The 55745-nt window shown below is 38.1% G+C and carries 74 protein-coding genes, 2 rRNA genes and 2 other annotated features (1 of these 78 running past the window's edge); of the genes, 74 read left to right on the forward strand and 2 right to left on the reverse strand.

Annotation, left to right across the window (positions count from 1 at the left end):
- The 71 genes from CIB95_RS14495 to CIB95_RS14845 all read left to right on the forward strand — a co-directional run.
- Positions 1-99 (forward strand): 23S ribosomal RNA (locus CIB95_RS14495); the annotation flags it as partial.
- A gap of 69 nt (positions 100-168) precedes the next feature.
- Positions 169-285: ribosomal RNA gene (gene rrf, locus CIB95_RS14500) — 5S ribosomal RNA — on the forward strand.
- A gap of 247 nt (positions 286-532) precedes the next feature.
- Positions 533-997 (forward strand): CtsR family transcriptional regulator, encoded by a 465-nt coding sequence (locus CIB95_RS14505; protein ID WP_094926333.1) that lies wholly within the window; start codon positions 533-535, stop codon positions 995-997.
- 28 nt (positions 998-1025) lie between these two features.
- The gene (locus CIB95_RS14510; protein ID WP_094926335.1) at positions 1026-1562 is read left to right on the forward strand and encodes a UvrB/UvrC motif-containing protein; all 537 of its coding nucleotides are present in this window, start codon (positions 1026-1028) and stop codon (positions 1560-1562) included.
- Positions 1563-1564: 2 nt separating this feature from the next.
- Entirely contained in the window at positions 1565-2632 is a 1068-nt protein-coding gene (locus CIB95_RS14515; protein ID WP_094926336.1) for a protein arginine kinase, read from the forward strand.
- Between the two features lie 13 nt (positions 2633-2645).
- Positions 2646-5090, forward strand: coding sequence for an ATP-dependent protease ATP-binding subunit ClpC (clpC, locus tag CIB95_RS14520; RefSeq protein ID WP_094926338.1), 2445 nt, complete (start codon positions 2646-2648; stop codon positions 5088-5090).
- Positions 5091-5279: 189 nt separating this feature from the next.
- Positions 5280-6653, forward strand: a complete 1374-nt coding sequence (radA, locus tag CIB95_RS14525; protein ID WP_094926340.1) for a DNA repair protein RadA — start codon at positions 5280-5282, stop codon at positions 6651-6653.
- 2 nt (positions 6654-6655) lie between these two features.
- A complete protein-coding gene (disA, locus tag CIB95_RS14530; RefSeq protein ID WP_094926341.1) occupies positions 6656-7726 on the forward strand; it encodes a DNA integrity scanning diadenylate cyclase DisA in 1071 nt (356 codons plus the stop codon).
- Between the two features lie 167 nt (positions 7727-7893).
- A complete protein-coding gene (locus CIB95_RS14535) occupies positions 7894-8964 on the forward strand; it encodes a PIN/TRAM domain-containing protein (RefSeq protein WP_094926343.1) in 1071 nt (356 codons plus the stop codon).
- Positions 8965-8997: 33 nt separating this feature from the next.
- Positions 8998-9684 (forward strand): 2-C-methyl-D-erythritol 4-phosphate cytidylyltransferase, encoded by a 687-nt coding sequence (gene ispD, locus CIB95_RS14540; RefSeq protein WP_094926344.1) that lies wholly within the window; start codon positions 8998-9000, stop codon positions 9682-9684.
- Position 9685: 1 nt separating this feature from the next.
- Positions 9686-10162: a 2-C-methyl-D-erythritol 2,4-cyclodiphosphate synthase gene (gene ispF, locus CIB95_RS14545; protein WP_094926345.1), complete on the forward strand. Its 477-nt coding sequence runs from the start codon at positions 9686-9688 to the stop codon at positions 10160-10162.
- A gap of 60 nt (positions 10163-10222) precedes the next feature.
- Positions 10223-11677, forward strand: a complete 1455-nt coding sequence (gene gltX / locus CIB95_RS14550) for a glutamate--tRNA ligase (protein WP_094926347.1) — start codon at positions 10223-10225, stop codon at positions 11675-11677.
- A 54-nt stretch (positions 11678-11731) separates the two neighbouring features.
- Positions 11732-11941 (forward strand) — a binding site (T-box leader).
- A gap of 55 nt (positions 11942-11996) precedes the next feature.
- Positions 11997-12638: a serine O-acetyltransferase EpsC gene (epsC, locus tag CIB95_RS14555; protein WP_094926348.1), complete on the forward strand. Its 642-nt coding sequence runs from the start codon at positions 11997-11999 to the stop codon at positions 12636-12638.
- A 13-nt stretch (positions 12639-12651) separates the two neighbouring features.
- Positions 12652-14052, forward strand: coding sequence for a cysteine--tRNA ligase (gene cysS, locus CIB95_RS14560; RefSeq protein WP_094926350.1), 1401 nt, complete (start codon positions 12652-12654; stop codon positions 14050-14052).
- Positions 14052-14465, forward strand: a complete 414-nt coding sequence (locus tag CIB95_RS14565; protein ID WP_094926352.1) for a Mini-ribonuclease 3 — start codon at positions 14052-14054, stop codon at positions 14463-14465. Before cysS ends, CIB95_RS14565 begins: the two co-directional genes overlap by 1 nt.
- 5 nt (positions 14466-14470) lie before the next feature.
- Complete coding sequence (rlmB, locus tag CIB95_RS14570; protein ID WP_408607236.1) at positions 14471-15214, forward strand: 23S rRNA (guanosine(2251)-2'-O)-methyltransferase RlmB; 744 nt, start codon at positions 14471-14473, stop codon at positions 15212-15214.
- Positions 15215-15217: 3 nt separating this feature from the next.
- Entirely contained in the window at positions 15218-15727 is a 510-nt protein-coding gene (locus tag CIB95_RS14575; protein WP_094926353.1) for an NYN domain-containing protein, read from the forward strand.
- A gap of 70 nt (positions 15728-15797) precedes the next feature.
- Complete coding sequence (gene sigH, locus CIB95_RS14580) at positions 15798-16454, forward strand: RNA polymerase sporulation sigma factor SigH (RefSeq protein ID WP_408607239.1); 657 nt, start codon at positions 15798-15800, stop codon at positions 16452-16454.
- A 74-nt stretch (positions 16455-16528) separates the two neighbouring features.
- Positions 16529-16678: a 50S ribosomal protein L33 gene (rpmG, locus tag CIB95_RS14585; RefSeq protein ID WP_094926356.1), complete on the forward strand. Its 150-nt coding sequence runs from the start codon at positions 16529-16531 to the stop codon at positions 16676-16678.
- Between the two features lie 42 nt (positions 16679-16720).
- On the forward strand, positions 16721-16891 hold the full coding sequence (gene secE, locus CIB95_RS14590) for a preprotein translocase subunit SecE (RefSeq protein ID WP_094926358.1): 171 nt from the start codon (positions 16721-16723) through the stop codon (positions 16889-16891).
- Between the two features lie 103 nt (positions 16892-16994).
- Positions 16995-17528 carry a transcription termination/antitermination protein NusG gene (gene nusG / locus CIB95_RS14595; RefSeq protein WP_094926359.1) on the forward strand — a complete coding sequence of 178 codons (534 nt, stop codon included), beginning with the start codon at positions 16995-16997 and terminating at the stop codon, positions 17526-17528.
- A 138-nt stretch (positions 17529-17666) separates the two neighbouring features.
- On the forward strand, positions 17667-18092 hold the full coding sequence (rplK, locus tag CIB95_RS14600) for a 50S ribosomal protein L11 (RefSeq protein WP_142296522.1): 426 nt from the start codon (positions 17667-17669) through the stop codon (positions 18090-18092).
- Between the two features lie 128 nt (positions 18093-18220).
- Entirely contained in the window at positions 18221-18907 is a 687-nt protein-coding gene (rplA, locus tag CIB95_RS14605; protein WP_094926363.1) for a 50S ribosomal protein L1, read from the forward strand.
- Positions 18908-18963: 56 nt separating this feature from the next.
- Positions 18964-19110, forward strand: a sequence feature (ribosomal protein L10 leader region).
- Positions 19111-19153: 43 nt separating this feature from the next.
- Complete coding sequence (gene rplJ / locus CIB95_RS14610) at positions 19154-19654, forward strand: 50S ribosomal protein L10 (protein WP_142296523.1); 501 nt, start codon at positions 19154-19156, stop codon at positions 19652-19654.
- 54 nt (positions 19655-19708) lie between these two features.
- On the forward strand, positions 19709-20068 hold the full coding sequence (rplL, locus tag CIB95_RS14615; protein WP_094926367.1) for a 50S ribosomal protein L7/L12: 360 nt from the start codon (positions 19709-19711) through the stop codon (positions 20066-20068).
- An 81-nt stretch (positions 20069-20149) separates the two neighbouring features.
- Entirely contained in the window at positions 20150-20752 is a 603-nt protein-coding gene (locus CIB95_RS14620) for a class I SAM-dependent methyltransferase (protein WP_094926369.1), read from the forward strand.
- A gap of 246 nt (positions 20753-20998) precedes the next feature.
- The gene (gene rpoB, locus CIB95_RS14625; protein ID WP_094926371.1) at positions 20999-24535 is read left to right on the forward strand and encodes a DNA-directed RNA polymerase subunit beta; all 3537 of its coding nucleotides are present in this window, start codon (positions 20999-21001) and stop codon (positions 24533-24535) included.
- Between the two features lie 37 nt (positions 24536-24572).
- Complete coding sequence (gene rpoC, locus CIB95_RS14630) at positions 24573-28190, forward strand: DNA-directed RNA polymerase subunit beta' (RefSeq protein ID WP_094926373.1); 3618 nt, start codon at positions 24573-24575, stop codon at positions 28188-28190.
- An 81-nt stretch (positions 28191-28271) separates the two neighbouring features.
- Complete coding sequence (locus CIB95_RS14635; RefSeq protein WP_094926375.1) at positions 28272-28520, forward strand: 50S ribosomal protein L7ae-like protein; 249 nt, start codon at positions 28272-28274, stop codon at positions 28518-28520.
- A gap of 117 nt (positions 28521-28637) precedes the next feature.
- The gene (gene rpsL, locus CIB95_RS14640; protein WP_094926377.1) at positions 28638-29057 is read left to right on the forward strand and encodes a 30S ribosomal protein S12; all 420 of its coding nucleotides are present in this window, start codon (positions 28638-28640) and stop codon (positions 29055-29057) included.
- Between the two features lie 41 nt (positions 29058-29098).
- Entirely contained in the window at positions 29099-29569 is a 471-nt protein-coding gene (gene rpsG, locus CIB95_RS14645; RefSeq protein ID WP_094926379.1) for a 30S ribosomal protein S7, read from the forward strand.
- Positions 29570-29621: 52 nt separating this feature from the next.
- Positions 29622-31700, forward strand: coding sequence for an elongation factor G (fusA, locus tag CIB95_RS14650; protein ID WP_094926381.1), 2079 nt, complete (start codon positions 29622-29624; stop codon positions 31698-31700).
- Positions 31701-31814: 114 nt separating this feature from the next.
- A complete protein-coding gene (gene tuf, locus CIB95_RS14655; RefSeq protein ID WP_094926383.1) occupies positions 31815-33002 on the forward strand; it encodes an elongation factor Tu in 1188 nt (395 codons plus the stop codon).
- Between the two features lie 293 nt (positions 33003-33295).
- The gene (gene rpsJ / locus CIB95_RS14660; RefSeq protein WP_094926479.1) at positions 33296-33604 is read left to right on the forward strand and encodes a 30S ribosomal protein S10; all 309 of its coding nucleotides are present in this window, start codon (positions 33296-33298) and stop codon (positions 33602-33604) included.
- 51 nt (positions 33605-33655) lie between these two features.
- A complete protein-coding gene (gene rplC, locus CIB95_RS14665; RefSeq protein WP_094926385.1) occupies positions 33656-34285 on the forward strand; it encodes a 50S ribosomal protein L3 in 630 nt (209 codons plus the stop codon).
- Positions 34286-34308: 23 nt separating this feature from the next.
- On the forward strand, positions 34309-34932 hold the full coding sequence (gene rplD, locus CIB95_RS14670) for a 50S ribosomal protein L4 (protein ID WP_094926387.1): 624 nt from the start codon (positions 34309-34311) through the stop codon (positions 34930-34932).
- On the forward strand, positions 34932-35219 hold the full coding sequence (rplW, locus tag CIB95_RS14675) for a 50S ribosomal protein L23 (protein ID WP_094926389.1): 288 nt from the start codon (positions 34932-34934) through the stop codon (positions 35217-35219). The genes rplD and rplW overlap by 1 nt, the downstream gene beginning before the upstream one ends.
- 28 nt (positions 35220-35247) lie before the next feature.
- Positions 35248-36078 (forward strand): 50S ribosomal protein L2, encoded by an 831-nt coding sequence (gene rplB / locus CIB95_RS14680; protein ID WP_094926391.1) that lies wholly within the window; start codon positions 35248-35250, stop codon positions 36076-36078.
- 57 nt (positions 36079-36135) lie between these two features.
- Positions 36136-36414, forward strand: coding sequence for a 30S ribosomal protein S19 (rpsS, locus tag CIB95_RS14685; RefSeq protein WP_094926393.1), 279 nt, complete (start codon positions 36136-36138; stop codon positions 36412-36414).
- 19 nt (positions 36415-36433) lie between these two features.
- A complete protein-coding gene (gene rplV / locus CIB95_RS14690; protein WP_094926395.1) occupies positions 36434-36775 on the forward strand; it encodes a 50S ribosomal protein L22 in 342 nt (113 codons plus the stop codon).
- Positions 36776-36778: 3 nt separating this feature from the next.
- Positions 36779-37432, forward strand: a complete 654-nt coding sequence (gene rpsC, locus CIB95_RS14695) for a 30S ribosomal protein S3 (RefSeq protein ID WP_094926397.1) — start codon at positions 36779-36781, stop codon at positions 37430-37432.
- Between the two features lie 2 nt (positions 37433-37434).
- A complete protein-coding gene (gene rplP, locus CIB95_RS14700) occupies positions 37435-37869 on the forward strand; it encodes a 50S ribosomal protein L16 (protein WP_094926399.1) in 435 nt (144 codons plus the stop codon).
- Positions 37859-38062 carry a 50S ribosomal protein L29 gene (gene rpmC, locus CIB95_RS14705; RefSeq protein ID WP_094926401.1) on the forward strand — a complete coding sequence of 68 codons (204 nt, stop codon included), beginning with the start codon at positions 37859-37861 and terminating at the stop codon, positions 38060-38062. Before rplP ends, rpmC begins: the two co-directional genes overlap by 11 nt.
- A 19-nt stretch (positions 38063-38081) precedes the next feature.
- On the forward strand, positions 38082-38345 hold the full coding sequence (gene rpsQ, locus CIB95_RS14710; RefSeq protein WP_094926403.1) for a 30S ribosomal protein S17: 264 nt from the start codon (positions 38082-38084) through the stop codon (positions 38343-38345).
- A gap of 43 nt (positions 38346-38388) precedes the next feature.
- Positions 38389-38757 (forward strand): 50S ribosomal protein L14, encoded by a 369-nt coding sequence (gene rplN / locus CIB95_RS14715; protein ID WP_094926405.1) that lies wholly within the window; start codon positions 38389-38391, stop codon positions 38755-38757.
- 38 nt (positions 38758-38795) lie between these two features.
- Positions 38796-39107, forward strand: a complete 312-nt coding sequence (gene rplX, locus CIB95_RS14720) for a 50S ribosomal protein L24 (protein ID WP_094926481.1) — start codon at positions 38796-38798, stop codon at positions 39105-39107.
- Positions 39108-39132: 25 nt separating this feature from the next.
- Positions 39133-39672 carry a 50S ribosomal protein L5 gene (gene rplE, locus CIB95_RS14725; protein WP_094926407.1) on the forward strand — a complete coding sequence of 180 codons (540 nt, stop codon included), beginning with the start codon at positions 39133-39135 and terminating at the stop codon, positions 39670-39672.
- 30 nt (positions 39673-39702) lie between these two features.
- A complete protein-coding gene (locus CIB95_RS14730) occupies positions 39703-39888 on the forward strand; it encodes a type Z 30S ribosomal protein S14 (protein WP_016429895.1) in 186 nt (61 codons plus the stop codon).
- 27 nt (positions 39889-39915) lie between these two features.
- Positions 39916-40314, forward strand: a complete 399-nt coding sequence (gene rpsH / locus CIB95_RS14735) for a 30S ribosomal protein S8 (RefSeq protein ID WP_094926409.1) — start codon at positions 39916-39918, stop codon at positions 40312-40314.
- A 30-nt stretch (positions 40315-40344) separates the two neighbouring features.
- Positions 40345-40881: a 50S ribosomal protein L6 gene (rplF, locus tag CIB95_RS14740; RefSeq protein WP_094926411.1), complete on the forward strand. Its 537-nt coding sequence runs from the start codon at positions 40345-40347 to the stop codon at positions 40879-40881.
- A gap of 43 nt (positions 40882-40924) precedes the next feature.
- The gene (gene rplR, locus CIB95_RS14745) at positions 40925-41287 is read left to right on the forward strand and encodes a 50S ribosomal protein L18 (RefSeq protein ID WP_094926413.1); all 363 of its coding nucleotides are present in this window, start codon (positions 40925-40927) and stop codon (positions 41285-41287) included.
- A 20-nt stretch (positions 41288-41307) separates the two neighbouring features.
- Positions 41308-41808 (forward strand): 30S ribosomal protein S5, encoded by a 501-nt coding sequence (rpsE, locus tag CIB95_RS14750; RefSeq protein WP_094926415.1) that lies wholly within the window; start codon positions 41308-41310, stop codon positions 41806-41808.
- A gap of 13 nt (positions 41809-41821) precedes the next feature.
- Positions 41822-42010 carry a 50S ribosomal protein L30 gene (gene rpmD, locus CIB95_RS14755; protein ID WP_094926417.1) on the forward strand — a complete coding sequence of 63 codons (189 nt, stop codon included), beginning with the start codon at positions 41822-41824 and terminating at the stop codon, positions 42008-42010.
- Positions 42011-42040: 30 nt separating this feature from the next.
- Complete coding sequence (rplO, locus tag CIB95_RS14760; RefSeq protein WP_094926419.1) at positions 42041-42481, forward strand: 50S ribosomal protein L15; 441 nt, start codon at positions 42041-42043, stop codon at positions 42479-42481.
- Complete coding sequence (gene secY, locus CIB95_RS14765) at positions 42481-43767, forward strand: preprotein translocase subunit SecY (protein WP_094926421.1); 1287 nt, start codon at positions 42481-42483, stop codon at positions 43765-43767. The genes rplO and secY overlap by 1 nt, the downstream gene beginning before the upstream one ends.
- A gap of 71 nt (positions 43768-43838) precedes the next feature.
- Positions 43839-44489: an adenylate kinase gene (locus tag CIB95_RS14770; RefSeq protein ID WP_094926423.1), complete on the forward strand. Its 651-nt coding sequence runs from the start codon at positions 43839-43841 to the stop codon at positions 44487-44489.
- Positions 44486-45232 carry a type I methionyl aminopeptidase gene (gene map / locus CIB95_RS14775; RefSeq protein ID WP_094926425.1) on the forward strand — a complete coding sequence of 249 codons (747 nt, stop codon included), beginning with the start codon at positions 44486-44488 and terminating at the stop codon, positions 45230-45232. The genes CIB95_RS14770 and map overlap by 4 nt, the downstream gene beginning before the upstream one ends.
- 15 nt (positions 45233-45247) lie before the next feature.
- Positions 45248-45571: a KOW domain-containing RNA-binding protein gene (locus tag CIB95_RS14780; protein WP_233144159.1), complete on the forward strand. Its 324-nt coding sequence runs from the start codon at positions 45248-45250 to the stop codon at positions 45569-45571.
- Positions 45564-45782 carry a translation initiation factor IF-1 gene (gene infA, locus CIB95_RS14785; RefSeq protein ID WP_094926428.1) on the forward strand — a complete coding sequence of 73 codons (219 nt, stop codon included), beginning with the start codon at positions 45564-45566 and terminating at the stop codon, positions 45780-45782. Before CIB95_RS14780 ends, infA begins: the two co-directional genes overlap by 8 nt.
- A 30-nt stretch (positions 45783-45812) precedes the next feature.
- Positions 45813-45926, forward strand: a complete 114-nt coding sequence (gene rpmJ / locus CIB95_RS14790) for a 50S ribosomal protein L36 (RefSeq protein ID WP_003156543.1) — start codon at positions 45813-45815, stop codon at positions 45924-45926.
- Between the two features lie 21 nt (positions 45927-45947).
- Positions 45948-46313 (forward strand): 30S ribosomal protein S13, encoded by a 366-nt coding sequence (gene rpsM, locus CIB95_RS14795; RefSeq protein ID WP_094926429.1) that lies wholly within the window; start codon positions 45948-45950, stop codon positions 46311-46313.
- 18 nt (positions 46314-46331) lie between these two features.
- Positions 46332-46721 (forward strand): 30S ribosomal protein S11, encoded by a 390-nt coding sequence (gene rpsK, locus CIB95_RS14800; RefSeq protein WP_094926431.1) that lies wholly within the window; start codon positions 46332-46334, stop codon positions 46719-46721.
- Positions 46722-46904: 183 nt separating this feature from the next.
- Positions 46905-47849, forward strand: coding sequence for a DNA-directed RNA polymerase subunit alpha (locus CIB95_RS14805; RefSeq protein ID WP_094926432.1), 945 nt, complete (start codon positions 46905-46907; stop codon positions 47847-47849).
- Between the two features lie 50 nt (positions 47850-47899).
- The gene (gene rplQ / locus CIB95_RS14810; RefSeq protein ID WP_094926434.1) at positions 47900-48262 is read left to right on the forward strand and encodes a 50S ribosomal protein L17; all 363 of its coding nucleotides are present in this window, start codon (positions 47900-47902) and stop codon (positions 48260-48262) included.
- Positions 48263-48367: 105 nt separating this feature from the next.
- A complete protein-coding gene (locus tag CIB95_RS14815) occupies positions 48368-49189 on the forward strand; it encodes an energy-coupling factor transporter ATPase (protein ID WP_094926435.1) in 822 nt (273 codons plus the stop codon).
- A complete protein-coding gene (locus CIB95_RS14820) occupies positions 49174-50037 on the forward strand; it encodes an energy-coupling factor transporter ATPase (protein WP_094926437.1) in 864 nt (287 codons plus the stop codon). The genes CIB95_RS14815 and CIB95_RS14820 overlap by 16 nt, the downstream gene beginning before the upstream one ends.
- Before the next feature lie 4 nt (positions 50038-50041).
- A complete protein-coding gene (locus CIB95_RS14825; protein WP_094926438.1) occupies positions 50042-50836 on the forward strand; it encodes an energy-coupling factor transporter transmembrane component T family protein in 795 nt (264 codons plus the stop codon).
- A gap of 9 nt (positions 50837-50845) precedes the next feature.
- A complete protein-coding gene (gene truA / locus CIB95_RS14830) occupies positions 50846-51586 on the forward strand; it encodes a tRNA pseudouridine(38-40) synthase TruA (RefSeq protein WP_094926440.1) in 741 nt (246 codons plus the stop codon).
- Between the two features lie 179 nt (positions 51587-51765).
- The gene (gene rplM, locus CIB95_RS14835; protein ID WP_094926442.1) at positions 51766-52203 is read left to right on the forward strand and encodes a 50S ribosomal protein L13; all 438 of its coding nucleotides are present in this window, start codon (positions 51766-51768) and stop codon (positions 52201-52203) included.
- A 19-nt stretch (positions 52204-52222) separates the two neighbouring features.
- Positions 52223-52618 carry a 30S ribosomal protein S9 gene (gene rpsI / locus CIB95_RS14840; RefSeq protein ID WP_094926444.1) on the forward strand — a complete coding sequence of 132 codons (396 nt, stop codon included), beginning with the start codon at positions 52223-52225 and terminating at the stop codon, positions 52616-52618.
- A gap of 154 nt (positions 52619-52772) precedes the next feature.
- Entirely contained in the window at positions 52773-53330 is a 558-nt protein-coding gene (locus CIB95_RS14845) for a DNA-3-methyladenine glycosylase I (protein WP_094926446.1), read from the forward strand.
- Between the two features lie 83 nt (positions 53331-53413).
- On the opposite strand, the gene CIB95_RS14850 is transcribed toward CIB95_RS14845, so the two are convergent.
- Positions 53414-53692, reverse strand: a complete 279-nt coding sequence (locus CIB95_RS14850; RefSeq protein WP_332893421.1) for a winged helix-turn-helix transcriptional regulator — start codon at positions 53690-53692, stop codon at positions 53414-53416.
- A 187-nt stretch (positions 53693-53879) separates the two neighbouring features.
- Here CIB95_RS14850 and CIB95_RS14855 point away from each other — a divergent pair, with 187 nt between their 5' ends.
- The 3 genes from CIB95_RS14855 (at position 53880) to CIB95_RS14865 (ending at position 55358) form a co-directional block, all read left to right on the forward strand.
- Entirely contained in the window at positions 53880-54647 is a 768-nt protein-coding gene (locus CIB95_RS14855; protein ID WP_094926448.1) for a DODA-type extradiol aromatic ring-opening family dioxygenase, read from the forward strand.
- 89 nt (positions 54648-54736) lie between these two features.
- A complete protein-coding gene (locus tag CIB95_RS14860; protein ID WP_094926450.1) occupies positions 54737-55150 on the forward strand; it encodes a DoxX family protein in 414 nt (137 codons plus the stop codon).
- 22 nt (positions 55151-55172) lie between these two features.
- Positions 55173-55358: a CDGSH iron-sulfur domain-containing protein gene (locus tag CIB95_RS14865; protein WP_094926452.1), complete on the forward strand. Its 186-nt coding sequence runs from the start codon at positions 55173-55175 to the stop codon at positions 55356-55358.
- Between the two features lie 62 nt (positions 55359-55420).
- Here CIB95_RS14865 and CIB95_RS14870 read toward each other — a convergent pair whose 3' ends face one another.
- Positions 55421-55745, reverse strand: the final stretch of a protein-coding gene (locus tag CIB95_RS14870; protein ID WP_094926454.1) for an NADH:flavin oxidoreductase/NADH oxidase family protein. 914 nt of this gene lie beyond the right edge of the window; only the last 325 of its 1239 coding nucleotides appear in the window; its start codon lies beyond the right edge, outside the window; it ends in the stop codon at positions 55421-55423.

The following is a 55745-nucleotide window of genomic DNA, read 5'->3' on the forward strand; positions in this document are numbered from 1 at the left end:
AAGTAAGATCCCTTAGAGATGATGAGGTTGATAGGTCTGGTGTGGAAGCGTGGTAACACGTGAAGCTGACAGATACTAATCGATCGAGGACTTAACCAAATTTTTAAATGTGTGTGATTGTCGTTATCTAGTTTTGAAGGAACGATGTTCCTTTAATTTAATAACTTGTCTGGTAATGATGGCGAAGAGGCCACACCCGTTCCCATACCGAACACGGAAGTTAAGCTCTTCAGCGCCGATGGTAGTTGGGGGCTGTCCCCCTGTGAGAGTAGGACGTTGCCAGGCAATATAAAAAGAAGTTGGATGATATCCAACTTCTTTTTTATTTGTCTATTTCTTTAAAACTGAATGAAATGCTATTTTTTTGTTAATAATTTTATTTGTGGTAAACAAAGTTCATTTAAATACATATGTCATTATTAAGGTGAAAGATTAAAAAATATTTAAGCAATATTCTTGAAAGACTTTTGCATGCCTCGTATAATAGTCTTAAGGTCAAAGATAGTCAAAGTCAAAAGTAGGGGAGGGCCGAATGCGAAATATATCTGATGTTATTGAAGAATATTTAAAAAGTGTTATAAAAAAAAGTGATAGTAGTGTAGTTGAAATAAAAAGAAATGAAATAGCCGATAGGTTTCAATGTGTCCCCTCACAAATAAATTATGTTATTAACACTCGATTTACTATTGAAAAAGGCTATTTAGTAGAAAGTAAACGCGGAGGCGGAGGTTTTATTCGCATCAGTAAAGTAGAAGCAAATAATCAAGCTGATTTACTTGATGACTTGTATCGCATGATTGATAACCGTGTTTCTCAAACTACTTCAGATCACTTTATCATTCGTCTGTTAGAAGAAAGTGTTATTACAAAACGGGAAGCCCAAATAATGCTGAGTGTTTTACACCGAAACGTGCTTAGTGTTGAACTTCCACTTCGTGATGAATTAAGAGCAAAAATGCTAAGAGCTATGGTAATGAGCTTAAGATATAAAATATAGGATCAATATTGTAAGGGAGAGGTTTTTGATGCAATGTCAGGAATGTCATGAACGACCTGCAACTTTACACTTTACAAAAGAGGTTAATGGCGTAAAAACAGAAACACATTTATGTGAATACTGCGCAAAGAAATCAGAAGAGTTTTCAGGGTATGCAAATAACTTTTCAATTCATGATTTACTATCAGGGCTATTAAACTTTGAACAAATGAACATTGCAAATAATTCGAAGAGCTTCGAAAAAAAACAGCAATTAATGTGCACTACATGTGGGATGACATATGCTACTTTCTCTAAAGTAGGGAGATTTGGTTGTGCAAATTGTTATAGAGAATTTGAATCGAAGTTAACACCACTTTTAAAGAGAGTTCACAGTGGAAACACCTTACATGCGGGAAAAATTCCAAAGAGACTTGGGGAAAAGCTAATTTTCCGTAAAGAGATACAAAAGTTAAGGGATGAAATGCAAGCATATATTTCAAAAGAAGAATTTGAAAAAGCCGCTGAAATGAGAGATCGAATCCGTAGTTTAGAAAAACAGTTTGGCGACACTGGGGAGGAATAAAGATGTCTATTGAGCAATTTATGAAAAGCACAATTAGTCCGTGGATGAAGGAATCCGGACCTGATAATGATATTGTGCTAAGTAGTAGAGTTCGCTTAGCTAGAAATTTAAGTAACTATCCCTTTCCTATTATTGCATCAGAAAAACAAGAAGAAGAAATATTACAGGTAATAGAGAATAAAATAGAAAATAGTATGTATGAAGGAATCGGAACTATTTCTCTTCATAAATTAGCAAATATGGAACGAATAGAAAAAAATGTGTTAGTAGAGAAACATTTAATAAGCCCAAATTTAGCTAATGAATCAAAACATGGCGCAGTTTTGCTTAGTAAAAATGAAGCAGTCAGTATCATGTTAAATGAAGAGGATCACATTCGAATTCAATGCTTATTTTCCGGCTTGAGATTAAGTGAAGCACTTACATTAGCTAGTGGTATAGATGATTGGTTAGAGGAGAAGTTAGATTATGCCTTTGACGATAAAAAAGGATATTTAACTAGTTGTCCAACAAATGTTGGAACTGGTTTAAGAGCTTCTGTCATGATGCACTTACCAGCATTAGTTCTAACTAATCAAATGAATCGTCTAATTCCAGCTGTCAGTCAATTAGGTTTAGTAGTTAGAGGGATGTATGGAGAAGGCAGTGAAGCGTTAGGGAATATTTTTCAAATCTCTAATCAAATTACATTAGGCAAAACGGAGGAAGATATTGTCGAAGACCTCCGGAGTGTAGTTATGCAACTAATTCAACAAGAACGTACAGCGAGGGAAAAGTTGCTTAAAACATCTAAAGTGGGGTTGGAGGATAGAGTTTATCGTTCTTTCGGTCTACTTTCCCACAGTCGACTAATATCATATAAAGAAGCAGCAAAATGTCTATCTGATGTACGACTAGGAATTGATTTAAATTTAATTTCTAATATGTCAGCAAATATATTAAATGAATTAATGATTGTATCACAACCGAATTTACTTCAAGCATATGCTGGTGAAGGACTAGAACCAGAGAAAAGAGATATTCTACGAGCAAAAATCATTCGCGAAAGAATGAAATTAGAGAAGGAATAAGGAGGAAATACAAATGATGTTTGGACGATTTACAGAAAGAGCACAAAAAGTTCTAGCTTTAGCACAAGAAGAGGCTCATCGATTAGGACATCATAATATAGGAACTGAACATATTTTGTTAGGATTAATCCGAGAAGGTGAAGGGATTGCTGCCAAGGCTTTATTAGCATTGGAACTTGGTCCTGAAAAGATTCAAGAAGAAGTAGAGGGACTCATTGGAAAAAGTGAAACGAAACAGCAAACGATTCACTATACTCCGAGAGCCAAAAAAGTAATTGAACTGTCTATGGACGAAGCTCGCAAACTAGGCCACTCATATGTAGGAACAGAACATATTCTACTTGGTCTTATTCGAGAAGGTGAAGGGGTTGCAGCTCGAGTATTAAATAATTTAGGGGTAAGTCTAAATAAAGCGCGTCAGCAAGTATTGCAACTGTTAGGAAGTAGTGAAAATACATCATCTAGCAACCAAAGTAGAAGGTCATCAACTGCAAACACACCTACTTTAGATGGTTTAGCAAGAGACTTAACAGAAATTGCAAAAGAAGGAACATTAGATCCGGTTATCGGACGTGGTAAGGAAATTCAACGTGTAATAGAAGTTTTAAGTAGAAGAACGAAGAACAATCCGGTTTTAATTGGAGAACCAGGTGTTGGTAAAACTGCCATTGCTGAAGGTTTAGCTCAGCAAATCGTTCAAAATGAAGTTCCAGAAACGTTAAGAGACAAGCGAGTTATGACACTAGATATGGGAACAGTCGTTGCTGGCACAAAATACCGTGGTGAATTTGAAGACCGTTTAAAAAAGGTAATGGACGAAATTCGCCAAGCTGGAAACATTATTTTATTTATTGACGAATTACACACATTAATCGGTGCTGGTGGTGCAGAAGGTGCAATTGATGCTTCTAATATTTTAAAACCTTCTCTTGCTAGAGGTGAGCTACAATGCATTGGTGCAACAACACTGGATGAGTACAGAAAGTATATTGAAAAAGATGCTGCTTTAGAAAGACGTTTCCAACCGATTACAGTCGACGAACCAAACTTAGAGGAATCGGAGCTTATTTTACGTGGGTTACGTGATCGTTATGAGGCACACCATAGAGTAACGATAACAGACGAAGCAATTAAAGCCGCGGTGAAGCTTTCAGACCGATATATTTCAGATCGATTCTTACCAGATAAAGCAATAGATTTAATTGATGAGGCTGCTTCAAAGGTACGATTACGCTCATATACTGTTCCGCCTAACTTAAAAGAGTTAGAGCAAAAGTTAGAGGAAGTAAAAAAAGAGAAGGATGCTTCAGTTCAAAGCCAAGAGTTTGAAAAGGCTGCATCATTAAGAGATTCTGAGCAGCGTTTAAGAGAAGAATTAGATCAAACGAAAAAGGCATGGAAAGAGCGACAAGGTCAAGAAAATACAGAAGTTACTACCGAGGATATTGCTATTGTTGTCGCAAACTGGACGGGAATTCCGGTTTCTAAACTAGCCGAAGGAGAAACAGAAAGATTATTACGAATGGAAGAAATTCTTCACAATCGTGTCATTGGGCAAGAAGAAGCCGTAAAATCCATTTCGAAGGCTATTAGACGAGCGAGAGCAGGATTAAAAGATCCTAAACGTCCAATTGGATCGTTCATCTTCCTTGGACCAACTGGAGTCGGTAAAACGGAGCTAGCGAGAGCAGTTGCGGAAACTATGTTTGGTGATGAGGATGCAATTATACGCATAGACATGTCCGAGTATATGGAGAAACACGCAACTTCACGTTTAGTTGGATCACCTCCAGGGTATGTAGGTCATGAAGAGGGTGGACAATTAACGGAAAAAGTTCGCCGCAAACCTTATTCTGTTGTCTTACTTGATGAGATTGAAAAGGCTCACCCGGAAGTATTTAATATTTTATTACAAGTATTAGAGGATGGAAGGTTAACTGACTCAAAAGGACGTACAGTCGACTTTAGAAATACAGTTGTCATAATGACATCAAATGTAGGGGCAAGCACATTAAAGAAAAACAAATATTTAGGATTCACGATTGAAAGTGATGATCAAAAGTACAAAGATATGAAAGGTAAGGTCATGGAGGAATTAAAACGTACATTCCGCCCTGAATTCTTAAACCGAATTGATGAGACTATTGTGTTCCATTCATTAGAAAAAGAACATATAAATAAAATTGTTTCATTAATGGGTGTTGAGTTAATTAAACGACTTCTAGATCAAGAGATTGAACTTGAGCTTTCAGAAGAAGCGAAGGAAAAGATCGCTGATGTTGGCTATGATCCAGAGTATGGAGCTCGCCCACTACGTCGTGCCCTTCAAAGAGAAGTAGAAGATCGACTATCTGAAGAATTGCTTAGAGGAACAATTAAAAAAGGTGAAAAAATTACAATTGACTTTATTAATGATGAATTTAAAGTAATTAATAAAAGTAGAACAGTTAAAAAATAAAAAGATATAAAACCGAAAGCGATTAGCTTTCGGTTTTATTTTACATTTATATAACCGTCATTTGACCATGATATCAGTAACTTTACATAAGGTTTGGTTAACTCAAGAGCAAGTTTTCTATATATATCCATGAATATATTTAAATTGGGCTATAATAAAATAAGAGTATAGATATAGAGGAGAGAGAGAATGGCAAAAAAGAAAACGAAGTTTATGTGCCAAGAGTGTGGTTATGAAACACCGAAATGGTTAGGTAAATGTCCTGGGTGTGGAGCGTGGAACTCGTTCGTCGAGGAATTTGTAATTACTGGGAAAGCGCAATCAAGATCTTTTGCTTCAAGCAGCTCAGGCCCTAACAAGCCAGAATCTATAAAGAATGTTGCTAGAGGGCAAGAAGCTCGTATTCCAACTAGTATGAAAGAGTTCAATCGTGTACTTGGTGGAGGAATTGTACCGGGTTCACTAATTTTAATTGGTGGAGACCCTGGAATTGGTAAATCAACTTTATTGTTACAAACGTCTTCTGGTTTAGCTAGAAGTGGACAAAAAGTCCTTTATGTAACAGGTGAGGAATCATTAAAACAAATTAAATTACGAGCGGATCGCTTTAATATTGATGATGAAGATTTACACGTTTATGCAGAAACAAATTTAGATTTTATTGAACAAGCAATTGATCAAACAAACCCCGCAGTAGTCATTCTTGATTCCATTCAGACCGTTTTTAAAGAAGAAGTAACGAGTGCTCCAGGGAGTGTGTCGCAAGTAAGAGAATCAACAGGTCAGATGATGCGAATTGCAAAATCGAAAGGAATCGCTATTTTTATTGTCGGTCACGTTACAAAAGAAGGTGCAATTGCTGGTCCGCGAATGTTAGAGCATATGGTAGATGCGGTACTTTACTTTGAAGGAGAGCGTCATCATAGCTATCGAATTTTAAGAGGTGTAAAAAACCGTTTTGGCTCAACGAACGAGATAGGTATATTTGAAATGAAAGAGGAAGGTTTGACTGAGGTGGCAAATCCTTCAGAAATCTTCTTAGAAGAGCGTTCCAGAGGTGTAGCGGGATCAACTGTCGTAGCTTCTATGGAAGGTACAAGAACAGTACTAGTTGAAATACAAGCCCTAGTTTCCCCAACCAGTTTTGGAAACCCTCGTAGAATGGCAACAGGGTTAGATCATAATCGGGTTTCATTATTGATGGCAGTTTTGGACAAACGAGTCGGAATGCTCTTACAAAACCAAGATGCCTATTTAAAGGTAACTGGTGGAGTAAAGCTGGATGAACCAGCAATAGATTTAGCTGTTGCAGTTAGTATTGCCTCAAGTTTCCGTGATGATGAAACGAGACCAACAGATGTAATTATAGGAGAAGTAGGTTTAACAGGGGAAGTCCGTAGAGTGTCGCGAATCGATCAGCGAGTGAATGAATGCGTCAAGCTAGGATTTAAGCGTGCAATTATTCCGAAGAAAAATATTGGAGGATGGACAATTCCTGATGGGATAGAAGTAGTTGGTGTTTCAACTGTTCAGGAGGCATTAGAATATGCGTTAGGAGGATAAAGATGGGTCATAATCAAATTGGGAAAAGAAGTGAAATTTTGCAATTTGTCGCACCTGGAACTGAACTGCGGTCAGGGCTTGATAATATATTACGGGCAAAGACAGGTGGGTTAATTGTAGTTGGTTATAACGAAAATATGACGGAAGTAGTTGACGGTGGCTTTTCAATTAACTGCAGTTATTCCCCTGCCCAACTTTATGAACTTGCAAAAATGGATGGAGCTCTAATATTAAGTGAGTGTGGCAAGCGAATTCTATATGCAAATACACAACTTATTCCCGACCCATCAACTCCTTCTACTGAGACAGGTATGAGACACCGAACAGCGGAGCGTTTTGCAAAACAGACCGGTAATTTGGTCATTGCGATTTCCCAACGGCGCAATGTAATCACCCTTTATAAAGGGTCTTTTCGCTATGCGTTAAAAGAGATTGGAGTCATTTTAACGAAAGCAAACCAAGCGATCCAAACACTTGAGAAGTATAAAAATGTTTTAGACCAAAGCGTTACCAATTTAGGTGCTTTAGAGTTTGAACAGCTAGTAACGTATCATGAGGTTACACAAGTTATTCACCGAGTAGAGATGGTGCTAAGGATTAAAAGAGAAATTTTAAACTATATAAATGAATTAGGGACAGAAGGACGCCTTATTAGTATGCAAATGAAAGAGTTATTAGCTGATGTTGAACATGAGGCTATATTATTAATTAAAGATTACACAAAGGAATTAGAGGAAGATCCATACGAAGTTATAAGTAAGTTACAATCTCTTTCGAGTGAAGAGCTTCTAGAAGATCAAACAATTATGAAGTTATTAGGATATCCATCAACAGCCATCCTGGAAGAAGCACCTTTAACCCCAAGAGGCTATCGAGTATTAAACAAAATCCCGAGGTTGCCAGCTTTAATAATAGAAAACGTTATTCAAAAGTACCAAAATATTAACAAAATTATCGAAGCTTCTATTGAAGAATTAGATGAAGTAAATGGTGTAGGTGAAATTCGAGCAAAAAAAATTAAGGAAGGTATTCAGCGTATTAGAGAACAACTAATTATTGATCGGCACTTATAAAATGTTGTTGACACGCCAAATGTTAATTTGGTAAAATTTAGAGTTTTCTAATTTGAAAAAAAGTCCTTGTTATGCTAATCTGACGATAATAAATCAAGAAATTTTTTCCTCTATACTAAGGTTAATCCTGCAAGATTATGTGAATAATGAAAAGAGGAGGTGAACGCATGGTTAAGCGAATCGTGCACTTATTCTTTATGATTATTGGAGCAATGCTAGGATTTTTATTTATTCCCGAGATCATTAGGTTATTAAATATTGGTGATGTGAAATGGCTAACCAATGCATATGCTAGTGCAGTCTTAGGAGCTATTATTTTATTTTTCGTTACGTTTTTCTTTGTAGATTATGTTGTTGGTTTAATCAGATGGATAGAAGAAAAAGTAGTAAAAGCACCTGTAACTGATGTGTTATTAGGCACACTTGGCTTAATATTTGGTTTAATAGTTGCCTTTTTAATTCAATTACCTTTAAGTATTATTGAGGATATAGCAATTGTGAATACAGTTGTTCCAAGCTTTCTATCGATATTACTAGGTTATTTAGGTTTTCAAATTGGTTATAAAAAGCGTGATGAACTTATTCAATTGTTTAGTAAAGGTGTAAAAGATAAAGTTGAAGTAGACGCTGGCAAGCTAAAAATATTAGACACTAGCGTTATTATTGATGGTCGTGTTGCTGACATTTGTCAAACAGGATTCTTAGAAGGTACGATTGTTATCCCTCGTTTTGTGCTAGAAGAACTTCAGCATATAGCGGATTCATCCGACGTATTAAAGAGAAATCGTGGTCGAAGAGGATTAGATATATTAAATAGAATTCAAAAGGAATTGGAAATGAACGTTGAAATCTATGAAGGTGATTTTGATGACATTTCTGAAGTTGATAGTAAATTAGTTAAATTGGCGAAGTTGGTTTCAGGTATTGTAGTAACGAATGATTTCAATTTAAATAAAGTTTGTGAATTACAAGGGGTGTCCGTACTTAATATTAATGACTTGGCAAATGCAGTAAAGCCTGTTGTTTTACCAGGTGAAGAATTAAACATCCAAGTTATTAAGGACGGGAAAGAGCAAAATCAAGGGATTGCGTATCTAGATGATGGTACGATGATCGTCATCGAAGAAGGGCGTAACTATATAGGAAAAGAAATTGAAGTGTTAGTAACGAGCGTCCTACAAACATCCGCTGGACGAATGATTTTTGCAAAACCTAAATTATTAGAAAAAGCATTATAACAATTGCATGTTATGTTTGGAAGGACGATCAAATTGGAATATCAAGTAATCGTTCCTGCAGCGGGGCAAGGAAAGCGAATGCAAGCAGGTAAAAATAAACAGTTTCTTTTATTAGAAAATAAGCCAGTACTCATTCATACATTAAGTATTTTTGAAGAAGATGAACATTGTAAAGGAATCATTGTTGTTGCAAACAAAGCGGAAATTAATGAGATGGAATCGTTATTTTCACGCTATAAATTAGCAAAGATAAAGGCTGTTATTGAAGGTGGAAGTGAACGTCAACATAGTGTATATAATGGCCTTAAAGCTTTGCCGAATGATAACAGTATTGTTTTTGTACATGACGGAGCTCGTCCTTTCGTCACAAAGGAATCATTCTTAAAATTAACACGAAAAGCAAGCGAAGTTGGAGCGGCAGTTTTAGCTGTGCAGGTAAAAGATACGATTAAAAAAGTAACTGATAGCAAAGTAACGGAAACGGTAGACCGTTCAAGCTTGTGGGCAATTCAAACCCCGCAAGCTTTTCGTATTTCGTTATTAAAAGAGGCTCATGAATATGCTAAAAAAGAAGCGTACATAGGAACAGATGATGCCAGTCTCGTAGAAAAGATCGGACGAGAGGTCGCAATCGTTGAAGGTGACTATAAAAATATTAAGCTGACAACGCCAGACGACCTTTTATATGCAAATATGATACTAGAAGAGAGGAAGAAATAGCGTGATAAAAATTGGACAAGGTTTCGATGTACATGAATTGGTAAAAGGGCGACCGTTAATTATTGGTGGGATTGAGATTCCTCATGAAAAAGGACTATTAGGCCACTCTGATGCAGATGTTTTATTACATACAATTGCTGATGCTTGTTTAGGTGCGATTGGTGAAGGGGATATTGGGAAACATTTTCCTGATACAGATGAAGCTTTTAAAGATGCAGATTCAAAATTGCTATTAAAACATGTATGGAAGATGGTAGAAGAAAGAGGCTACAAGCTCGGGAATGTAGATTGTACAATTATGGCACAAAAACCTAAGATGGCACCTCACATTATGAGTATGCGTGAAAAAATTGCGGAACTACTAAATGCATCAATCCAGCAAGTAAATGTAAAAGCTACTACGACCGAAAAACTCGGTTTTACAGGGAGAGAAGAAGGGATTGCTTCTCAAGCGGTCGTTTTGATAACAAAAGCTTGACCAGTCTAGTAATGATGGCGATAATAGAGGACAGAAAACGTAAAATGGAAGGTGTTAAAGGTGGAAAATAACATTCGAGTAAGATACGCACCAAGTCCAACTGGACATTTACATATAGGGAATGCTCGTACAGCATTATTTAATTACTTATTTGCGAAAAACCAAGGCGGAAAGTTAATAATCCGTATTGAAGATACAGATTTAAAGCGAAACGTTGCAGGCGGCGAAGAAAGCCAACTGAAATACTTGCAATGGTTAGGAATTGAATGGGACGAAAGTATCGATAAAGATGGTGGATATGGACCATACCGCCAAACAGAAAGAATCGATATTTATAAAAAATATTATGAAGATTTACTTGACCGTGGCTTAGCATATCGCTGTTATTGTACAGAAGCAGAATTAGAAGCGCATCGTGAAGAGCAAATGGCTCAAGGATTAATGCCGACATATAGTGGGAAATGTTGTGATCTATCTGAAGATGAGAAGACTTCTTTTGAAGCGGAAGGTCGCATACCGAGTATTCGCTTTAAAGTTCCACAAAATAAAACGTACACATTCAATGATGTAGTTAAAGGAGAAGTGTCGTTTGAATCTAACGGAATAGGTGATTGGGTAATCGTTAAAAAAGACGGAATACCTACTTATAATTTTGCTGTAGCTGTGGATGATCATGAAATGGCCATTTCTCACGTATTACGCGGAGATGACCATATTACAAATACGCCGAAGCAATTAATGATTTATGAAGCATTAAATTGGGAAGCGCCTGTATTTGGACATATGACGTTAATTGTAAATGAACAGCATAAAAAACTTAGCAAGCGTGATGAGTCGATTATCCAGTTTATTGAACAATACGACCAACTTGGCTATTTGCCAGAAGCACTATTTAACTTTATTGCCTTATTAGGGTGGTCTCCAGAAGGAGAAGAAGAAAAGTTTTCTCGTGAAGAATTCATTTCTATTTTTAATACAGACAGATTATCGAAATCGCCAGCTGTATTTAACACACAAAAGCTAACGTGGTTAAATAACCAATATATGAAGTCACTTTCGGAAGAACGTTTAGTTAATATTGCATTACCACATCTAATAAAAGCAGGGCGCCTTCCAGAAAGCTTAGATGAAAAGCAAAAGCATTGGGCAAAAGAATTAATTGTACTTCATCAAGAAAAGTTACATTATGGAGCGGAAATCGTCGAGTTAACAGATTTGTTTTTCCGTACAGATCTTGATTATAATGAAGAAGCAAAAGAAGTATTAAGTGGTGAACAAGTCCCAGAGGTACTTCGTGCATTTTTAGAAAATGTAAAGCAGTTAGAGGAATTTACAGCACAAGATATTAAAGGTGCGATTAAAGCTGTGCAAAAATCAACAGGTCATAAAGGAAAGAATTTATTTATGCCTGTCCGTGTTGCAACGACAGGGCAAGTTCATGGACCTGATTTACCACAAGCGATTCATTTATTAGGAAAAGATGTTATTATTAGCCGATTGGAACAATTACTTTAAACTTTAGGCGCAGGATTAACATATTAATTAGAATATAATATAGTATAAGAACATAGGAAAACGTTGATGAGGAGAAGTAAAAGTCAGTTATCTTTATAGAGAGAACCACCTTGGCTGGAAGTGGTTTAGGAAGCGGCTTTGAAATGCACCTCGGAGTCTTTTATTGAACGTTAGTAAATAAAAGCGGTACTCTACCGTTATCAGAGTAAAGCGAGAGGAAATATTCCTCTAAGCAGAGTGGGACCGCGCAAAAGCGTCTCTGTGTTTAACGACACAGAGGCGTATTTTTTATTTAAATAACTAAAAAGGAGGGCCTTGCATGTTTAAGTCATTTCGCGAAGATTTAGAGGTTATTTTTGATCAAGACCCCGCAGCTAGAAGTTATGTTGAAGTGATTCTTACTTATTCTGGACTTCATGCAATATGGATGCACCGAATTGCCCACTTTTTATGGCGAAAAAAATTCTTTTTTATTTCTCGGGTAATATCGCAAGTTAGTCGGTTTTTCACTGGCATCGAAATTCACCCCGGGGCAACAATCGGAAATCGATTTTTTATTGACCATGGAATGGGTGTTGTTATTGGTGAAACATGTGAAATAGGTGATAATGTGACAATTTTTCAAGGTGTTACATTAGGCGGAACTGGTAAAGAAAAAGGAAAGCGTCATCCGACGATTGAAGATAATGCATTAATTGCCTCTGGTGCCAAAGTTTTAGGTGCTATTACAATAGGGAAAAATTCAAAAATTGGTGCAGGTTCAGTTGTTTTGCAAAACGTACCGCAAAACTCTACGGTCGTTGGCATACCTGGAAGAGTCGTCATTCAAGATGGAAAAAAGGTAAAGCGTGATTTAAACCATCGTGACTTGCCAGATCCAGTAGCAGATCGCTTCCAAAAACTTGAGCAAGAAATAGCAAGCTTAAAAGCCCAATTGATAAAAGAAAAAGTGAAAAGGTGAGGAGTGAGTGAGAATGGCAATTAAAATATTTAATTCATTAACACGAGAAAAAGAAATGTTTCAGCCGCTAGAAGAAGGTAAGGTGAAAATGTATGTATGTGGTCCAACAGTTTATAACTACATCCATATTGGCAACGCTCGTCCTGCAATCGTATTTGATACAGTTCGTAGATATTTAGAATATCGTGGTTATGAAGTAAACTTTGTTTCAAACTTTACAGATGTTGATGACAAGTTAATTAAAGCTGCAAACCAATTAGGGGAAGATGTTAATGACATCGCCGAGCGTTTCATTGATGCATATCATGAAGATGTTTCAGCATTAGGAGTAGAACGAGCTAATGTCCACCCGCGAGTAACGGAAAACATGAGTGAAATAATTGCGTTTATTGAACAATTAATCGAAAAAGGGTATGCGTATGAGTCAGAAGGAGATGTTTACTTTAAAACGAAAAAGTTTGAAGAATACGGAAAGCTTTCACAGCAGTCTATTGATGACTTACGCTTAGGTTCAAGGATAGATATCGGAGAGAAAAAGCAGGATCCTTTAGATTTTGCGCTTTGGAAAACGGCAAAAAGTAATGAAATTTCATGGGAAAGTCCGTGGGGTGATGGACGACCTGGTTGGCATATTGAGTGTTCTGCATTAGCAAAGAAGTATTTAGGGGAAACAATTGATATTCATGCTGGTGGGCAAGATTTAAAGTTCCCACACCATGAAAATGAAATTGCTCAATCAGAAGCTTTATCAGGGAAAACAATGGCTAACTATTGGATGCACAACGGTTATATTAATATAAATAATGAAAAGATGTCTAAGTCTTTAGGGAACTTCGTATTAGTGCATGACATTATTAAGAAACAAGATCCTGAAGTGATTCGTTTTCTAATCTTATCTGTTCATTATCGTCATCCAATTAACTTTAACGATGAGCTTTTTGAAAGTGCGACAAACGGACTAGAAAGAATAAAAAACGCCGTTATTAACTTACAGCACCGCAAAGAAAATACAGCCAACTTAGCTGAAGAAAGTGGGCAATGGTTGGAAAAGCTAAACGCGCATAAAGAAACATTCATGAAAGAGATGGATGATGACTTTAACACTGCTAATGCAATATCTGTCTTATTTGAATTGTCAAAAGATGCAAACATCTATTTGCAAGAAAAAAATGTATCAATAAATACAATTGAAGCATTTATCTCGTTATTTAACGAAATAGCAACTGTGTTAGGAATTAAAATATCGAGTGAAGTGGAATTACTAGACGAAGAAATTGAAAGATTGCTGGAAGATCGTATTCAAGCGAGAAAAGATCGTAATTTTGCTCTTGCTGACCAAATTAGAGATACTCTTACGGAAAAAGGCATCTTGCTTGAGGATACACCGCAAGGCACTCGTTGGAGAAGAAAGTAATGGCAAATAATCAAGCAAATAACATCGATTATAAGCTCCTTAATGGTTTAACGCTAGCATACATGGGCGATGCTGTTTTAGAGCAATATGTTCGTGAACACTTAATAGCTAAAGGTCAAGTGAAGCCGAGAGAGTTACACCGAATTGCTACAAATTATGTTAGTGCTAAGGCGCAGTCATATATAGTTATGGAGCTATTTGAATTGAATTATTTTGATGAAGAAGAATTAGCTATTGTGAAAAGGGGGAGGAATGCTAAATCTGCTACCTCTCCTAAAAATACAAAGATTCAAGACTATCGAAATAGCACGGGATTTGAAGCAATTATCGGTTACTTGCATTTGTTAGGAAGAGATGAGCGGCTGCAAGAGCTTTTAGAAAAAACAATTGAATTAATCGACGGAAAGGAGTGACCATAATGGAAGAATGGATTGCTGGAAAAAATCCTGTGCTGGAAGCTTTGCGAGCAGGAAGAGAAATAAATAAAATATGGATTGCAGAAAGTGCGCAAAAAAACGCTATGAAGCCAGTCATAGCCTTAGCGAAAGAAAGTGGAATAATTGTTCAATTTGTACCAAGAAAAAAGATTGATGGAGTAGCGAAAACAGATGTTCACCAAGGTGTTGTTGCCTCAATAGCAGCTTATAAATATGCTGAGATTGAAGACATTTTTCGCTTAGCTGAAAAACGAGAAGAACAACCATTCATGATTATTCTAGATGAATTGGAGGACCCTCATAACTTAGGTTCTATATTAAGAACAGCAGATGCAACCGGTGCCCATGGTGTTATTATACCGAAACGTAGAGCGGTAGGCTTAACCGCTACAGTTGCCAAGGCTTCAACTGGTGCTATCGAATATATTCCTGTTGCTAGAGTGACAAACTTATCACGAACAATTGAGGACTTAAAAGCAAAAGGTGTGTGGGTTGCCGGCACAGATGCAAGTGCGAAACAAGACTACCGAGAGATGGAAGCGGACATGCCGTTAGCTTTAGTAATAGGAAGTGAAGGAAAAGGAATGTCGCGCATCATTAAGGAGAAATGTGATTTCTTATTAACTCTACCAATGCTAGGTAAAGTTACGTCATTAAATGCTTCGGTTGCAGCTAGCTTGCTTATGTATGAAGTACTTCGAAAACGTATGCCGATTAAGAGGTAATGGATGGATATTCTTATCGTTGATGGCTATAACGTAATTGGTGCTTCATCGAGTTGGAATGCTTTAAAAGAGTCAGATCTTGCAGCAGCCAGAGACGACTTAATTGCGAAGCTAGCAAATTACCAAGGCTATAAAGGAGTCAAAGTTATAGTAGTATTTGATGCGCATCTAGTTCCTGGAGTCGAGAAAAAAATGACACAAAACAAGGTTGAAGTTCTTTATACGAAAGAGAACGAAACAGCCGATGAATGTATAGAAAAGTTAGCTATGTCTTTAAAGAATAAACGAACCCAAGTATCCGTTGCGACATCCGACTTTACTGAGCAGTGGGCAATATTCGGACAAGGCGCATTACGACTTTCTGCTAGAGAATTACTCCAAGAATTTAAAATGATTGAAAATAATATAACAAAGGCGTTAGAAAATAAAAAAAGTAAAAAAGCGAAAGTAAAAATTCAATTATCTTCAGAAATAGCAGAAATTTTCGAAAAATGGCGAAGAGGTAGCCGATGAGTTGTTGACGCTACTTGAAACGGTACTGTATAATATTTCTATATGTAGTTATGCTGCCGGTTTCGGGGGGATCGTAGTGAATGAATACCTCAATGGTACAGCTAGAGAAGACTTTGAAGCAATAGAGGATGAACAACTAGTTATTTTCGTACGTGACGGGAATAGCTCGGCACTGGAATATTTAATAAATAAATATAAAAATTTCGTGCGAGCAAAAGCTAGGTCATACTTCCTTATTGGAGCTGATCGTGAAGATATCGTTCAGGAAGGTATGATTGGGTTATATAAAGCTATTCGTGATTTTAAAGGGGACAAGCTGTCTTCATTTAAAGCATTTGCGGAACTTTGTATTACTAGACAGATAATTACGGCAATCAAAACAGCGACAAGACAAAAGCATATTCCATTGAACTCTTACGTTTCCTTGGACAAGCCTATTTATGATGAGGAGTCTGAGCGTACGCTTTTGGACATTATATCTGGTTCGAAAGTGATGGACCCAGAAGACTTAGTGATTAATCAAGAAGAATTTGATGATATCGAAGTGAAAATGGGCGAGCTTTTAAGTGATTTGGAAAGAAAAGTTTTAATGCTGTATTTAGATGGCCGTACCTATCAAGAAATATCAGTTGATTTGAATAGACATGTCAAATCTATTGATAATGCCTTACAACGCGTCAAGCGTAAGCTAGAAAGGTATTTGGAATTGCGAGAAATCAGTTTGTAAAAGGCTCACATTGACATTTTCTTTATCATTTGATAAATTTTTAAAGTCATGTGTATTTAAAGAAGGTGTTTATGATGAGTCAAAAAATAACTTTGGCATGCAACATTTGTAATAGTCGTAATTACTCGACGCCAACAAATGAAAATGCACGTCAAGACAGATTAGAAATAAAGAAATTTTGCAAGAGCTGTAATGCACATACGATCCACCGAGAAACAAAATAGATAACCGCCTTGCAAGCAGGGGAAATCTTAGGGGGAATTAAGATGAATTTCTTTCGTAATGTAGTAAAAGAAATGAAAAAAGTTAGTTGGCCAACACGTAAAGAACTAGTTCGTTATACAATTACTGTTCTTTCTACAGTTGCATTTGTTTCAGTCTTCTTTTGGGTTATTGACATCGGATTAAATTATTTAATGCAATTTATTTATGGTTAGGAATTAACAACAATTCCTATAATGAATTTATCGAATACTTGCTTATGACGAGACTCGATACTATATCCGTTAGGGAGGGAAGGACAAAAGTTGTCCTCAAATAATGGAAAAAAATTGGTACGTATTGCACACTTATTCCGGTTATGAAAATCGGGTAAAAGCAAATTTGGAAAAACGCGTAGAATCTATGGCGATGCAAGATCGCATTTTCCGCGTGATTGTTCCAGAAAATGAAGAAACAGAAATTAAAAACGGCAAGAAGAAAACTGCAATGAAGAAGGTATTCCCAGGTTATGTATTGGTGGAAATGGTGATGACGGATGATTCATGGTATGTCGTTCGAAACACACCAGGAGTAACAGGGTTTGTTGGATCATCAGGTGCGGGTTCTAAGCCATCGGCTCTATTGCCAGAAGAAGTAGACTCAATCTTAAAGAGCATGGGTATGAACGATAAGATTACGGAAATCGACTTCGAACTTAAAGATGCTGTCAAAGTAAAAGGTGGACCTTTCGCTGATTACACTGGTAGTGTCGAAGAGATTGATATCGATAAACAAAAGCTTAAAGTATTAGTAAATATGTTCGGTCGTGAGACTCCGGTCGAGCTTGAATTCAATCAAGTTGAAAAGATTTAAAAACAAAACTTGAATTGTTTTTCGAAAGATGATAGAATTTTAATGTTTCATACAGACTCTACTTATAAACGAGCGAAACAATGAGTGGGAGGGTAAAATACCCAATTACCACATCACGGACTTAAGGAGGTGTGTCTCGTGGCTAAAAAAGTAGTTAAAGTTGTAAAACTTCAAATCCCTGCTGGTAAAGCAAACCCAGCACCACCAGTTGGTCCTGCATTAGGACAAGCGGGAGTAAACATCATGGGATTCTGTAAAGAATTCAATGCACGTACTTCTGATCAAGCTGGTTTGATCATTCCTGTAGAAATCTCGGTTTTTGAAGACCGTTCATTTACATTTATCACGAAAACTCCACCTGCTGCTGTATTACTTAAAAAAGCAGCTGGTATCGAGTCAGGTTCTGGTGAACCTAACGTTAAAAAGGTTGCGACTGTTAAGCGTGATAAAGTACGCGAGATTGCTGAAACGAAAATGCCAGATTTAAACGCGGCTGACGTTGAAGCTGCTATGCGTATGGTAGAAGGTACTGCGCGCAGCATGGGTATCGTCATCGAAGACTAATCCATGGTTGAGTGCTAAGTGTTTACGAGGTTGCGAGCGAAGGATCCCCTTCATCCCTTTAATGGGATCGCAACCTTTATTCGTGGGAGGTAAATCCGTTAAAACCACAAACGAGGAGGATATTTAAAATGGCTAAAAGAGGAAAAAAGTATCAAGATGCTGTTAAGTTAGTTGACCGCACAAAGGTTTATGAAGTTGAAGAAGCAATTGAATTAATCAAAAAAATGTCTACTGCAAACTTTGATGAGTCTGTTGAAGTAGCTGCACGTTTAGGAGTAGATCCTAAGAAAGCAGATCAACAAATTCGTGGAGCTGTAGTTCTTCCACACGGAACTGGTAAAACACAACGTGTATTAGTGTTTGCTAAAGGTGAAAAAGCGAAGGAAGCAGAAGCAGCAGGCGCTGATTATGTAGGTGATGCTGATTACATCAACAAAATCACTCAAGGTTGGTTTGAGTTTGATGTTATCGTTGCTACTCCAGACATGATGGGTGAAGTTGGTAAACTTGGACGCGTTCTAGGACCTAAAGGTTTAATGCCAAACCCTAAAACTGGTACAGTAACTTTCGATGTTACGAAAGCTGTAAATGAAATTAAAGCTGGTAAAGTAGAATACCGTGTTGATAAAGCTGGAAACATCCACGTACCAATCGGTAAAATTTCTTTCGATACTGCGAAGTTAATTGAAAACTTCCAAACTATTATCGAAACGCTTGTAAAAGCAAAGCCAGCTGCAGCAAAAGGAACATACATGAAAAACATCGCTGTTGCTTCAACGATGAGCCCTGGTGTTAAAGTTAACGCTGGACAGTAATTTCCTATAAATAGCAGTTGACGTTTGTTGACTCGTTCGATATACTCAATAATGTTGAAATAATATATTTTATACCGTAGACAGTAGGTGCATGAAAATGCTTAATATCCTTCCGAGGTGTTATAACTAATAGATCGTTCGATGTTTGATCTGTTTGTAACGCTCCTATGCCTGTCTACATAGGAGCGTTTTTAATTGCTCTTAATGAGCAAACGCCAACGGTATGATAAACAAACAGGAGGTGTCATAATGGGCGCGATCGAAACTAAACAACAAGTTGTATCAGAAATCACAACAAAATTAAACGATAGCAAAGCGACAATCTTAGTTGATTATCGTGGACTTACAGTTGGAGAAGTTACTGAACTTCGTAAACAACTTCGTGAAGCTAACGTAGAATTCAAAGTTTACAAAAACACTCTAGCTCGCCGTGCTACTGCAGAAGCTAACTTAACTGACTTAGATGAGTATTTAGTAGGACCTACTGCTATTGCTTTCAGCAATGATGAAGTAGTTGCTCCAGCTAAAGTGTTAAACTCATTCGCTAAAGAACATAAAGCTTTAGAAATTAAAGCTGGTGTACTTGAAGGTCGTACAGCTTCAGTTGAAGAAATTAAAGCAATCGCAGAACTTCCTTCACGCGAAGGGTTACTTTCTATGTTGCTTAGCGTATTACAAGCTCCAATGCGTAACGTTGCATTGGCAACAAAAGCAGTTGCTGATCAAAAAGAAGAGCAAAGTGCTTAATTTAGCAAGTTAAAAATAAAAAAATTTTTAAAACATCCTAAGGAGGAAAATACAATGACTCAAGAACAAATTTTAAATGCAATTAAAGAAATGACAGTTTTAGAATTAAACGATTTAGTAAAAGCTATCGAAGAGGAGTTCGGTGTAACTGCTGCTGCTCCTGTAGCTGTAGCTGCTGCTGGTGGCGCTGCTGCTGAAGAGAAAACTGAATTTGACGTAGTATTAGCATCTGCTGGTGGATCTAAGATCAACGTAATCAAAGCAGTTCGCGAAATCACTGGTTTAGGTCTTAAAGACGCTAAAGCTTTAGTTGATGGTGCTCCAGCTCCAATCAAAGAAGGCGTTTCTAAAGAAGAAGCTGAAGAAATGAAAACTAAACTTGAAGATGCTGGTGCATCTGTAGAAGTTAAGTAATAAATTTCATCAAAGGGAAGCTCGCTATTATAGCGGGCTTTTCTACTTTTCTATTTTGTTTTTTGAGGAGGTAAAACATAAATGAGCGATCATTATTACTCAGAAAATCCAAATATCGAAAGTGCGCCACGAACTCATAAGGTAGAACTTAGAGGTAAGAAGTTGGTGTTTACTGCTGACGCAGGCGTTTTTTCTAAAGCTGGAATTGACTTTGGGACAAAGACACTACTTGAGCATTATGAATTACCGGAGATCTCAGGGGAAATATTGGATGTTGGTTGCGGATATGGGCCGATCGGAATAACGATAGCTAAAGAAGCGACTGATAGACAAGTTGTTTTAGTAGATGTTAATGAACGAGCAATTCACTTGGCTAAAGAAAATGCTATCAGAAACCAAGTCTCAAACGTTACTGTCCTGAAAAGTAATTTGTTAGAAAATGTACAAAACAGGCATTTTGCGAGTATACTAACAAATCCTCCAATTCGAGCAGGGAAGCAAGTTGTTCATGATTTATTTGAACAAGCTGCAGCAAAATTGTTACCGGATGGAGAATTGTGGGTAGTAATTCAAAAGAAACAAGGTGCGCCTTCAGCGATGGAAAAACTAGCTTCATTATTAAATGACGTAGAAGTCGTAGTAAAGAAAAAAGGATATTTTATAATTAGAGCAAAAAATAGTTGACGAAAGAAAAACGCTATGTTAGCATTATAAAATGCCAATATATTCATTTCTGTATAATTTTATTTTCTTTGTTCATTAATGTACTTATTTTTAAAGGAAAATAAATGTTTAGAAAGAGTGTGTATTGGGAAAACTAATATAATCAAATGTGTTTAACTAGGGTTTTTATTGTTTAAAATCCTTTTTATTTTGCCTGTGCATAACACTCAGGCAAAGAAAAAACGCTGGATTTGAGGGGTGAATCAGTTGACAGGCCAACTAGTTCAATATGGACGCCACCGCCAACGCAGAAGTTACGCGAGAATTAGTGAGGTTCTAGAATTACCGAATCTCATTGAAATTCAAACCGCTTCCTATCAATGGTTTCTTGATGAGGGATTGCGCGAAATGTTCCAAGACATTTCCCCGATAGCTGATTTTACAGGGAATTTAGTATTGGAATTTGTTGATTATAGTTTAAGCGAACCGAAGTATCCGGTGGATGAAGCGAAAGAAAGAGATGTTACATATTCTGCACCACTTCGTGTGAAAGTTCGTTTACTTAACAAGGAGACTGGTGAAGTAAAAGAGCAAGATGTATTTATGGGAGATTTCCCACTTATGACAGAAACGGGTACGTTTGTCATCAATGGTGCTGAGCGTGTTATTGTTTCACAGCTTGTTCGTTCACCGAGTGTCTACTACAGCAAAAAGGTAGATAAAAACGGTAAACAAGGATTTACTGCTACCGTGATTCCAAACAGAGGAGCTTGGTTGGAGTTTGAAACAGATGCCAAAGACGTTGTTTACGTTCGAATCGATCGAACTCGTAAACTTCCAGTAACTGTATTGTTACGTGCCCTTGGGTTTGGCTCTGATCAAGAAATCATCGATTTGCTTGGTGAAAACCATTACTTGAAGAACACGCTAGAAAAAGACAATACCGAGGGTACAGACAAAGCGTTAATTGAAATTTATGAGCGCTTACGCCCTGGTGAACCGCCAACAGTAGATAATGCGAAAAGTCTTTTAGATTCTCGCTTCTTTGACCCTAAGCGCTATGATTTAGCGAGTGTAGGGCGTTATAAAATCAATAAAAAGCTTCACATTAAAAATCGTCTTTTCAATCAAAGATTAGCTGAAACGTTAGTTGATCCTGAAACAGGTGAAATTATTGCTGAAGAAGGAACGCTTTTAGATCGTCGTGAACTTGATCGTATCTTACCTTTCTTAGAGAAGAATGTAGGGTATACGACAGTTACGCCTACTGGTGGAGTAGTGGAAGATCAAGATGTTGACCTTCAAGCAATTAATATTTATGCTGCTACGAATCAAGACGGTGAAGAAAAACAAGTTACGAAAGTAATTAGTAATGCAAACATTGAACATAACGTGAAAAACATTACACCTGCAGATATTATTTCTTCAATAAGTTATTTCTTTAACTTATTACATGGTGTAGGAGATACGGATGATATTGATCACTTAGGTAATAGACGTCTACGTTCTGTAGGGGAACTTTTACAAAATCAATTCAGAATCGGTTTATCTCGTATGGAACGTGTTGTTCGTGAAAGAATGTCAATTCAAGATACGAATGCAATTACGCCACAAGGGTTAATTAATATCCGACCGGTCATTGCTTCAATTAAAGAGTTCTTCGGAAGCTCGCAATTATCTCAATTCATGGACCAAACAAACCCGTTAGCTGAATTGACACATAAGCGTCGTCTATCAGCATTAGGGCCTGGTGGTTTAACGCGTGAACGTGCAGGGTTTGAAGTGCGTGACGTACATTACTCTCACTATGGACGTATGTGTCCGATTGAAACGCCGGAAGGTCCGAATATTGGGTTAATTAACTCATTATCAAGTTTTGCTAAAGTTAATAAGTATGGCTTTATCGAAACACCTTACCGTCGAGTAGATCCTGAAACTGGGAAAGTTACTTCACAAATGGATTACTTAACTGCAGATGAAGAGGACAACTATGTTGTTGCTCAAGCAAATGCGAAACTTGCAGAAGATGGTTCATTTATTGAAGAAAACGTTATTTCTCGTTTCCGTGGTGAAACAACGCCGTTTAGTCGTGAACGTGTAGATTACATGGATGTATCGCCAAAACAGGTAGTTTCTGCTGCGACAGCTTGTATTCCTTTCTTAGAGAATGATGACTCTAACCGAGCTCTAATGGGAGCGAACATGCAACGTCAAGCAGTTCCTTTAATGCAACCGGAAGCGCCGATTGTAGGAACAGGAATGGAGTATGTATCTGGGAAAGACTCAGGTGCTGCTGTTATTTGTAAGCATGACGGAATTGTAGAATTTTCTTCTGCTAGAGAAATTCGCGTTCGTAGAATAGAAGTTGTAGATGGAAAAGAAGTAGAAGGTAATCTTGATAAATATAAACTATTGAAATTTAAACGCTCTAACCAAGGGACATGCTACAACCAACGTCCGATTGTTGCCAAAGGAAATCGCGTTACAAAAGGTGAAATCTTAGCAGATGGTCCTTCGATGGAAAAAGGTGAACTTGGTTTAGGACGTAACGTTCTAGTAGGATTTATGACTTGGGAAGGTTATAACTACGAGGATGCAGTAATTATGAGTGAGCGTCTTGTAAAAGACGATGTCTATACATCCATTCATATTGAAGAATATGAATCTGAAGCTCGTGATACGAAACTCGGACCTGAAGAGATTACTCGTGACATCCCTAACGTAGGTGAGGATGCACTTCGTAATTTAGATTCACGTGGAATTATCCGTATTGGTGCTGAAGTACAAGATGGAGATTTATTAGTAGGTAAAGTTACTCCAAAAGGGGTTACAGAACTTACAGCTGAAGAACGTTTATTACATGCGATCTTTGGTGAGAAAGCTCGTGAAGTACGTGATACATCATTACGTGTGCCTCACGGTGGTGGAGGAATTATCCTTGATGTTAAAGTCTTCAACCGTGAAGATGGCGACGAATTACCACCAGGTGTTAACCAACTTGTCCGCGTTTATATCGTTCAGAAACGTAAGATTTCTGAAGGGGATAAAATGGCTGGACGTCACGGTAACAAAGGTGTAATTTCAAAAATTCTTCCTGAAGAAGACATGCCGTTCTTAGCAGACGGTACACCAATTGATATCATGTTAAATCCATTAGGTGTTCCTTCACGTATGAATATCGGTCAGGTGTTAGAACTTCACTTAGGAATGGCAGCAAGAACACTTGGCATTCACGTTGCATCTCCAGTATTCGATGGAGCTCGTGAAGAAGATGTATGGGAAACGCTTGATGAAGCAGGTATGGCACGTGACGGAAAAACAGTATTATACGATGGTCGCACTGGTGAACCATTCGATAACCGTGTATCTGTTGGTGTTATGTATATGATTAAACTTGCTCACATGGTTGACGATAAACTTCATGCTCGTTCAACTGGACCATACTCATTAGTTACGCAACAACCGCTTGGTGGTAAGGCACAATTCGGTGGTCAACGTTTCGGTGAGATGGAAGTTTGGGCTTTAGAAGCATACGGAGCTGCTTATACACTTCAAGAAATACTTACAGTGAAGTCCGACGATGTAGTCGGCCGTGTGAAAACATATGAAGCTATCGTAAAAGGTGAAAACGTTCCTGAACCAGGAGTTCCTGAATCGTTTAAAGTATTAATTAAGGAATTACAAAGTCTTGGTATGGATGTGAAGATGCTATCTATTGATGAAGAGGAAATTGAACTTCGTGATTTAGATGAAGAGGATTCACAATCAGCGGATAATTTAAACCTAAATATTGAAACGAAATAGGGTATAAACACCTGTAAATAAAAGGGAGGTCGGCCCCTTGCTGGACGTGAACAACTTTGAATATATGAAAATAGGGCTTGCTTCACCGGATAAGATCAGATCATGGTCTTACGGTGAAGTTAAGAAACCGGAAACGATAAACTATCGTACGTTAAAACCAGAAAAAGACGGTCTTTTCTGTGAACGAATATTTGGACCGACAAAAGATTGGGAATGTCATTGCGGAAAGTATAAGAGAGTTCGTTATAAAGGCGTTGTCTGTGATCGTTGTGGCGTTGAAGTAACGAGATCAAAAGTACGTCGTGACAGAATGGGGCACATTGAACTTGCTGCCCCTGTTTCTCATATTTGGTATTTCAAAGGAATTCCAAGTAGAATGGGTCTTGTTTTAGATATGTCTCCACGTTCACTGGAAGAAGTTATTTACTTTGCTTCATATGTAGTAACTGATCCAGGGGAGACTCCTCTTGAGAGAAAGCAACTTTTAACAGAGAAAGAGTACCGTTCATACCGTGAAAAGTATGGCAACACTTTCTCAGCTGGAATGGGCGCTGAGTCGATTAGAAAGCTATTAAAAGATATTGCTTTGGAAAAAGAGGTTGATGAATTAAGGGAAGAATTAAAAACGGCACAAGGGCAAAGAAGAACGCGTGCTATTAAGCGTTTAGAAGTGCTAGAGTCGTTCCGTAACTCTGAAAACAATCCGTCATGGATGATTTTAGATGTACTTCCTGTTATTCCACCAGAGCTTCGCCCAATGGTACAGCTTGACGGTGGCCGTTTTGCGACATCTGATTTAAATGATCTATACCGACGAGTAATTAACCGTAATAACCGTCTAAAAAGATTGTTAGATTTAGGTGCGCCGAACATAATCGTTCAAAATGAAAAGCGTATGCTTCAAGAAGCAGTTGATGCGCTTATCGATAACGGTAGAAGAGGACGTCCTGTAACTGGACCTGGTAATCGACCACTAAAGTCACTTTCACATATGTTGAAAGGAAAGCAAGGTCGTTTCCGTCAAAACCTTCTAGGGAAGCGTGTTGACTATTCAGGCCGTTCAGTAATCGTAGTAGGACCACACTTACAAATGTATCAGTGTGGATTACCGAAAGAGATGGCGTTAGAACTATTTAAACCATTCGTAATGAAGGAGCTTGTTGAAAAAGGACTTGCTCACAACATTAAGAGTGCAAAACGTAAAATTGAGCGTGTGCAACCGGAAGTATGGGATGTACTTGAAGAAGTTATTAAAGAACACCCTGTATTACTAAACCGAGCACCTACGCTTCATAGATTAGGTATCCAAGCATTTGAACCTACACTTGTTGAAGGCCGTGCGATCCGTTTACACCCATTAGTATGTACAGCATATAACGCTGACTTTGATGGTGACCAAATGGCAGTTCACGTTCCTTTATCATCTGAGGCTCAAGCAGAAGCTCGCCTTCTAATGCTTGCGGCACAAAACATCTTAAATCCTAAAGATGGTAAGCCGGTAGTAACACCTTCACAAGATATGGTATTAGGAAACTATTACTTAACACTTGAAAGAGAAGGCGCTATTGGTGAAGGATTTACATTTAAAGATACTTCTGAAGCGTTAATTGCATATCAAAATGGATATGTTCATTTACACTCACGAGTTGCAATACCAGCGAGAGCTACAGGTAACGCAACTTTCACAGAAGAAGAAAATAGCAAGTTACTTGTTACAACAGTTGGTAAACTAATCTTTAATGAAATCTTACCAAACACGTTCCCTTATATTAATGAACCTACGGAAAGTAACCTACAGGTGAAAACTCCAGATAAATACTTCATTGAAAAAGGAACGAATGTTAAAGAATTTATTAAGTCAAAAGAATTAGTATTACCATTTAAGAAAGGCTTCCTAGGAAAAGTCATTGCTGAAGTATTCAAGCAATATCAAATTACGGAAACTTCAAAAATGCTTGACCGTATGAAAGGCTTAGGATTTAAGTATTCGACGAAAGCAGGTATCACAATCGGTATCTCTGACATCGTGGTACTTCCTGAGAAACAGGAAATCATTTCTAGAGCTGATGAAAAAGTAAACCATGTTGCTAAGCAATTCCGTCGTGGTTTAATTACAGACGAAGAAAAGTATGATCGAGTAATTGCAATCTGGACTGCAGCTAAAGATGAGATTCAAGAGAAGCTTATGAGAACACTTGATAAAACGAACCCAATCTTTATGATGAGTGACTCAGGTGCCCGTGGTAACGCATCTAACTTTACACAGTTAGCTGGTATGCGTGGACTAATGGCTAACCCGTCTGGTCGTATTATCGAATTACCGATTAAGTCAAGTTTCCGTGAAGGATTAACGGTAACGGAATACTTCATCTCTACTCATGGTGCGCGTAAAGGTCTAGCCGATACAGCACTAAAAACTGCCGATTCAGGTTACTTAACTCGTCGTCTAGTAGACGTAGCCCAAGATGTTATTGTTCGTGAGCATGATTGTGGAACGGATAGAGGATTACTCGCTAGCCCACTGAAAAACGGTAATGAAGTTATTGAAAACTTATATGACCGAATTTTAGGTCGTGTATCGTTCAGAACAGTGAAACATCCAGAAACTAAAGAAGTTCTTGTTAAAAAGAATGACTTAATCACTGAAGATATCGCTCGTGAAATCATTGAAGCTGGTCACGAAGAAATCATGATCCGTTCAGCGTTCACGTGTGATACAAGACACGGTGTGTGTAAACAGTGTTATGGTCGTAACTTAGCGACAGGTTCTGATGTTGAAGTTGGAGAAGCTGTTGGAATTATTGCTGCACAATCAATCGGGGAACCTGGTACTCAGTTAACGATGCGTACGTTCCATACCGGTGGTGTAGCAGGAGATGATATTACACAAGGTCTTCCACGTATCCAAGAAATCTTTGAGGCTCGTCACCCGAAAGGTCAAGCTGTTATCACTGAAATCCGAGGTAAAGTTACTGAGGTTCAAGAAGTGAAGGATAAACAAGAAATTGTTGTCCAAGGTGAAGTGGAAACGAAAAATTATCCAGTCCCTTATGGCGCTAGACTTAAAGTTCAAATTGGCCAAGATGTATATCCTGGTGAAGAACTTACTGAAGGTTCAATTGATCCAAAAGAATTATTAAAGGTAAGTGGAATTAATAGCGTGCAAGAATACTTGCTTCGCGAAGTACAAAAAGTATATCGCATGCAAGGGGTAGAAATTGGTGATAAACACGTTGAAGTGATGGTTCGCCAAATGTTAAGAAAAGTTCGTGTAGTAGATTCAGGGGATACGGAAGTATTACCAGGCTCATTAATTGATATCCATCAGTTTAAAGATGCAAACAAAAAAGTACTTATTGAAGGCGGTCAACCAGCAGTGGCAAGACCGGTATTACTAGGTATTACAAAAGCGTCACTTGAGACAGACTCATTCTTATCTGCAGCTTCATTCCAAGAAACGACTCGAGTTCTTACAGACGCAGCAATTAAAGGTAAACGTGATGAATTACTAGGATTAAAAGAAAACGTAATTATTGGTAAGCTTGTTCCAGCTGGTACTGGAATGACAAAATATCGCAACCTTGCTGTTGAAAAAGAAGTAGAAGAAGATTTTGATGAAGAAGTAGAAGAAGTAGTTGCTCAAAAATCGAATTGAACTGTTGACATTAGATGATGAGAAATGATATTATTACGAAGTGCTTAAAAACCCCTGCTACTTTGGAGGATACGAAAACATATGTCTAATGATAAAGTACCGCAGGCTTCTAATGTTATTGTTGGAACAAAACAAACATTAAAAGCATTGAAAAATGGGTTAGTCAAAGAAGTATTGATCGCAGAAGATGCTGATCATAAATTGACCACAAAGGTGCTTTCACTAGCACAAGAGAAAAACGTTCCGATTAAAAAAATCGAAACGATGAAAAAGTTAGGGAAGCATTGTGGGATCGAAGTTGGTGCAGCTACAGCTGCAATAGTAAGATAATAACGTTTTTGCGAGGTGGTTTTACCGCCACCTCAGCAAAAACTTTGTTTTTGCCCACAAATGAACCACCTGGCTCAGTGGTCTTATAACTTTAAAAAAAAGAGAGGAGGAAAATAGATGCCTACTATTAATCAGTTAGTCCGTGCTGGACGTAAAACGAAAGTGAAGAAGTCTGACTCACCTGCTTTAAATAAAGGGTACAACAGCTTTATTAAAGCTCAAACAAATCAATCTTCTCCACAAAAGCGTGGTGTATGTACGCGTGTTGCAACAATGACACCTAAAAAGCCTAACTCGGCTTTACGTAAATACGCTCGTGTACGTTTAACTAATGGTATCGAGGTTAATGCTTACATTCCTGGAGTTGGACACAATCTTCAAGAGCACAGTGTAGTATTAATCCGTGGTGGTCGTGTAAAAGACTTACCAGGGGTACGTTACAAAATCGTACGTGGTGCTTTAGATACTGCTGGTGTTGAAGGACGTATGCAAGGACGTTCTAAATACGGTATGAAGAGACCAAAAGTTAAAAAATAATTGAAACATAACTTATAAAACATCTGGAAGGAGGGAATGTTATGCCACGTAAAGGTCCTGTAACTCGTCGTGAAGTTATGCCAGATCCTGTTTTCAATTCTAAAATTGTAAACCGCTTAATCAACCAAATCATGGTTGATGGTAAGAAAGGTAAGGCTCAAACAATTCTTTATGGAGCGTTCAACTTAGTACAAGAACGTTCTGGTAAGGATGCAATGGAAGTTTTCGAACAAGCTCTTAAGAACATTATGCCAGTACTTGAGGTTAAAGCTCGCCGTGTTGGTGGTGCAAACTACCAAGTACCTGTAGAAGTTCGTCCTGAGCGTCGTCAAACTTTAGGTCTTCGTTGGTTAGTAAACTACTCACGCTTACGCGGAGAGAAGACTATGGAAGAAAGACTTGCTAATGAAATCTTAGATGCAGCTAACAATGCTGGTGCATCAGTTAAGAAACGTGAAGATACTCACAAAATGGCAGAAGCGAACAAAGCGTTTGCTCACTACCGTTGGTAAGATAGCTTCATAAAATAAAAAAGAATATTTCATAATGGAAGGAGAAATACCCATGTCAAGAGAGTTCTCCTTAAAGAATACGCGTAATATCGGTATCATGGCTCACATCGATGCTGGTAAAACAACTGCTACAGAGCGTGTATTATACTATACGGGACGTATTCATAAGATCGGTGAAACTCATGAAGGTGCATCACAAATGGACTGGATGGAGCAAGAGCAAGAGCGTGGTATTACAATCACATCTGCTGCAACAACTGCTCAATGGAAAGGTCACCGTATCAACATCATTGATACTCCTGGACACGTAGACTTCACTGTTGAAGTTGAACGTTCATTACGTGTATTAGACGGAGCGGTTGCAGTACTTGATGCACAATCAGGTGTTGAACCTCAAACAGAAACAGTATGGCGTCAAGCAACAACTTATGGCGTACCACGTGTTGTATTCGTAAACAAAATGGATAAAATTGGAGCAGATTTCCTATACTCTGTAGGAACGCTTCATGACCGTTTAGATGCAAATGCACATGCAATTCAATTACCTATCGGTGCTGAAGATCAGTTCGAAGGTATCATTGACTTAGTAGAAATGGTTGCTTACTACTACTTAGATGATTTAGGAACTCGTGCTGAGCCACGTGAAATTCCTGAAGATATGAAAGAGCTTGCTCAAGAATATCGCGATAAGTTAGTAGAAGCAGTTTCAGAACTAGATGAAGATTTAATGATGAAATACCTTGAAGGTGAAGAGCTTACGAATGAAGAAATTAAAGCTGCGATCCGTAAAGGGACAATCAACGTTGAATTTTATCCTGTAATCTGTGGATCAGCATTCAAAAACAAAGGTGTACAACTAATGATCGATTCAGTAATCGATTACTTACCGTCACCAGTTGATGTTGCTGCAATCAAAGGAATCGTACCTGACACAGATGAAGAAGTTGTACGTGAATCAAGTGACGAGGCTCCGTTCTCAGCACTTGCATTTAAAGTTATGACTGACCCATTCGTAGGTAAGTTAACTTTCTTCCGTGTTTATTCTGGTATTGCTACAGCTGGTTCTTATGTAATGAACTCTACGAAAGGTAAGCGTGAGCGTTTAGGACGTATCCTACAAATGCACGCTAACTCTCGTGAAGAAATTGCACAAGTATACGCTGGGGACATCGCTGCTGCAGTAGGATTGAAAGATACTACTACAGGTGATACACTATGTGACGAAAAGAACTTAGTTATCTTAGAGTCTATGGAATTCCCAGAGCCAGTTATCTCATTATCTGTTGAGCCTAAATCAAAAGCGGACCAAGATAAAATGGGTACTGCTCTTGCTAAGCTTGCAGAGGAAGATCCAACATTCCGCACAAAAACTGATGAAGAAACGGGCGAAACAATCATCTCTGGTATGGGTGAACTTCACTTAGATATCATTGTTGATCGTATGAAACGTGAATTCAAAGTTGAAGCTAACGTTGGTGCTCCACAAGTTGCTTACAGAGAAACTATCCGTAAAGCAGCTAAAGTTGAAGGTAAATTCGTACGTCAATCAGGTGGTCGTGGTCAGTACGGACACGTATGGATCGAATTCGAACCAGCTGAAGAGGGTGCAGGATTTACATTCGAAAATAAAATTGTTGGTGGATCTGTTCCTCGTGAATACATCCCTGCAGTTCAAAATGGTATTGAAGAATCTATGCAAAACGGTATGTTAGCTGGATTCCCATTACTAGACATGAAAGCAACTATCTTTGATGGTTCTTACCATGATGTTGACTCGAACGAAATGGCGTTTAAAATCGCAGGTTCAATGGCTCTTAAGAATGCTAAGAAATATTGTGACCCTGCAATTCTTGAACCAATCATGAAGGTTGAAGTTGTAATCCCAGAAGAAAACATGGGAGACATTATGGGTGACGTAACTTCTCGTCGCGGACGCGTTGAAGGTATGGAAGCTCGCGGTAACGCACAAGTTGTTAAAGCGATGGTTCCACTTTCTGAAATGTTCGGATATGCGACTTCACTACGTTCACGTACACAAGGTCGCGGTACATTCACAATGCATTTCGATCATTATGAAGAAGTACCTAAGAGCATCTCTGAAGAAATTATTAAAAAATCAGCAGGTCAATAACTTATTGATTGTTAGATTTGAAAAAATAATGTAAGCTAAGAAATGGGAAATCTAGAGTTTCTGATTTCTTAGTTTCATATATACTTAAAGCAAATTAAAGGAGGATATATTATAATGGGTAAAGCTAAATTCGACCGTTCAAAGACACATGCGAACGTTGGTACAATTGGTCACGTTGACCACGGTAAAACAACTTTAACAGCTGCAATCACTACTGTATTATCAAAGTCTGGTGGCGCTGAAGCACGCGCTTACGATCAAATCGATGGTGCTCCAGAAGAGCGCGAGCGTGGAATCACAATCTCAACTGCACACGTTGAGTATGAAACTGCTACTCGTCACTATGCACACGTTGACTGCCCAGGACATGCTGACTATGTTAAGAACATGATCACTGGTGCTGCACAAATGGACGGAGCTATCTTAGTAGTATCTGCTGCTGATGGCCCAATGCCACAAACTCGTGAGCACATCTTACTTTCTCGTCAAGTAGGTGTACCTTACATCGTAGTATTCTTAAACAAGTGTGACATGGTTGACGACGAAGAATTACTTGAATTAGTAGAAATGGAAGTTCGTGACTTATTATCTGATTACGATTTCCCTGGTGACGACATTCCTGTAATCAAAGGTTCAGCTCTTAAAGCTCTTGAAGGAGATGCTGAGTGGGAAGCACGCATCCATGAATTAATGGAAGCTGTAGACACTTACATTCCAACTCCTGAGCGTCAAACTGATAAGCCTTTCATGATGCCTGTTGAGGATGTATTCTCAATCACTGGTCGTGGAACAGTTGCTACAGGACGTGTTGAGCGTGGACAAGTAAAAGTTGGAGACGAAGTAGAAATCCTTGGTTTAACTGAAGAGCCAGGAAAAACTACTGTAACTGGTGTTGAAATGTTCCGTAAGCTTCTTGACTATGCTGAAGCTGGAGACAACATTGGTGCATTACTACGTGGTGTATCTCGTGAAGACATCCAACGTGGTCAAGTACTAATCAAGCCAGGTACTGTTAAAGCTCACACTAAGTTCAAAGCTGAAGTTTACGTTTTATCAAAAGAAGAAGGTGGACGTCATACTCCATTCTTCACTAACTACCGCCCTCAGTTCTACTTCCGTACAACTGACGTAACTGGTATCACTCAATTACCTGAAGGTGTTGAAATGGTAATGCCTGGTGACAACGTTGAAATGACTGTAGAATTAATCGCTCCAATCGCTATCGAAGAAGGAACTAAGTTCTCAATTCGTGAAGGTGGACGTACTGTAGGTGCAGGTGTAGTTGCTTCAATTCAAGAATAGTAACTAACCTTACTTTTAACTCCCTATTTTATAAATAGGGAGTTTTTTCTATTTCTAAATAACCCTTGAAATGACACGGTTCGACAGTTATAATAATAAAAGTGTGGTTTGAACGAATTCACAAGATTACTACTTGCAAAGAATATAAAATCTATGTATAATATGTAATGTTGTGTTCAAACACTGCGATGATGTGGGAGGTTGCTGACACACCAGGCCCCTTTGCCATGGCAGGTGTAGGAATTTCCACGGAGAATGTCTATTATAAAATGGGCGAAAAAGGAGGGAATATAATGGCAAAAGAAAAGATTCGTATTCGTTTAAAAGCTTATGATCACAGAATTTTAGATCAATCAGCAGAGAAGATTGTTGCAACAGCGAAACGCTCAGGTGCTTCTGTATCTGGACCGATCCCATTACCAACTGAGAAGGCGGTATACACGATTTTACGTGCGGTACACAAATACAAAGACTCTCGTGAGCAATTTGAAATGAGAACACATAAGCGTCTTATCGATATCGTTAATCCAACGCCACAGACAGTTGACTCATTAATGAGACTTGATTTACCGTCTGGTGTAGATATCGAAATTAAGCTATAATATTGAATTTTAATTAACTTGTTTTTTTATTTTATTTAGGAGGTGTAACTCATGACCAAAGGAATCTTAGGAAGAAAAGTAGGTATGACTCAAGTTTTCACTGAAAACGGAGTAGTTATTCCAGTAACAGTTGTTGAAGCTGATCCTAACGTTGTTCTTCAAGTGAAGACTAACGAAACTGATGGATACGAAGCTATCCAACTTGGATTTGCCGATAAGAAAGAAAGTCGCTCTAACAAACCTGAAAAAGGCCATGCAGCAAAGGCTAATGCAAACCCTAAGCGCTACGTTAAGGAACTTCGTGACGTTAACATGTCAGAATACGAAGTTGGTCAAGAGGTTAAAGTTGATATTTTTGCAGAAGGTGACATCGTTGATGTAACTGGGACTTCAAAAGGTAAAGGTTTCCAAGGTGCTATTAAGCGTCATAACCAATCTCGCGGACCGATGTCTCATGGTTCACGTTACCACCGTCGCCCTGGTTCAATGGGTCCTGTAGATCCAAACCGCGTATTCAAAGGTAAATTATTACCTGGACGTATGGGTGGAGAAAAAGTTACAGTACAAAATCTGCAAATTGTAAAAGTTGACGTTGAACGCAACTTATTACTTATCAAAGGTAATGTGCCTGGAGCTAAGAAAAGCTTTGTTCAAATAAATTCAGCAGTAAAAGGTAATTAAGTTACGAGAAAGGAGGATAACAAATGCCTAAACTTACAGTATTAAATCAGAGCGGTTCACAAGTTGGTGACATCGAACTAGCTGATGCTGTGTTTGGAATTGAGCCAAACGAAAATGTATTGTTTGATGCTATCGTTGCACAACAAGCATCTATGCGCCAAGGAACACACGACACAAAAGGTCGTTCTGAGGTACGCGGTGGTGGACGTAAACCATGGCGTCAAAAAGGAACAGGTCGTGCACGTCAAGGTACGATTCGTGCTCCTCAATGGAAAGGTGGAGGTATCGTATTCGGACCAACGCCACGTAGCTACAGCTACAAGCTTCCAAAGAAAGTTCGTCGTTTAGCATTAAAATCAGCATTATCTACTAAAGTTGTAAACAACGAGTTAGTAATTGTTGATAACTTAGCATTCGATGCACCAAAAACAAAAGAAATGGTAACTGTTCTTTCAAATCTTTCAGTAGACAACAAAGTATTAGTAGTTACTGGTGATTACAATGAAACGGTTGCTTTATCAGCAAATAACATTCCTGGTGTAACAGTTGTTGACGCTGCAGGAATCAATGTTTTAGACATCGTGTATCATGACAAGCTAATCATGACGCAAAGTGCCGTTTCTAAAGTAGAGGAGGTGCTTGGATAATGAGAGATCATCGTGATGTTATTAAGCGCCCTGTAATTACAGAGCAAACAACTGATTTAATGGTAGATCGCAAGTATACTTTCGAAGTTGACGTTAAAGCTAACAAAACTGAGATCAAGGATGCTATTGAAGCGATTTTCGGCGTTACAGTTGAAAAGGTGAATGTAATGAACTACAAGGGTAAATTCAAGCGTGTAGGCCGTCATGCGGGCTTTAAACCACGTCGTAGAAAAGCTATTGTTAAACTTGCTGCTGACAGCAAAGACATTGAAATTTTCGAAGCATAATTTTTAAAGAGAAGGAGGGAAAACTACAATGGCGATTAAAAAGTATAAACCAACCACTCCTGGTCGTCGTGGCATGTCTAGCTTGGACTTCGCTGAGCTAACTACAGACAGACCGGAAAAATCATTATTGGCTCCTTTACACAATAAAGGTGGTCGTAACAACCAAGGAAGAATGACAGTACGCCATCAAGGTGGTGGACATAAACGTCAATACCGTATTATCGATTTCAAACGCACGAAAGATGGAATACCTGGACGCGTTGCTACAATCGAGTACGATCCAAACCGTACAGCAAACATTGCGTTAATCAATTATGCTGATGGTGAAAAGCGTTACATCCTTGCACCTAAAGGATTAACAGTTGGAACAGAGATCATGTCTGGTCCTGAAGCAGATATTAAAGTAGGTAACACACTTCCTATTGCTAACATTCCAGTAGGTACAGTTATCCACAATATCGAATTAAAACCTGGTCGCGGTGGACAACTAGCTCGTTCAGCTGGTGCTAGTGCACAGTTACTTGGTAAAGAAGAAAAATATGCAATTGTTCGTTTAGTTTCTGGTGAGGTTCGTATGATCCTTTTAACTTGTCGTGCAACTATCGGTCAAGTAGGAAACTTAGAACATGAACTTGTAAACGTTGGTAAAGCAGGTCGTTCTCGTTGGATGGGTAAACGCCCAACTGTTCGTGGATCTGTAATGAACCCGAACGATCACCCACACGGTGGTGGTGAAGGTCGTGCACCAATCGGACGTAAATCACCAATGTCTCCATGGGGTAAACCAACTCTTGGATACAAAACTCGTAAGAAAAACAAAGCGTCTGACAAATTTATCGTTCGTCGTCGTAAAAAATAACGGGATTGAACTACGGTTCACGCGAACCGTAGCACAATCACGAAGGGAGGTTCACTTATGGGACGTAGCTTAAAAAAGGGACCATTTGTCGATGATCACTTAATGAAGAAAGTGGAAGTTATGGGTGAGAGTGAAAAGAAGCAAGTTATTAAAACTTGGTCTCGTCGTTCTACAATCTTTCCAGAGTTTATCGGGCACACTATTGCTGTCTATGACGGACGCAAACATGTTCCTGTTTACATCACAGAAGACATGGTAGGTCATAAGTTAGGTGAATTTGCACCAACTCGTACTTACAAAGGTCATGCTGCTGATGACAAGAAAACAAGACGTTAATTGAGGGGAGGTACACAATATGCAAGTAAAAGCAGTTGCTAAAACAGTCCGTATTGCTCCTCGTAAAGTCCGCTTAGTAGTAGATTTAATCAGAGGAAAAGCAGTGGGCGAAGCAATCGCGATCCTTCGACACACACCAAAGGCAGCATCTCCAGTTGTAGAAAAAGTACTTAACTCTGCAATGGCTAACGCTGAACATAACTTTGATATTGATCCTAATAACTTAGTTGTTTCTAAAGTGTTTGTTGATGAAGGTCCAACTATGAAACGTTTCCGTCCACGTGCAATGGGACGTGCAAGCGCAATAAATAAACGTACGAGCCACATTACTGTTGTGGTATCAGAAAAGAAGGAGGGGTAATTCGTGGGTCAAAAAGTTAACCCTGTCGGTCTTCGTGTCGGCGTCATTCGTGATTGGGACTCTAGATGGTATGCGGATAAAGATTTTGCAAACCTTTTACATGAAGACATTAAAATTCGTGAATATGTAGAAAAGCGTCTTAAGGATGCTTCAGTATCAAAAGTTGAAATCGAACGTGCTGCTAACCGCGTAAACATTTCTATCTCTACTGCTAAACCAGGAATGGTAATCGGTAAAGGTGGTTCGGAAGTTGAAGCACTTCGTAAAGCGTTAAACGCTTTAACTGGTAAACGTGTACACATCAACATTATTGAAATCAAACGTGCTGATATGGATGCTAAACTTGTTGCAGAAAACATTGCTCGCCAATTAGAAAATCGTATTTCATTCCGTCGTGCTATGAAACAAACGATTCAACGTGCGATGCGTGCTGGTGCACTAGGTATTAAAACTCAAGTATCTGGTCGTCTTGGTGGCGCTGATATCGCTCGTGCTGAATCATACAGTGAAGGTACTGTTCCACTACACACTTTACGTGCTGATATTGACTATGCTACTGCAGAAGCAGATACAACATATGGAAAATTAGGTATCAAAGTTTGGATTTATCGTGGAGAGGTCCTTCCAACTAAAAAAGGTCAGGAAGGAGGAAAATAATTATGTTAATGCCTAAACGTGTTAAATATCGTAGAGAACACCGTGGAAAAATGCGCGGACGTTCAAAGGGTGGTAACGACGTAACTTTCGGTGAATTCGGTCTTCAAGCTTTAGAAGCTGGCTGGATCACTAACCGTCAAATCGAATCAGCGCGTATCGCGATGACTCGTTATATGAAACGTGGCGGTAAAGTATGGATTAAAATTTTCCCTCACAAGTCTTACACTGCTAAGCCTTTAGAAGTTCGAATGGGTTCTGGTAAAGGTGCACCTGAAGGATGGGTAGCGGTAGTAAAACCAGGCCGTATCATGTTTGAACTAGATGGTGTTTCTGAAGAGGTTGCTCGTGAAGCATTACGTTTAGCTTCTCACAAGTTACCAATCAAAACTAAGTTTGTAAAACGTGAAGAAACTGGTGGTGAATCTAATGAAAGCTAATGAATTGCGTGAATTAACCACTGCTGAAATCGAACAAAAGATCAAGTCACTAAAGGAAGAATTATTCAACCTTCGTTTCCAGTTAGCGACTGGTCAGTTAGAAAACACTGCTCGTATTCGTGAAGTGCGTAAGTCAATTGCACGCATGAAAACGATCATCCGTGAAAGAGAGATCGGCATAACAAACAGATAACCGGAAGGAGGTTTGCGATATGTCTGAACGTAATGGTCGCAAAGTTTACACTGGACGCGTTGTTTCCGATAAAATGGATAAAACGATTACAGTACTTGTCGAAACGTATAAAAAGCATACTTTATACGGTAAACGCGTGAAATACTCTAAAAAGTTAAAAGCGCATGATGAAAACAACCAAGCTAAAATTGGTGATGTAGTAAAAGTTATGGAAACTCGTCCACTTTCAAAAGACAAACGTTTCCGTTTAGTTGAAGTAGTAGAAGAAGCAGTAATTATTTAATGAAACCGGATATACCTTTTAGTCCGAAAGGAGGTCAATACGCATGATTCAACAAGAATCTCGCTTGAAAGTTGCTGACAACTCTGGTGCTCGTGAAGTCCTAACGATTAAAGTTCTTGGTGGTACTGGTCGCAAGACTGCTAACATCGGTGACGTAATCGTATGTACCGTTAAGCAAGCAACACCAGGAGGCGTTGTTAAAAAAGGTGAAGTAGTTAGAGCTGTAGTAGTTCGTACGAAACGTGGAGTTCGTCGTCAAGATGGAACTTACATCCGTTTCGATGAAAACGCAGCAGTAATCATTAAAGATGATAAAAGTCCTCGTGGGACTCGTATCTTCGGACCTGTTGCACGTGAATTACGTGACAAAAACTTCATGAAAATTGTTTCATTAGCTCCAGAAGTATTGTAATTAAAAGATAAAAAGCCTTTAAGGAGGTGCGAATGAAGATGCATGTAAAAAAAGGTGATAAAGTACAAGTGATTTCTGGTAAGGATAAAGGCAAGCAAGGTGTAATCCTTCAATCTTTCCCGAAAAACAGCAAAGTATTAGTTGAAGGTGTTAACGTCGTTAAAAAGCATGCGAAACCATCACAAATGAATCCGCAAGGTGGTATTCTTAACCAAGAAGCACCAATTCATGTGTCAAACGTTATGCCGCTTGATCCTAAGACAGGCGTACCTACACGTGTAGGATACACTACTGTAGATGGTAAGAAAGTACGTGTCGCTAAGAAATCAGGAGAAAGTTTAGATAAATAGTTTTTTGTGAAAGGAGGTCAATGGCATGAACCGTTTGAAGGAAAAGTATCAAAAGGAAATTGTACCTTCATTAATGGAGAAGTTTAACTACAAATCTGTTATGGAAGTACCAAAGATCGAAAAGATCGTTATTAATATGGGTATCGGAGACGCAGTATCTAATCCGAAAGTATTAGACACAGCTGTTGAAGAACTTGCAGAAATCACAGGACAAAAACCACTAGTAACTAGAGCGAAGAAATCAATCGCTGGTTTCCGTCTTCGTGAAGGAATGCCTATCGGTGCAAAAGTTACTTTACGCGCTGAGCGTATGTATGAGTTTGCTGATAAATTAGTATCTATCTCATTACCACGTGTACGTGACTTCCGTGGAGTATCTAAGAAGTCATTTGATGGTCGTGGTAACTACACATTAGGTATTAAAGAGCAGCTAATCTTCCCTGAAATTGATTATGATAAAGTAAATAAAGTTCGTGGAATGGATATCGTAATTGTTACGACTGCGAACACAGACGAAGAAGCTCGTGAACTATTAGCTCAACTAGGCATGCCTTTCCAAAAATAATTGGACTGAGCTAAATAAGGAGGGAAAAGCGTGGCGAAAAAATCTATGATCGCTAAGCAGAAGCGTACGCCTAAACACAACGTTCAAGCTTACACTCGTTGTGAACGTTGCGGTCGCCCGCATTCTGTATTGCGTAAATTTAAATTGTGCCGTATTTGTTTCCGTGAACTTGCTTATAAAGGGCAAATTCCAGGTGTCAAAAAAGCAAGCTGGTAAGCTCGACTGTAGGAAGGAGGTAAAACGATGGTTATGACAGACCCTATTGCAGATTTGCTAACTCGTATTCGCAATGCGAATATGGTGCGTCATGAAAAGTTAGAAGTTCCTGCATCTAAGATGAAAAAAGAAATCGCTGATATCCTTAAACGTGAAGGTTTTATCCGTGACGTAGAGGTTATTGAAGATAGTAAACAAGGAATCATCCGTATCTTCTTAAAGTACGGTGGTAATAGAGAGCGTGTAATCACTGGTGTTAAACGTATCAGTAAGCCAGGTTTACGTGTATATGCTAAGTCTAATGAAGTTCCACGTGTTTTAAACGGTTTAGGAATCGCAATCGTTTCAACATCAAACGGAATTTTAACTGATAAAGAAGCTCGTCAACAACAAGTAGGCGGAGAAGTACTAGCTTACGTTTGGTAATAGAAACAAACCGGAAATGGAGGTGTAACGATGTCTCGTATCGGAAAGAAACCAATTGAAGTCCCTAGTGACGTAACAGTAACTATTGATGGAACTAATGTGACTGTAAAAGGTCCTAAAGGTGAATTATCACGTGAATTCCATCAAGACATGATCATCAAGCTTGAAGACAACACGTTAGTTGTTGAACGTCCAAGCGAAAGTAAATTACACCGTTCTTTACACGGAACTACTCGTAGCGTTATTTCAAACATGATTGAAGGCGTTAAGAACGGTTACTCAAAGAATTTAGAACTTATCGGTGTAGGTTACCGTGCATCTAAATCAGGAAGCAAATTAATCTTAAACGTTGGGTATTCACACCCAGTTGAGATCGATCCTGAGCAAGGTATTGAAATCGACGTACCAGCTAACACGAAAGTTACAGTACGTGGTATTGATAAAGAACGTGTTGGAGCAATCGCTGCTAACATTCGTGACGTTCGTCCGCCAGAGCCTTACAAAGGTAAAGGTATTCGTTATGAAGGTGAACATGTTCGTCGTAAAGAAGGTAAATCGGCTAAGTAATAAATATTAGTGTCATTAAATGTAACGGAAAGGAGTGACGTTGATGATTACAAAACCTGATAAAAATGCTGCTCGTTTAAAAAGACATGCTAGAGTTCGTCGTAATCTTTCAGGTACAGCGGAACGCCCACGTTTAAATGTTTTCCGTTCATCAAAGCACATTTATGCTCAATTGATTGACGATGTAAACGGTGTAACACTTGTGTCTGCATCTACAATTGATAATGAATTAGGCTCTGATAATGGTGGTAATGTGGAAGCTGCTAAGCTAGTCGGAGAATTAGTAGCTAAGCGTGCTATTGAAAAAGGCTATAAAGTTGTTGTATTTGATCGTGGAGGATATTTATACCACGGGCGTGTTAAGACTTTAGCAGAAGCTGCTCGTGAAGCAGGATTACAATTTTAATCACAAAAGGAGGGACTCAGATGCGTCGCATTGATCCGAACAAAGTAGAGCTTGAAGAACGTGTAGTTACGGTTAACCGCGTAGCTAAAGTAGTAAAAGGTGGACGTCGTTTCCGCTTCGCTGCTTTAGTTGTTGTTGGTGACAAAAACGGACATGTTGGTTTCGGTACTGGTAAAGCTCAAGAAGTACCAGAAGCTATTCGTAAAGCTGTTGAAGATGCAAAGAAAAACTTAATTAACGTGCCTATCGTAGGAACTACAATTCCTCATACAATCGACGGACAATTTGGTGCAGGTCACGTATTACTAAAGCCGGCTTCTGAAGGTACAGGAGTTATCGCTGGTGGACCTGTCCGTGCTGTTCTTGAATTAGGTGGCGTCGGCGACATTCTTTCAAAATCTCTAGGTTCAAATACACCTATTAACATGGTTCGTGCAACTATTAACGGTCTTAAGAACTTAAAGCGTGCGGAAGATGTAGCAAAACTTCGCGGTAAAACTGTAGAAGAATTGTTAGGATAAGGAGGGATTTACAATGGCTAAAAAACTTGAAATCACCCTCACTCGAAGTGTAATCGGTCGTCCTAAAGATCAAAAAGTAACAGTTAACACGTTAGGGTTACGTAAAGTTAATCAAGCAGTTGTACAAGAAGACAATGCTGCAATCCGCGGCATGATTAACAAAGTTGCTCACCTTGTAACTGTAAAAGAATTAGAAGCATAAGCATCATAACGTTAAAGAGGAGGTGCCGAAATGAAATTACACGACTTAAAACCTGCTGAAGGTTCTCGTAAAACTCGTAACAGAGTTGGTCGCGGCCCTGGTTCAGGAAACGGAAAAACTAGTGGACGTGGTCAGAAGGGTCAAAAATCCCGTTCTGGTGGTGGTGTACGTCTAGGATTTGAAGGTGGTCAAACTCCTTTATTCCAACGTCTACCTAAACGTGGTTTCACTAACATTAACCGTAAGGATTATGCAATTGTGAACATCGAAACGTTAAACCGATTCGAAGAGGGAACAGAAATTACACCTGAATTATTATTAGAAGCTGGTGTTATCAGCAAGTTACAGAGCGGTTTAAAAGTTTTAGGAAGCGGTAAGCTAGAAGTAAAACTTACTGTCAAAGCTCATAAATTCAGCGCTTCTGCAAAAGAAGCGATTGAAGCAGCTGGCGGAAAAACTGAGGTGATCTAATGTTCAGAACAATCTCCAATATTATGCGCGTTGGTGACATTCGACAAAAGGTCGTATTCACACTATTAATGTTAGTTGTATTTAAAATTGGAACTTACATTCCAGTTCCTCAAATCAATAAAGATGCTATCGATTTCACTAATATGGGTGCTTTCGATATGTTAAATACATTCGGAGGAGGAGCACTCCAACGTTTCTCTATCTTTGCAATGGGAATTATGCCATACATCACAGCTTCAATCATCATTCAATTGTTACAAATGGATGTTGTGCCAAAGTTTACTCAATGGTCTAAGGAAGGCGAAGTAGGGAGACGTAAATTAGCTCAATTTACTCGTTACGGAACAATTGTTTTAGGTTTTATCCAAGCAATTGGTATGTCTATCGGCTTTAACAATTTATTCCCGGGTCTAATTAAGAACGAAAGCATTGGTACTTACTTACTAATTGCTTTAGTCCTAACTGCAGGTACTGCATTCTTAATGTGGCTAGGAGAACAAATTACAGCTAAAGGTGTAGGTAACGGTATCTCAATCATTATCTTTGCTGGTATCGTAGCAGCTATTCCAACAGCAGTTGGTCAGCTATATGAAACTCAGTTAAGAGGTGCAGGTGAAGATCTATTCATCAGCATCATCACTGTAGCTTTAATTGTACTTGCAATCATCTTAGTAACTGTTGGTGTAATTTATGTACAACAAGCAGTTCGTAAAATTGCAATTCAATATGCAAAGCAAACAGCTGGACGCAACCCTAATGGAGGACGTTCAACTCACTTACCGTTAAAAGTCAACGCGGCAGGGGTAATTCCGGTAATCTTCGCGGTTTCCTTTATTATCACACCACCGACAGTTGCACGCTTTTTCGGTGAAAACAATGTTACAACTTGGATTATAAATACTTTTGATTACACGCAACCAATTGGTATGGTGGTATATGTAGCATTAATCGTTGCCTTTACTTATTTCTACACATTTATTCAAGTAAACCCTGAACAAATGGCAGAAAACTTAAAGAAACAAGGAAGCTATATTCCAGGAATTCGTCCTGGCCAAAATACACAAGCGTTTATTACTAAAGTTTTATATCGTTTAACATTTGTTGGTGCGGTATTCTTAGCGGCAGTATCAGTATTACCGATCTTTTTCATAAAGTTTGCTGGATTACCACCAGCAGTTCAAATCGGTGGAACTAGTTTACTAATCGTTGTAGGTGTTGCTCTGGAAACAATGAAGCAAATTGAAAGTCAACTTGTGAAACGTCACTACAAAGGCTTTCTTAAATAAATAGAGGAAACAGGGGAGAAGTATTCTTCCCTATCACCTCAATGATAGCCCCGACATAGTGGAGGGATAACATGAAGTTAGTACTAATGGGAGCTCCTGGTGCTGGTAAAGGTACTCAGGCTGAAAGAATCGTTGAAAAATACGGTATCCCACATATATCAACTGGAGACATGTTCCGTGCTGCGATTAAAGGCGGTACTGAATTAGGTCTAAAAGCTAAATCGTTTATGGATGCTGGTAACCTTGTCCCTGATGAAGTTACAATCGGTATTGTTCAAGAACGTTTAGGTGAAAAAGATTGTGAAAAAGGGTTTCTGTTAGATGGGTTTCCTCGTACGGTTGCTCAAGCAGATGCACTTGAAAGTATTTTAGACGAACTAAATCGACCTTTAGATTTCGCTGTTAACATTGATGTGCCAAAGGATAATTTAATGGAGCGCTTAACAGGAAGACGCATTTGCAAATCTTGTGGTGCAACATATCACTTATTCTTTAATCCACCGAAGCAAGAAGGAACTTGCGACAAATGTGGAGGAGAGCTATATCAACGTCCAGATGATAATGAAGAAACGGTTGGACGTCGTCTAGAAGTATATTTGCAGCAAACAAAACCTCTTCTCGACTTTTATGAAGAGAAAGGTTATTTAAAAAACATTGATGGCGATCAAGAGATAGATAAAGTGTTTAGTGATTTGCAAAACCTCTTCGGAGGAAAGCAATGATCATATGTAAAACACCGCGCGAAATAGAAATCATGCGTCATGCAGGAAAGATTGTCGCCCTTACGCATGAAAAATTACAGCCTTATGTTAAGCCTGGCATAACGACTAAAGAGCTCGATCAAATTGCTGAAGAGTTTATTAGACAAAATGATGCTATTCCATCTTTTAAAGGTTATAACGGTTTTACTGGTAGCATTTGTGCTTCAGTTAATGAAGAACTTGTTCATGGTATTCCGGGTGACCGTGTTTTAAAAGACGGTGATATAATCAGTATTGATATCGGCGCAAAGTATAATGGCTATCATGGCGATTCTGCTTGGACATATGGTGTAGGGAACATTTCCGAAGAAAGCCAAAAGCTTTTAGATGTTACTGAAGAGTCGTTATATAAAGGGTTAGAGGAAGCAAAACCTGGAGAACGTCTGACAAACATTTCCCATGCAATACAACAATTAGTTGAGGCTAATGGTTTTTCTGTTGTAAGAGAATATGTAGGTCATGGAGTTGGGCAGGAATTGCATGAAGATCCTCAAATTCCTCATTATGGACCACCTGGAAGAGGACCGCGTCTGAAGCCAGGCATGGTATTAGCGATTGAACCAATGGTTAATGCAGGGAGACGTTATGTAAAAACTTTACCGGATAATTGGACAGTAGTTACCACAGATGGTAAAATGTGTGCTCACTTTGAACATACAATTGCTATTACGGAAACAGGCTTTGAAATTTTGACAAAGGCCTAGATGAAGGTGATATTTTTGGCTAGTGAATCAGACTCGGCACCGAATATTGGTCAACTTGTTAAAAACCTTAAAGGTAGAGAGACAGATCAATATAGTGTTATTATCGGGGTTATAGACGAAAGGTTCGTACTTATTGCTGATGGAGATAAACGAAAGTATGATTCTCCAAAAAAGAAGAACATTAATCATCTAGAACTGTTTAACTATATATCTCCGGAAGTTGAAAACAGTATTAAAGAAACAGGTCGTGTTACAAATGGAAAGCTGCGCTTTGCAGTATCGAAGTTTGTAAACGAGCAACTACTTGAATGGAAGAAGGGAGAGCACATCGATGGCTAAGGATGAGGTAATTGAAATAGAGGGTTCCGTCGTTGAAGCTTTACCAAATGCGATGTTTAAAGTAGAGCTGGAAAATGGTCATGTTGTAATGGCACATGTTTCAGGCAAAATCCGCATGCATTTTATTCGCATTTTACCTGGTGATAAAGTAACAGTTGAACTATCTCCGTACGACTTGACACGTGGTCGCATCACGTATCGATATAAATAAAAGTACTCCGTATATAGGGAGGTTAGGAAAATGAAAGTAAGACCATCAGTTAAACCGATTTGTGAAAAATGCAAAGTTATTCGCCGTAAAGGTAAAGTAATGGTAATTTGTGAAAACCCTAAGCATAAGCAAAAACAAGGTTAATAAATAAGGAGGTGCGAATAAATGGCTCGTATTGCTGGTGTTGACGTTCCGCGCGACAAACGTGTTGTTATTTCTTTAACTTATATCTTTGGTATTGGTAAAACAACAGCACAAAAAGTATTAGCAGAAGCTGGTGTTTCTGAAGATACTCGCGTTCGTGACTTAACAGAAGATGAATTAGGAAAAATCCGTGAAATTTTAGACAGCTACAAAGTTGAAGGTGATCTTCGTCGTGAAGTATCATTAAACATTAAGCGTCTTATCGAAATTGGAAGCTACCGTGGTATCCGCCACCGTCGTAGTTTACCAGTTCGTGGTCAAAACTCTAAAAACAATGCTCGTACACGTAAAGGTCCTCGTCGTACTGTAGCTAATAAGAAGAAATAGTAAAGGAGGTTACAAACAGTGGCTCGTAAAACTAATACACGCAAACGCCGCGTGAAAAAGAATGTAGAAGCTGGTATTGCACATATTCGCTCTACTTTCAACAACACACTTGTTACAATTACAGACGTACATGGTAATGCAATTTCTTGGTCAAGTGCTGGTGCTTTAGGCTTCAGAGGTTCTCGTAAGTCTACACCATTCGCTGCACAAATGGCTGCAGAAACAACTGCAAAGATTGCTATGGAAAATGGTATGAAAACAATTGAAGTTTCTGTAAAAGGCCCTGGTGCTGGACGTGAAGCAGCAATTCGTGCTTTACAAGCAGCAGGACTAGAAGTTACAGCAATTCGTGATGTAACACCAGTTCCTCATAATGGATGCCGTCCGCCGAAACGTCGTCGCGTATAATCTCTCAGAGTGGAAAAAAACGGTATAAAATTTGTTATCATGTCTATAATGGGATATGATATAGTTCGTTTATTTGTACCCAATTATATGAACCACTAAAATAAGGTCTTAGGTACCTTATGGGGAATATCGGTTAGTATGGTACTAGCCGTTGTCTCGACGTTTTGAAGGAGGGTTTGTTCAATGATAGAAATCGAAAAGCCGAAGATTGAAACAGTTGAAATAAGTGAAGATCGCACTTATGGGAAATTCGTTGTTGAACCACTTGAGCGTGGTTATGGAACTTCTTTAGGAAACTCACTTCGTCGTATTTTATTATCATCTTTACCTGGTGCTGCAGTTACTGCTGTTCAAATTGAAGGAGTACTGCATGAATTTTCTACAATTGAAGGTGTCTCTGAAGACGTAACTTCAATGATTCTTAACTTGAAAAAGTTAGCAATGAAAATTTACTCAGATGAAGAAAAGACATTAGAAATTGACGTTAGTGAAGAAGGTGTTGTTACTGCTGCTGACATCAACCATGATAGTGATGTAGAAATTTTAAATCCAGAATTACACATTGCTACATTGGCAAAAGGTGCTACTCTAAGAATGCGTTTAACTGCTAAGCGCGGTAGAGGATACAAGCCTTCTGATGACAACAAGCATGATGACCAGCCAATTGGCGTTATTCCTATTGATTCTATTTTCACACCAATTTCTCGTGTGACTTATCAAGTTGAAAATACTCGTGTTGGTCAAGTCTCAAATTATGATAAACTCACCCTCGATGTATGGACAGACGGAAGCATTTCACCAGAGGAAGCAGTTTCATTAGCAGCAAAGATTATTACAGAACATTTAAATATTTTTGTTGGCTTAACTGATGAAGCACAAAATGCTGAAATTATGGTTGAAAAAGAAGAAGATCAAAAAGAAAAAGTGTTAGAAATGACAATTGAAGAACTTGATCTTTCCGTACGTTCTTATAACTGTTTAAAACGTGCTGGATTAAATACCGTTCAAGAGCTTGCTCAAAAAACGGAAGAAGATATGATGAAGGTACGCAACTTAGGACGTAAATCCTTAGAAGAAGTTAAAGTTAAGCTTGAAGAATTAAACTTATCGTTACGTAAAGAAGATTAATTCCTCTATAACTTTCAAAAAATAATTTACTTAAAAGGAGGGAAATGTTCATGGGTTACGCTAAATTAGGCCGTACGAGTGCTATCCGTAAAGCTATGCTTCGTGATTTAGTTTCTGATTTGTTCATCAACGAGCGCATCGAAACTACTGAAGCTAGAGCGAAAGAAGTTCGTCGTATCGCTGAAAAAATGATTACATTAGGTAAGCGTGGAGATTTACACGCACGTCGTCAAGCTGCATCTTACATTCGTAATGAAGTATCAAATGAAGAAACTGGTGAGCGCACACTTGCTAAGTTATTCGACGATATCGCTCCTCGTTATGAAGAGCGTCAAGGCGGATACACACGCATTTTAAAAGTTGGTCCTCGTCGCGGAGACGGTGCACCAATGGTAATCATCGAACTTGTTTAATTAAGTACTTGCGAAAAGGGCGGGACAGCATCGACGAGATCTGCTTCTGTGCCCTTTTTTTATTATTTCCTGGTGAATAAATAAAGGAAGGGTAAGAAAAAACATATGCATTTAGACACATGTATTTCTTTATCAGATGTATTTTTTCGTCACAATGATGGCCAAGAATGGACGTTAGAAAATATTAACTTAACAATTAAAGAAGGCGAGTGGGTTTCCGTTATTGGACCGAATGGCTCAGGGAAATCTACTTTCGCCAAATTGTTAAATGGCTTATATCTTCCTAGTGAAGGTATAGTGAATGTAATTGGACTTTCTACAGCAAATGAAGCTAACTTAATAAACATTCGCAGAGAAGTAGGAATGGTATTTCAAAATCCAGATAACCAGTTTATTGGGGCAACAGTGGAAGATGACGTTGCATTTGGATTAGAAAATGCAGGTATTTCACGGGAAATGATGTTAAAAAAGGTTAATGAGAGCTTAACAAAAGTCGATATGTTACCATTTAAAGAGATTGAGCCACATCGGTTATCCGGTGGGCAAAAGCAACGAGTAGCAATAGCTGGTATTATCGCATTATCACCTAAGATCATTATTTTTGATGAAGCTTCATCAATGCTTGATCCGAAGGGGAGAATACAGTTAATCTCATTAATGCAAGACTTACATCGTGAAGGCATTACTATTATTTCTATAACACATGATGTGAATGAATTGCTTTTTGCTGAAAGAATTATTCAATTTAAGGATGGGAATATTGTCTTTGATGGTAGCCCAACCAAACTTTTTCTAACCGAAAATAATTATCTCGATGCTCCTTTTACTGTTCAATTGAAACAGTTATTAAAAAGCAGGGGGATTCCGCTAAGAGAACAACACCTAACTCATGAGGAATTGATTGATGATTTATGCAAATTAATATAAATAACATCTCACATATCTATGAGCAAAATAGTCCTTTTGAAAGAAAGGCATTACATAATGTTTCTGTAAATATTGAAAAAGGTCAATATGTTGCAGTAGTTGGACAAACTGGTTCAGGAAAATCTACTTTAGTACAACATATAAACGGTTTACTACTTCCTAGCGAAGGTTCAATTCAAGTAGGCGACTTTATACTTACTTCTAAAACGAAAAAAAGAAAGTTAAAGCCTTTACGTGAAAAGGTAGGTTATGTGTTTCAAAATCCTGAACAACAACTTTTTGAAGAAACAGTAGAAAAAGAAGTGTTATTTGGGTTACTTAATTTTGGCTACACAATGAATCTTGCAAAAAAACGTGCGCACGAAGCACTTGCACTTGTAGGAATAAAAAAAGAGTTTTTTCAAGTTTCGCCGTTCCACTTAAGCGGTGGTCAGATGAGAAGGGTAGCTATAGCATCTATTTTGGCGCTTAAACCAGAAGTGTTAATATTAGACGAACCTACCGCAGGTCTCGATAGTACTGGACGAAAAGAAGTTATGGAATTGTTTGCGAAACTAAATAAAGAAAAGCAAACAACGATTATTTTAGTTACGCATCAAATGGAAGATGTCGCAAAATTTGCTGAGAAAGTTTTCGTGATGCAAGATGGAAAGTTAATTGCAGCAGAATCTCCGCAAAATCTTTTCTATAATGATAAGTTTATTGCTAATGCTCATTTAGATATACCTGAAACAATTTCATTTATGAAAAAATTTGATGAGCGTACAAATAGAAAAATGCAGTTTAAAGGATTAACAATTGAAGAAGCTGCAAACTATATTCAACGTGTTTCTTTAAATAAGGAGTAACAACATGAATGTAATCATAGGGCAATATGTACCTGGAAAATCGGTCATTCACAAACTAGATGCTCGTTCTAAAGTTATTTTTACATTTGTCTTTGTTTTTATTGTTTTTTTAGCCAACAATTTTATTACAAACATATTATTATCTTTATTTATCCTCTTCACAGTATTTCTTACTCGCATTAATCTCTCATATATATTTCGTGGCATTTTGCCTATTATTCTCATTAGCTTAATTACATTTATCATCCATATATTTTCGACTGAAGAAGGAAAGGTAATCGCATCATTTATGCATTACAATATCCATGAACAAAGTTTATATAACGGTATTATAGTAGCACTACGCTTACTATATATTTTTACGATGGCATCACTGTTAACATTGACGAGTACGCCACTAGAGATTACAGATGGGATTGAAAGGTTATTAAAGCCTTTAAAAAGGTTTAACCTACCTGTGCATGAACTTGCTTTAATGATGGCAATTTCACTTCGTTTCATCCCAACAATGATAAAAGAAACCGAACGGATCATAAAAGCACAATCTGCTAGAGGAGCATCTTTTACTTCTGGTTCAATGAAAGACAGATTTAATGCGTTAATACCTTTATTTATTCCACTATTTATCGGTGCATTTAAAAGAGCAGATGATTTAGCTATAGCAATGGAAGCAAGAGGGTATAATGGTAGTGGTGGAAGAACAAAATATAGGACGTCGCTGTGGACGCTTGCGGATAGCGCTGCGCTCATTATAACGGCCCTACTAGCAATTGTATTAGCGATATTTAAAACTTACTAGGAGTCACATATGAGCAGAATAAGGATCACTATTAGTTATGATGGATCAGCATTTTCAGGATATCAAGTTCAACCAAATAAGCGAACTGTTCAATTAGAACTTGAAGATGCTTTAAGGAAAATGCACAAAGGCTACGATATAAAAGTAACGTCTTCTGGAAGAACAGATGCAGGAGTCCATGCAATCGGTCAAGTATGTCATTTTGACTCGAATTTAATCCTTCCAATCGAAGCGTGGAAAAAAGCTCTAAATGCCCTATTACCTGATGATATTCACGTTAGCAATGCAGAAGACGTAGAGGACGAATTCCATGCCCGCTTTTCAACTACTGGCAAGGAATATCGCTATAAAATATTACTAAGTAAAGATCCGAATGTCTTTCAAAGAAAATATATGTATCATTACCCATACGAGCTTGATATAAAAAGGATGGAGGAAGCGGCTAATCTATTAGTGGGTACACATGACTATTCTTCTTTTTGCGCAGCTAATACAGATGTTAAAGATAAAGTAAGAACAATTTATAGCATCCTAATTAGCAAGAAAGATAATGAGCTAACGATATCTTTTAAAGGGAATGGATTTTTATATAATATGGTGCGAATCTTAGTTGGGACTCTTTTAGAGGTTGGTAATGGGAAAATAAAAGTTTCCGAGATGAAAGAAATAATTGAAGCGAAAAACAGAGCAAAAGCAGGTAGAACTGCGCCAGCACAAGGTTTATATTTATGGGAAGTTTTCTATTCGTAAAGAAAAAAATATAACAACTTAGCCAGTGTATCATTTTCCCTTGACATTACCTATGCACTATTATATTATATGTTATGGTATTTCTTTAATTCACTTCTACCCCGGAAAGTGTTTTAATAAATAACAACAATTACGTAAAACGTATATAAAGTTTATTATTATTTGAGGAGGGAAACACATTGCGTACAACATTCATGGCAAACGCTAGCACAGTTGATCGTAAATGGTATGTTATCGATGCAGAGGGCCAAACATTAGGTCGTTTAGCAAGTGAAGTAGCATCTGTTTTACGTGGTAAGCATAAACCAACATTCACTCCACACGTTGACACTGGAGATCACGTGATCATCATCAACGCGGAGAAAATTCATTTAACAGGTAAAAAGTGGTCTGATAAAGTTTACTATCGCCACAGTGGACACCCAGGTGGATTAAAGCAACAAACTGCTCAAGAGTTACTTCAAAAGTTCCCAGAGCGTTTAATCGAATTAGCTGTTAAAGGGATGCTTCCAAAAGGTAGCCTAGGACGTCAAATGGCTAAAAAGTTAAATGTATACGTTGGTTCTGAACACAAGCATCAAGCACAAAACCCAGAAGTTTACACACTTCGTGGTTAATTAAAAGGAGGTAATCGCTTTGGCTCAAGTACAATATTACGGCACAGGCCGTCGTAAAAGCTCTGTAGCTCGTGTACGTTTAGTACCTGGTGACGGACGCTTCATTATTAACGGCGCTGACTTTAATGAATATTTTCCTAACTTACCAGCTTTAATGGAAATCGTTAAGCAACCATTAACTGAAACTGATACATTTGGTAAATACGACGTATTAGTAAACGTTGATGGTGGTGGATACACTGGTCAAGTTGGTGCAATCCGTCACGGAATTTCTCGTGCTTTATTAGAAGTTGATCCTGAATACCGCGCTTCATTAAAGCGTGCTGGATTCTTAACTCGTGACGCACGTATGAAAGAGCGTAAGAAATACGGTCTTAAAGGTGCACGTCGTGCTCCTCAGTTCTCAAAACGTTAATCTATCGCTTATTCAAGACTCTCAACCTATATGGTTGGGGGTCTTTTTTTGCGTTTAATTAGTAAAAATGCATTTAGAGGAATCTAATTAATCCAGCTATCCTTATATATTATTAAATATTAAATGATATATTTAATAGATAGGAGAGTGACTTATGAAACGATGTGAGTGGTCAACTAGCGAAGAAATATATGTGAAATACCATGACGAGGAATGGGGAGTGCCTGTTTATGATGATCGGCTTCTTTTCGAAATGTTAACATTAGAAGGGGCACAGGCAGGGCTAAGCTGGATAACTATTTTGAAAAAAAGAGAAAATTATAAAGCGGCATTTGATAATTTTGACGTAAAAAAGATAGCTAACTATGACGAAGAAAAGGTACAAAGCTTGTTAGAAAATAAGGGTATTGTTAGAAACAAGCTTAAAATAAATTCTACTATTACGAATGCGAAAGCTTTTATCGAAATTCAAAAAGAGTTTGGATCATTTAGTAAGTTTCTTTGGGAGTATGTAAATAATCAACCAATAATAAATAACTGGACAACTATAAACGAATTACCAGCTAAAACAGACCTAAGTGATAAGCTAAGTAAAGATTTAAAGAAACGTGGATTTAAGTTCGTAGGTAGTACAATTATTTATGCTTATTTGCAAGGTGTCGGTTTAGTGAATGACCATATCGATTCTTGCTTTAGAAAAAGTGAGAGTTGAGAAAAAGGAAGATACTAATAAAGACAGGTGAAAAAATATCACCTGTCTTTATTTTAAATTAATAGTAATAGGGCTGGTTAGTCCTATTTACTAGTTTCTACCCATTGATCAGACCACTTTTGTAATTCAGTAAAAATAGGCTCTAACTGACGACCTTTTTCTGTTAATGAATATTCTACCCGTACAGGAACTTCGGGATAAATTTCTCGAGTTACAATTTCTTCGACTTCAAGTTCCTTTAATCGCTCTGATAATAGTCTTCCGCTAACTGGAAGAGCTGCATCGATTTCAGAGAAACGTTGTGGTCCTGATAAGAGTTGATAAATAATTAATCCAGTCCATCGCTTGCCTAGCAACTGCAAGGCCTTTTCAATCTTTGGTCAAAGGTTTTGCATACGAATCACCTCACTAGCTATATTATACAACTTGTTATAACTAATTGGTATTTTACAATATAAAATTTGCGCTTGACGCACCTATAATTATTATTATATACTAACTTACGAAAAGTAAGTGAAGTGATAATAAAAAATATAAAAGGAGGAATTTATAGTGCCATCTTTTTTCATTAGTCATGGGTCACCAACATTAGCAATTGAAAAGAATGAATATACTGACATTCTATCTAAAATCGGTTCATTGCATAATCCAAAGGCTATTGTTTTATTTACAGCGCATTGGGAAAAGCGAGTTACGACAATTTCATTTAAAGAAGATAAATACGATACAATTCATGATTTTGGTGGTTTTTCAGAAGAGCTCCACAACGTAACATATCCTGCTAGTGGCTCGGTTGAAGTTGCAGCAAAAGTTGAGCGATTATTAAATGATCATAATATTGAATCGGACCAAGATGGAGTAAGGGGTCTTGACCATGGATCATGGGTTATTTTAAAGCATATGTATCCAGAAGTTAATATTCCTATCGTCCAAGTTTCCGTTAACCCTGATTTGTCTCCAAAAGAACAATTTTCAATTGGCGCAGCGCTAAGAGAATTAGCAAATGAAAATATATTAGTAATTGGTAGTGGTGGGATTTCCCATAACTTAGGTTTAATTAAATGGGGGCAATCATATCCAGAAAAATGGGCAACTGAATTCGATGAGTGGATTATTGAACAAGTGAGAGAAAGAAAGTATGAGCAATTATTTAATTACGATAAGTTAGCGCCACATGCACAACTTGCCGTACCGAGGGCAGAACATATCGTTCCACTTTTTATTGCTTTAGGTAGCGGTGATGTTAAAGAAAAACCGAAAGTCATGCATCATAGCTATCAATATGCAACATTAAGTCATATTATTTTTCAGTTTTAAATATAGCTACTAGTAGTAGGTATATTTTTTTAACTAAATAGTTACTAAAAGTAACTAACTAACAATATATAATAAGAGGGGATAGGAAAATGAAAAATAATTATGAAATAAGCTTATTAGTAATTCGCTTAGTATTGGGCGTAACATTTGTACTTCACGGAATTGCAAAGTTTGAGATGGGCCTTACAAATGTAGCGGGCTGGTTTGAAAGTATCGGCTTATTTGGATCATTAGCTTATGTGGTAGCTTTCATTGAATTATTTGGAGGAATCGCATTAATTTTAGGGTTAGGTACTAGAGTTGCAGCTTTTATAACCGGAAGTGTCATGGTGGGAGCAATCGTAACAGCGAAATTATCTGCTGGATTTTTAGGTGGGTATGAGTTAGATATAGCATTACTTGCGATGGCGATAGCTTTAGTAGTAAGTGGTAGTAGAATGTTTGCAATGGAGAGCAAGCTTTTTAGTGAAAACGAAAAGATTACTCCAGTTTCAAATCATTAAAATAAAGGAGGTGAAAGCTAACATGGCAGAAATCAAAATTTTAGATAATGGTCCATTGCAGGTGATTGGCGTTACATTGCATGATGGGGAAGGAAAAGAGATGGATACGAAGGACACGGTATTCCTTTGTCGCTGTGGTCTTTCCGCAAATAAGCCATATTGTAATGGAGCACATAAAGATAAATTTGAAAGTGAAGTTAGAGGATAAGCAAATAAACAAAGAATGGACATTAATAACGACTTGTCCATTCTTTATATTTGTAAGATTACTCACAGCCCTCTTTTCTTTTGAAAAGCATATTTTCCTTGGCTCGTGAGGACGTGCAATAATGTCGACCACGGACTGAGATTAGGTTTAGGTGCTTTTCCTTGCCCCATTCTTTTTAATTGCTGACCATACCATCCCATCTCAATGATCGGTAAATTGTTATCTATCAAGGAGAGACCAGTTTTAATCGGCTTATCTTGTAATGGTTCATATGTACCATTAAAAACTTTATTAGGTAAATCGGGTATTAATGTAAAAGGTCTAGCAATTCCTATCATATCGACAGCGCCACATTCGATTGCTTCGTTCATGGCAGAAACTGTTCGA

Source organism: Lottiidibacillus patelloidae, from assembly GCF_002262935.1.
Taxonomy (GTDB): domain Bacteria; phylum Bacillota; class Bacilli; order Bacillales; family SA5d-4; genus Lottiidibacillus; species Lottiidibacillus patelloidae.

Coding starts and splice junctions, on each gene's coding strand:
- CIB95_RS14505 (WP_094926333.1), top strand. CDS start 533: ATGCGAAATATATCTGATGTTATTGAAGAATATTTAAAAAGTGTTATA.
- CIB95_RS14510 (WP_094926335.1), top strand. CDS start 1,026: ATGCAATGTCAGGAATGTCATGAACGACCTGCAACTTTACACTTTACA.
- CIB95_RS14515 (WP_094926336.1), top strand. CDS start 1,565: ATGTCTATTGAGCAATTTATGAAAAGCACAATTAGTCCGTGGATGAAG.
- clpC (WP_094926338.1), top strand. CDS start 2,646: ATGATGTTTGGACGATTTACAGAAAGAGCACAAAAAGTTCTAGCTTTA.
- radA (WP_094926340.1), top strand. CDS start 5,280: ATGGCAAAAAAGAAAACGAAGTTTATGTGCCAAGAGTGTGGTTATGAA.
- disA (WP_094926341.1), top strand. CDS start 6,656: ATGGGTCATAATCAAATTGGGAAAAGAAGTGAAATTTTGCAATTTGTC.
- CIB95_RS14535 (WP_094926343.1), top strand. CDS start 7,894: ATGGTTAAGCGAATCGTGCACTTATTCTTTATGATTATTGGAGCAATG.
- epsC (WP_094926348.1), top strand. CDS start 11,997: ATGTTTAAGTCATTTCGCGAAGATTTAGAGGTTATTTTTGATCAAGAC.
- cysS (WP_094926350.1), top strand. CDS start 12,652: ATGGCAATTAAAATATTTAATTCATTAACACGAGAAAAAGAAATGTTT.
- CIB95_RS14565 (WP_094926352.1), top strand. CDS start 14,052: ATGGCAAATAATCAAGCAAATAACATCGATTATAAGCTCCTTAATGGT.
- rlmB (WP_408607236.1), top strand. CDS start 14,471: ATGGAAGAATGGATTGCTGGAAAAAATCCTGTGCTGGAAGCTTTGCGA.
- CIB95_RS14575 (WP_094926353.1), top strand. CDS start 15,218: ATGGATATTCTTATCGTTGATGGCTATAACGTAATTGGTGCTTCATCG.
- rpmG (WP_094926356.1), top strand. CDS start 16,529: ATGAGTCAAAAAATAACTTTGGCATGCAACATTTGTAATAGTCGTAAT.
- secE (WP_094926358.1), top strand. CDS start 16,721: ATGAATTTCTTTCGTAATGTAGTAAAAGAAATGAAAAAAGTTAGTTGG.
- nusG (WP_094926359.1), top strand. CDS start 16,995: ATGGAAAAAAATTGGTACGTATTGCACACTTATTCCGGTTATGAAAAT.
- rplA (WP_094926363.1), top strand. CDS start 18,221: ATGGCTAAAAGAGGAAAAAAGTATCAAGATGCTGTTAAGTTAGTTGAC.
- rplL (WP_094926367.1), top strand. CDS start 19,709: ATGACTCAAGAACAAATTTTAAATGCAATTAAAGAAATGACAGTTTTA.
- CIB95_RS14620 (WP_094926369.1), top strand. CDS start 20,150: ATGAGCGATCATTATTACTCAGAAAATCCAAATATCGAAAGTGCGCCA.
- CIB95_RS14635 (WP_094926375.1), top strand. CDS start 28,272: ATGTCTAATGATAAAGTACCGCAGGCTTCTAATGTTATTGTTGGAACA.
- rpsL (WP_094926377.1), top strand. CDS start 28,638: ATGCCTACTATTAATCAGTTAGTCCGTGCTGGACGTAAAACGAAAGTG.
- rpsG (WP_094926379.1), top strand. CDS start 29,099: ATGCCACGTAAAGGTCCTGTAACTCGTCGTGAAGTTATGCCAGATCCT.
- fusA (WP_094926381.1), top strand. CDS start 29,622: ATGTCAAGAGAGTTCTCCTTAAAGAATACGCGTAATATCGGTATCATG.
- tuf (WP_094926383.1), top strand. CDS start 31,815: ATGGGTAAAGCTAAATTCGACCGTTCAAAGACACATGCGAACGTTGGT.
- rpsJ (WP_094926479.1), top strand. CDS start 33,296: ATGGCAAAAGAAAAGATTCGTATTCGTTTAAAAGCTTATGATCACAGA.
- rplC (WP_094926385.1), top strand. CDS start 33,656: ATGACCAAAGGAATCTTAGGAAGAAAAGTAGGTATGACTCAAGTTTTC.
- rplD (WP_094926387.1), top strand. CDS start 34,309: ATGCCTAAACTTACAGTATTAAATCAGAGCGGTTCACAAGTTGGTGAC.
- rplW (WP_094926389.1), top strand. CDS start 34,932: ATGAGAGATCATCGTGATGTTATTAAGCGCCCTGTAATTACAGAGCAA.
- rplB (WP_094926391.1), top strand. CDS start 35,248: ATGGCGATTAAAAAGTATAAACCAACCACTCCTGGTCGTCGTGGCATG.
- rpsS (WP_094926393.1), top strand. CDS start 36,136: ATGGGACGTAGCTTAAAAAAGGGACCATTTGTCGATGATCACTTAATG.
- rplV (WP_094926395.1), top strand. CDS start 36,434: ATGCAAGTAAAAGCAGTTGCTAAAACAGTCCGTATTGCTCCTCGTAAA.
- rplP (WP_094926399.1), top strand. CDS start 37,435: ATGTTAATGCCTAAACGTGTTAAATATCGTAGAGAACACCGTGGAAAA.
- rpmC (WP_094926401.1), top strand. CDS start 37,859: ATGAAAGCTAATGAATTGCGTGAATTAACCACTGCTGAAATCGAACAA.
- rpsQ (WP_094926403.1), top strand. CDS start 38,082: ATGTCTGAACGTAATGGTCGCAAAGTTTACACTGGACGCGTTGTTTCC.
- rplN (WP_094926405.1), top strand. CDS start 38,389: ATGATTCAACAAGAATCTCGCTTGAAAGTTGCTGACAACTCTGGTGCT.
- rplX (WP_094926481.1), top strand. CDS start 38,796: ATGCATGTAAAAAAAGGTGATAAAGTACAAGTGATTTCTGGTAAGGAT.
- rplE (WP_094926407.1), top strand. CDS start 39,133: ATGAACCGTTTGAAGGAAAAGTATCAAAAGGAAATTGTACCTTCATTA.
- rpsH (WP_094926409.1), top strand. CDS start 39,916: ATGGTTATGACAGACCCTATTGCAGATTTGCTAACTCGTATTCGCAAT.
- rplF (WP_094926411.1), top strand. CDS start 40,345: ATGTCTCGTATCGGAAAGAAACCAATTGAAGTCCCTAGTGACGTAACA.
- rplR (WP_094926413.1), top strand. CDS start 40,925: ATGATTACAAAACCTGATAAAAATGCTGCTCGTTTAAAAAGACATGCT.
- rpsE (WP_094926415.1), top strand. CDS start 41,308: ATGCGTCGCATTGATCCGAACAAAGTAGAGCTTGAAGAACGTGTAGTT.
- rpmD (WP_094926417.1), top strand. CDS start 41,822: ATGGCTAAAAAACTTGAAATCACCCTCACTCGAAGTGTAATCGGTCGT.
- rplO (WP_094926419.1), top strand. CDS start 42,041: ATGAAATTACACGACTTAAAACCTGCTGAAGGTTCTCGTAAAACTCGT.
- secY (WP_094926421.1), top strand. CDS start 42,481: ATGTTCAGAACAATCTCCAATATTATGCGCGTTGGTGACATTCGACAA.
- CIB95_RS14770 (WP_094926423.1), top strand. CDS start 43,839: ATGAAGTTAGTACTAATGGGAGCTCCTGGTGCTGGTAAAGGTACTCAG.
- map (WP_094926425.1), top strand. CDS start 44,486: ATGATCATATGTAAAACACCGCGCGAAATAGAAATCATGCGTCATGCA.
- infA (WP_094926428.1), top strand. CDS start 45,564: ATGGCTAAGGATGAGGTAATTGAAATAGAGGGTTCCGTCGTTGAAGCT.
- rpmJ (WP_003156543.1), top strand. CDS start 45,813: ATGAAAGTAAGACCATCAGTTAAACCGATTTGTGAAAAATGCAAAGTT.
- rpsM (WP_094926429.1), top strand. CDS start 45,948: ATGGCTCGTATTGCTGGTGTTGACGTTCCGCGCGACAAACGTGTTGTT.
- CIB95_RS14805 (WP_094926432.1), top strand. CDS start 46,905: ATGATAGAAATCGAAAAGCCGAAGATTGAAACAGTTGAAATAAGTGAA.
- rplQ (WP_094926434.1), top strand. CDS start 47,900: ATGGGTTACGCTAAATTAGGCCGTACGAGTGCTATCCGTAAAGCTATG.
- CIB95_RS14815 (WP_094926435.1), top strand. CDS start 48,368: ATGCATTTAGACACATGTATTTCTTTATCAGATGTATTTTTTCGTCAC.
- CIB95_RS14820 (WP_094926437.1), top strand. CDS start 49,174: ATGCAAATTAATATAAATAACATCTCACATATCTATGAGCAAAATAGT.
- CIB95_RS14825 (WP_094926438.1), top strand. CDS start 50,042: ATGAATGTAATCATAGGGCAATATGTACCTGGAAAATCGGTCATTCAC.
- truA (WP_094926440.1), top strand. CDS start 50,846: ATGAGCAGAATAAGGATCACTATTAGTTATGATGGATCAGCATTTTCA.
- CIB95_RS14845 (WP_094926446.1), top strand. CDS start 52,773: ATGAAACGATGTGAGTGGTCAACTAGCGAAGAAATATATGTGAAATAC.
- CIB95_RS14860 (WP_094926450.1), top strand. CDS start 54,737: ATGAAAAATAATTATGAAATAAGCTTATTAGTAATTCGCTTAGTATTG.
- CIB95_RS14865 (WP_094926452.1), top strand. CDS start 55,173: ATGGCAGAAATCAAAATTTTAGATAATGGTCCATTGCAGGTGATTGGC.